This is a genomic window from Algibacter lectus, from assembly GCF_900112395.1.
Lineage (GTDB): Bacteria > Bacteroidota > Bacteroidia > Flavobacteriales > Flavobacteriaceae > Algibacter > Algibacter lectus.
This window is the reverse complement of sequence record NZ_FOLN01000008.1, coordinates 1-57,671: the sequence shown is the minus strand read 5'-3', so window position 1 is coordinate 57,671 and position 57,671 is coordinate 1. Positions and strand designations below refer to the sequence as shown.

General features: G+C 33.6%; 56 protein-coding genes and 1 tRNA gene (1 of these 57 running past the window's edge). 24 read left to right on the top strand and 33 right to left on the bottom strand.

Going from position 1 to position 57,671, the window contains the following annotated elements:
* From infB to rimP, 3 genes are all read right to left on the bottom strand, one after another.
* Positions 1-2,259: the 5' portion of a translation initiation factor IF-2 gene (gene infB / locus BM246_RS13965; protein WP_074938749.1), read on the bottom strand. Its footprint begins 597 nt before the window's first position; the window shows 2,259 of its 2,856 coding nt (coding positions 1-2,259); it begins with the start codon at positions 2,257-2,259; the stop codon falls past the left edge of the window.
* 100 nt (positions 2,260-2,359) lie between these two features.
* Positions 2,360-3,592 carry a transcription termination factor NusA gene (gene nusA / locus BM246_RS13960; protein WP_042496918.1) on the bottom strand — a complete coding sequence of 411 codons (1,233 nt, stop codon included), beginning with the start codon at positions 3,590-3,592 and terminating at the stop codon, positions 2,360-2,362.
* A gap of 13 nt (positions 3,593-3,605) precedes the next feature.
* Positions 3,606-4,067, bottom strand: coding sequence for a ribosome assembly cofactor RimP (rimP, locus tag BM246_RS13955; RefSeq protein WP_074938747.1), 462 nt, complete (start codon positions 4,065-4,067; stop codon positions 3,606-3,608).
* Positions 4,068-4,281: 214 nt separating this feature from the next.
* On the opposite strand from rimP, the gene BM246_RS13950 reads away from it, so the two are divergent.
* Positions 4,282-5,106, top strand: coding sequence for a universal stress protein (locus BM246_RS13950; protein WP_074938745.1), 825 nt, complete (start codon positions 4,282-4,284; stop codon positions 5,104-5,106).
* Between the two features lie 49 nt (positions 5,107-5,155).
* Here the strand turns inward: BM246_RS13950 and BM246_RS13945 are convergent, their stop codons facing one another.
* From BM246_RS13945 to BM246_RS13925, 6 genes are read right to left on the bottom strand one after another with little or no spacing between them, the layout of a single operon-like run.
* Positions 5,156-5,704 carry a CopD family protein gene (locus tag BM246_RS13945; RefSeq protein WP_074938743.1) on the bottom strand — a complete coding sequence of 183 codons (549 nt, stop codon included), beginning with the start codon at positions 5,702-5,704 and terminating at the stop codon, positions 5,156-5,158.
* A 7-nt stretch (positions 5,705-5,711) separates the two neighbouring features.
* Positions 5,712-7,067, bottom strand: a complete 1,356-nt coding sequence (locus BM246_RS13940) for an MATE family efflux transporter (RefSeq protein WP_074938741.1) — start codon at positions 7,065-7,067, stop codon at positions 5,712-5,714.
* 2 nt (positions 7,068-7,069) lie between these two features.
* Complete coding sequence (gene hemH / locus BM246_RS13935; RefSeq protein WP_074938739.1) at positions 7,070-8,101, bottom strand: ferrochelatase; 1,032 nt, start codon at positions 8,099-8,101, stop codon at positions 7,070-7,072.
* Positions 8,102-8,106: 5 nt separating this feature from the next.
* The gene (locus tag BM246_RS13930) at positions 8,107-8,811 is read right to left on the bottom strand and encodes a ThuA domain-containing protein (RefSeq protein ID WP_074938737.1); all 705 of its coding nucleotides are present in this window, start codon (positions 8,809-8,811) and stop codon (positions 8,107-8,109) included.
* Positions 8,808-8,963, bottom strand: coding sequence for a hypothetical protein (locus BM246_RS20015; RefSeq protein WP_162857687.1), 156 nt, complete (start codon positions 8,961-8,963; stop codon positions 8,808-8,810). The genes BM246_RS13930 and BM246_RS20015 overlap by 4 nt, the downstream gene beginning before the upstream one ends.
* 50 nt (positions 8,964-9,013) lie before the next feature.
* Positions 9,014-9,922, bottom strand: a complete 909-nt coding sequence (locus BM246_RS13925) for a helix-turn-helix transcriptional regulator (protein WP_042504412.1) — start codon at positions 9,920-9,922, stop codon at positions 9,014-9,016.
* A 182-nt stretch (positions 9,923-10,104) separates the two neighbouring features.
* On the opposite strand from BM246_RS13925, the gene hemA reads away from it, so the two are divergent.
* The 10 genes from hemA to BM246_RS13875 all read left to right on the top strand — a co-directional run bounded on the left by hemA (position 10,105) and on the right by BM246_RS13875 (position 20,068).
* Positions 10,105-11,367, top strand: a complete 1,263-nt coding sequence (gene hemA / locus BM246_RS13920; RefSeq protein ID WP_042496906.1) for a glutamyl-tRNA reductase — start codon at positions 10,105-10,107, stop codon at positions 11,365-11,367.
* Entirely contained in the window at positions 11,360-12,934 is a 1,575-nt protein-coding gene (gene hemC, locus BM246_RS13915; RefSeq protein WP_042496905.1) for a hydroxymethylbilane synthase, read from the top strand. The genes hemA and hemC overlap by 8 nt, the downstream gene beginning before the upstream one ends.
* 53 nt (positions 12,935-12,987) lie before the next feature.
* Positions 12,988-14,739, top strand: a complete 1,752-nt coding sequence (locus BM246_RS13910) for a TrkH family potassium uptake protein (RefSeq protein WP_074938735.1) — start codon at positions 12,988-12,990, stop codon at positions 14,737-14,739.
* 29 nt (positions 14,740-14,768) lie between these two features.
* Positions 14,769-15,485, top strand: a complete 717-nt coding sequence (locus BM246_RS13905; protein WP_042496899.1) for a potassium channel family protein — start codon at positions 14,769-14,771, stop codon at positions 15,483-15,485.
* 1 nt (position 15,486) lies between these two features.
* Positions 15,487-16,512, top strand: coding sequence for a uroporphyrinogen decarboxylase (gene hemE, locus BM246_RS13900; protein ID WP_074938733.1), 1,026 nt, complete (start codon positions 15,487-15,489; stop codon positions 16,510-16,512).
* 159 nt (positions 16,513-16,671) lie between these two features.
* Entirely contained in the window at positions 16,672-17,433 is a 762-nt protein-coding gene (locus BM246_RS13895) for an EI24 domain-containing protein (protein ID WP_074938729.1), read from the top strand.
* Positions 17,420-17,965, top strand: a complete 546-nt coding sequence (locus BM246_RS13890; protein WP_074938727.1) for a GNAT family N-acetyltransferase — start codon at positions 17,420-17,422, stop codon at positions 17,963-17,965. Before BM246_RS13895 ends, BM246_RS13890 begins: the two co-directional genes overlap by 14 nt.
* A 6-nt stretch (positions 17,966-17,971) precedes the next feature.
* Entirely contained in the window at positions 17,972-18,874 is a 903-nt protein-coding gene (hemF, locus tag BM246_RS13885; protein ID WP_074938724.1) for an oxygen-dependent coproporphyrinogen oxidase, read from the top strand.
* Positions 18,875-18,892: 18 nt separating this feature from the next.
* On the top strand, positions 18,893-19,279 hold the full coding sequence (locus BM246_RS13880; protein ID WP_042496887.1) for a YchJ family protein: 387 nt from the start codon (positions 18,893-18,895) through the stop codon (positions 19,277-19,279).
* A 15-nt stretch (positions 19,280-19,294) separates the two neighbouring features.
* A complete protein-coding gene (locus tag BM246_RS13875; RefSeq protein ID WP_042496884.1) occupies positions 19,295-20,068 on the top strand; it encodes a hypothetical protein in 774 nt (257 codons plus the stop codon).
* A gap of 15 nt (positions 20,069-20,083) precedes the next feature.
* Here BM246_RS13875 and BM246_RS13870 read toward each other — a convergent pair whose 3' ends face one another.
* On the bottom strand, positions 20,084-22,711 hold the full coding sequence (locus BM246_RS13870) for a DEAD/DEAH box helicase family protein (RefSeq protein WP_074938722.1): 2,628 nt from the start codon (positions 22,709-22,711) through the stop codon (positions 20,084-20,086).
* Between the two features lie 53 nt (positions 22,712-22,764).
* On the opposite strand from BM246_RS13870, the gene hemB reads away from it, so the two are divergent.
* The 7 genes from hemB to BM246_RS13835 all read left to right on the top strand — a co-directional run bounded on the left by hemB (position 22,765) and on the right by BM246_RS13835 (position 29,624).
* Positions 22,765-23,757, top strand: a complete 993-nt coding sequence (hemB, locus tag BM246_RS13865) for a porphobilinogen synthase (protein ID WP_042504425.1) — start codon at positions 22,765-22,767, stop codon at positions 23,755-23,757.
* Between the two features lie 179 nt (positions 23,758-23,936).
* A complete protein-coding gene (locus tag BM246_RS13860) occupies positions 23,937-25,022 on the top strand; it encodes a CNNM domain-containing protein (RefSeq protein WP_074938720.1) in 1,086 nt (361 codons plus the stop codon).
* Positions 25,022-25,495, top strand: a complete 474-nt coding sequence (locus tag BM246_RS13855; protein ID WP_074938718.1) for a methylated-DNA--[protein]-cysteine S-methyltransferase — start codon at positions 25,022-25,024, stop codon at positions 25,493-25,495. The genes BM246_RS13860 and BM246_RS13855 overlap by 1 nt, the downstream gene beginning before the upstream one ends.
* 82 nt (positions 25,496-25,577) lie before the next feature.
* Entirely contained in the window at positions 25,578-26,021 is a 444-nt protein-coding gene (locus BM246_RS13850) for a DUF4442 domain-containing protein (RefSeq protein WP_317042984.1), read from the top strand.
* A gap of 65 nt (positions 26,022-26,086) precedes the next feature.
* Positions 26,087-27,238: a serine hydrolase domain-containing protein gene (locus tag BM246_RS13845; protein ID WP_074938714.1), complete on the top strand. Its 1,152-nt coding sequence runs from the start codon at positions 26,087-26,089 to the stop codon at positions 27,236-27,238.
* Positions 27,235-27,948 (top strand): 3'-5' exonuclease, encoded by a 714-nt coding sequence (locus BM246_RS13840; RefSeq protein WP_074938712.1) that lies wholly within the window; start codon positions 27,235-27,237, stop codon positions 27,946-27,948. Before BM246_RS13845 ends, BM246_RS13840 begins: the two co-directional genes overlap by 4 nt.
* Positions 27,948-29,624 carry an ABC transporter ATP-binding protein gene (locus tag BM246_RS13835; RefSeq protein ID WP_074938709.1) on the top strand — a complete coding sequence of 559 codons (1,677 nt, stop codon included), beginning with the start codon at positions 27,948-27,950 and terminating at the stop codon, positions 29,622-29,624. Before BM246_RS13840 ends, BM246_RS13835 begins: the two co-directional genes overlap by 1 nt.
* A gap of 346 nt (positions 29,625-29,970) precedes the next feature.
* Here the strand turns inward: BM246_RS13835 and BM246_RS13830 are convergent, their stop codons facing one another.
* The 6 genes from BM246_RS13830 to BM246_RS13805 form a co-directional block, all read right to left on the bottom strand.
* Positions 29,971-30,624, bottom strand: a complete 654-nt coding sequence (locus tag BM246_RS13830) for a 3-oxoacid CoA-transferase subunit B (protein WP_042504437.1) — start codon at positions 30,622-30,624, stop codon at positions 29,971-29,973.
* Positions 30,625-30,711: 87 nt separating this feature from the next.
* Positions 30,712-31,413 carry a CoA transferase subunit A gene (locus BM246_RS13825; protein ID WP_074938707.1) on the bottom strand — a complete coding sequence of 234 codons (702 nt, stop codon included), beginning with the start codon at positions 31,411-31,413 and terminating at the stop codon, positions 30,712-30,714.
* A 299-nt stretch (positions 31,414-31,712) separates the two neighbouring features.
* The gene (locus tag BM246_RS13820; RefSeq protein WP_074938705.1) at positions 31,713-34,049 is read right to left on the bottom strand and encodes a penicillin-binding protein 1A; all 2,337 of its coding nucleotides are present in this window, start codon (positions 34,047-34,049) and stop codon (positions 31,713-31,715) included.
* Positions 34,050-34,097: 48 nt separating this feature from the next.
* Entirely contained in the window at positions 34,098-34,595 is a 498-nt protein-coding gene (locus BM246_RS13815; RefSeq protein WP_411801959.1) for a gliding motility lipoprotein GldH, read from the bottom strand.
* Entirely contained in the window at positions 34,579-35,997 is a 1,419-nt protein-coding gene (locus tag BM246_RS13810) for a PSP1 domain-containing protein (protein ID WP_074938701.1), read from the bottom strand. The genes BM246_RS13815 and BM246_RS13810 overlap by 17 nt, the downstream gene beginning before the upstream one ends.
* 273 nt (positions 35,998-36,270) lie before the next feature.
* Positions 36,271-36,786, bottom strand: a complete 516-nt coding sequence (locus BM246_RS13805; protein ID WP_042496865.1) for a CvpA family protein — start codon at positions 36,784-36,786, stop codon at positions 36,271-36,273.
* Positions 36,787-36,933: 147 nt separating this feature from the next.
* On the opposite strand from BM246_RS13805, the gene BM246_RS13800 reads away from it, so the two are divergent.
* On the top strand, positions 36,934-37,290 hold the full coding sequence (locus tag BM246_RS13800) for a hypothetical protein (RefSeq protein ID WP_042496862.1): 357 nt from the start codon (positions 36,934-36,936) through the stop codon (positions 37,288-37,290).
* Positions 37,291-37,442: 152 nt separating this feature from the next.
* Here BM246_RS13800 and BM246_RS13795 read toward each other — a convergent pair.
* Positions 37,443-37,515, bottom strand: a tRNA-Gln gene (locus BM246_RS13795).
* Between the two features lie 161 nt (positions 37,516-37,676).
* On the opposite strand from BM246_RS13795, the gene BM246_RS13790 reads away from it, so the two are divergent.
* Positions 37,677-41,060, top strand: coding sequence for a glycosyltransferase family 117 protein (locus tag BM246_RS13790; RefSeq protein ID WP_074938699.1), 3,384 nt, complete (start codon positions 37,677-37,679; stop codon positions 41,058-41,060).
* 3 nt (positions 41,061-41,063) lie between these two features.
* Entirely contained in the window at positions 41,064-41,726 is a 663-nt protein-coding gene (locus BM246_RS13785; RefSeq protein WP_042496860.1) for a polysaccharide deacetylase family protein, read from the top strand.
* On the opposite strand, the gene BM246_RS13780 is transcribed toward BM246_RS13785, so the two are convergent.
* The 10 genes from BM246_RS13780 to BM246_RS13735 form a co-directional block, all read right to left on the bottom strand.
* The gene (locus BM246_RS13780; RefSeq protein WP_074938697.1) at positions 41,723-42,367 is read right to left on the bottom strand and encodes a hypothetical protein; all 645 of its coding nucleotides are present in this window, start codon (positions 42,365-42,367) and stop codon (positions 41,723-41,725) included. The two genes, BM246_RS13785 and BM246_RS13780, sit on opposite strands and share 4 nt — an antisense overlap.
* Before the next feature lie 265 nt (positions 42,368-42,632).
* Positions 42,633-43,211 (bottom strand): PhnA domain-containing protein, encoded by a 579-nt coding sequence (locus tag BM246_RS13775; RefSeq protein ID WP_042496858.1) that lies wholly within the window; start codon positions 43,209-43,211, stop codon positions 42,633-42,635.
* A gap of 130 nt (positions 43,212-43,341) precedes the next feature.
* The gene (locus BM246_RS13770; protein WP_074938694.1) at positions 43,342-44,163 is read right to left on the bottom strand and encodes a hypothetical protein; all 822 of its coding nucleotides are present in this window, start codon (positions 44,161-44,163) and stop codon (positions 43,342-43,344) included.
* Positions 44,164-44,315: 152 nt separating this feature from the next.
* The gene (locus BM246_RS13765; RefSeq protein ID WP_074938692.1) at positions 44,316-44,681 is read right to left on the bottom strand and encodes an MmcQ/YjbR family DNA-binding protein; all 366 of its coding nucleotides are present in this window, start codon (positions 44,679-44,681) and stop codon (positions 44,316-44,318) included.
* 21 nt (positions 44,682-44,702) lie between these two features.
* The gene (locus BM246_RS13760) at positions 44,703-45,104 is read right to left on the bottom strand and encodes a GNAT family N-acetyltransferase (protein WP_074938690.1); all 402 of its coding nucleotides are present in this window, start codon (positions 45,102-45,104) and stop codon (positions 44,703-44,705) included.
* A gap of 12 nt (positions 45,105-45,116) precedes the next feature.
* Positions 45,117-45,725 carry a DUF4230 domain-containing protein gene (locus tag BM246_RS13755; protein ID WP_074938688.1) on the bottom strand — a complete coding sequence of 203 codons (609 nt, stop codon included), beginning with the start codon at positions 45,723-45,725 and terminating at the stop codon, positions 45,117-45,119.
* 45 nt (positions 45,726-45,770) lie between these two features.
* Entirely contained in the window at positions 45,771-46,523 is a 753-nt protein-coding gene (locus BM246_RS13750) for a cyclase family protein (RefSeq protein WP_042504450.1), read from the bottom strand.
* A gap of 14 nt (positions 46,524-46,537) precedes the next feature.
* Positions 46,538-47,770 carry a radical SAM family heme chaperone HemW gene (gene hemW / locus BM246_RS13745; RefSeq protein WP_231961868.1) on the bottom strand — a complete coding sequence of 411 codons (1,233 nt, stop codon included), beginning with the start codon at positions 47,768-47,770 and terminating at the stop codon, positions 46,538-46,540.
* 9 nt (positions 47,771-47,779) lie between these two features.
* Entirely contained in the window at positions 47,780-48,349 is a 570-nt protein-coding gene (gene ruvC, locus BM246_RS13740) for a crossover junction endodeoxyribonuclease RuvC (RefSeq protein WP_042504451.1), read from the bottom strand.
* Positions 48,346-48,984, bottom strand: coding sequence for an outer membrane beta-barrel protein (locus BM246_RS13735; protein WP_074938686.1), 639 nt, complete (start codon positions 48,982-48,984; stop codon positions 48,346-48,348). Before BM246_RS13735 ends, ruvC begins: the two co-directional genes overlap by 4 nt.
* 142 nt (positions 48,985-49,126) lie before the next feature.
* Here BM246_RS13735 and BM246_RS13730 point away from each other — a divergent pair, with 142 nt between their 5' ends.
* Both BM246_RS13730 and BM246_RS13725 read left to right on the top strand, forming a co-directional pair.
* Positions 49,127-50,047 (top strand): hypothetical protein, encoded by a 921-nt coding sequence (locus BM246_RS13730; RefSeq protein WP_231961863.1) that lies wholly within the window; start codon positions 49,127-49,129, stop codon positions 50,045-50,047.
* Entirely contained in the window at positions 50,044-51,168 is a 1,125-nt protein-coding gene (locus BM246_RS13725) for a glycosyltransferase family 2 protein (RefSeq protein ID WP_074938682.1), read from the top strand. Before BM246_RS13730 ends, BM246_RS13725 begins: the two co-directional genes overlap by 4 nt.
* 38 nt (positions 51,169-51,206) lie before the next feature.
* On the opposite strand, the gene BM246_RS13720 is transcribed toward BM246_RS13725, so the two are convergent.
* The 3 genes from BM246_RS13720 to BM246_RS13710 all read right to left on the bottom strand — a co-directional run bounded on the left by BM246_RS13720 (position 51,207) and on the right by BM246_RS13710 (position 53,813).
* Positions 51,207-51,683 carry a hypothetical protein gene (locus BM246_RS13720; RefSeq protein WP_042504459.1) on the bottom strand — a complete coding sequence of 159 codons (477 nt, stop codon included), beginning with the start codon at positions 51,681-51,683 and terminating at the stop codon, positions 51,207-51,209.
* A gap of 163 nt (positions 51,684-51,846) precedes the next feature.
* Complete coding sequence (locus tag BM246_RS13715) at positions 51,847-53,451, bottom strand: M56 family metallopeptidase (protein WP_074938680.1); 1,605 nt, start codon at positions 53,449-53,451, stop codon at positions 51,847-51,849.
* Positions 53,448-53,813, bottom strand: coding sequence for a BlaI/MecI/CopY family transcriptional regulator (locus BM246_RS13710; RefSeq protein ID WP_042496832.1), 366 nt, complete (start codon positions 53,811-53,813; stop codon positions 53,448-53,450). Before BM246_RS13710 ends, BM246_RS13715 begins: the two co-directional genes overlap by 4 nt.
* A 140-nt stretch (positions 53,814-53,953) precedes the next feature.
* On the opposite strand from BM246_RS13710, the gene BM246_RS13705 reads away from it, so the two are divergent.
* Positions 53,954-54,457 carry a DUF456 domain-containing protein gene (locus tag BM246_RS13705; RefSeq protein WP_042496829.1) on the top strand — a complete coding sequence of 168 codons (504 nt, stop codon included), beginning with the start codon at positions 53,954-53,956 and terminating at the stop codon, positions 54,455-54,457.
* Between the two features lie 267 nt (positions 54,458-54,724).
* On the opposite strand, the gene BM246_RS13700 is transcribed toward BM246_RS13705, so the two are convergent.
* The 3 genes from BM246_RS13700 to BM246_RS20010 all read right to left on the bottom strand — a co-directional run bounded on the left by BM246_RS13700 (position 54,725) and on the right by BM246_RS20010 (position 57,473).
* A complete protein-coding gene (locus BM246_RS13700; protein ID WP_042496825.1) occupies positions 54,725-55,399 on the bottom strand; it encodes a helix-turn-helix domain-containing protein in 675 nt (224 codons plus the stop codon).
* A gap of 9 nt (positions 55,400-55,408) precedes the next feature.
* Positions 55,409-57,142: a tetratricopeptide repeat-containing sensor histidine kinase gene (locus BM246_RS13695; RefSeq protein ID WP_052415300.1), complete on the bottom strand. Its 1,734-nt coding sequence runs from the start codon at positions 57,140-57,142 to the stop codon at positions 55,409-55,411.
* Between the two features lie 163 nt (positions 57,143-57,305).
* Positions 57,306-57,473 (bottom strand): hypothetical protein, encoded by a 168-nt coding sequence (locus BM246_RS20010; RefSeq protein ID WP_159019090.1) that lies wholly within the window; start codon positions 57,471-57,473, stop codon positions 57,306-57,308.
* Positions 57,474-57,671 lie beyond the last annotated feature (198 nt).

Here is a 57,671-nt window from a genome sequence, read left to right as displayed (position 1 = left end):
GATAATATTTAATTCTTGGAAATCACCAAGTGCGATACGACGACCAATTTCATCTAATGTAATATGACGCTGTGTTCTAACAGATTGCTCACGTTGTAACTGTGCGCGTTTAGAGGCGATTTGCTTCGCTTCACGCTCATCTTCAAATACATTAAATTTATCACCTGCTTGTGGTGCACCATCTAGACCTAAGATAGAAACCGGTGTTGATGGCCCTGCGGCTGCAACATCATTTCCACGCTCATCATGCATTGCTTTTACTTTACCACTATTTCTACCTGCTAAAACATAATCACCAACGCGAAGTGTTCCGGCCTGTACTAAAATAGTTGATACGTAACCTCTACCTTTATCTAAAAATGCTTCTACTACAGTACCTACTGCAGCCTTTTCAGGATTTGCTTTAAGCTCTAACAATTCAGCTTCTAGCAATACTTTTTCTAATAATTCTTTAACACCAGTACCTACTTTTGCAGAAATATCATGTGATTGTATTTTACCACCCCAATCTTCTACTAGTAAATTCATTTGAGCTAAACGTTCCTTAATTCTTTCAGGATTAGCATCTGGCTTATCTATTTTATTAATTGCAAATACAATTGGTACTCCGGCAGCTTGCGCATGCGAAATAGCCTCTTTTGTCTGCGGCATAATATCATCATCTGCTGCTGCTACAATAATAGCAATATCGGTAACTTGGGCCCCACGAGCACGCATGGCTGTAAAGGCCTCGTGACCTGGTGTATCTAAGAAGGCAATTTTTTGACCATTCTCTAATTCTACGCCATAAGCACCAATATGTTGTGTAATACCACCAGACTCTCCAGCAATTACATTTTCTTGACGAATGTAATCTAGAAGTGATGTTTTACCGTGATCTACGTGACCCATTACCGTAACAATCGGCGCACGTAATTTTAAATCTTCTGGTTTATCTTCTACTTCTTCAATAGATTCTTCGATATCAGCAGTAACAAACTCTACTTGGTAACCAAATTCATCGGCTACAATAGATAATGTTTCAGCATCCAAACGTTGGTTCATGGTAACCATCATTCCTAACGACATACAAGCCGAAATAATTTGAGTTACACCAACATCCATCATTGTTGCCATTTCGCTTGCCGTAACAAACTCAGTAACTTTAATGATTTTGCTTTCAGCTGCCTCTATTTGCTGATCAATTTCAGTTTGTTCTCTATGCTTATCTCTTTTATCTCTTCTGTTTTTAGCACCACGACCTTTGCTAGATTTACCTTGAAGTTTCTCAAGTGTTTCACGCACTTGTTTCTTTACATCTTCTTCACTAGGCTCTTCTTTAACAACATTACGACGTCCTACACCTGTTCCTGGTTTTCCTTTAAAACGATCGTTTCCGCCTGGTCTATTATTTCCTCCAGACCTGTTATCTCCGGGAGCTCCAGCTTTACTAATACGACGACGCTTTTTCTTGTTTGCCGCTGCACCTGCTGCTGGTTTCTTTTCTACAGGTTTCTTTTTAGGTTTGTTAAATTGAGATAAATCAATTTTATCACCTGCTATTTTTGGTCCTGTAAGTTTTTGGTATTGTGTTTTCACCTTTTCTTCAGGAGTCACAATTTCACCATCAACTATAATGCTTTCTTGTTTTTCTATTTTTTCTGTAGCAACTTGTTTTGCTTCCGCTTTAGGTTTTTCAATAACCTTTGCCGCTGGCTTCTCTTCAACTTTTGGCTTAGCTTCTTCAACTTTAACAGGTTCCTTTTTAGCTACTTCTATAGGCTTTTCTGTTTTAGGAACAACTGCTTCTTCCTTAACAACTTCTTTTACCTGTTCTTTAGTAACTTCTTTAACAACCTCTTGTTTTTCAACTTTAGGCTCAACCACTTTTGGTTTCTCCTCGATTGTTGGTTTTGGAGTTTCTTTTTTACCGTCTAAATCAATTTTACCAACCTGTTTAGGTCCGCTAAGAGTTTTAGTCGCTTTGATAATCTCCTCTCTTTTGGCAGCTGCTTTTTGCTTTTCTTCAAGTTCACGCTCGCGTTGCTCACGTAACACTTCTTTCTCTTTTAGTTTTGCTTCACTAACCTCTAAAGATGCCACTTTTTTACTAGCGTCTGTTTGAAACTCATCAGAAAGAAACTTGTAGGTTTCCTTTGATATTTTCGTAGTCGGACGCTTCTCTATTTCGACACCTTTAGAATCTAAAAATTCTACGGCACGATCTAGAGAGATGTTAAGCTCGCGTAATACTTTATTTAATCTAATTGTTTCAGCCATAATTGCCTTTAAAATACTCAAATATATATATTATACCAATTCTATCATAAAATTAAGAAACATCTAACGATAATTTCTTATAATTTTTATGAAATCGATATTATTCTTCGAATTCTTCTCTTAAAATCCTAATAACGTCGTTAATGGTTTCTTCCTCTAAGTCCGTTCTTTTCACTAAATCTTTCACCTCTTGCTCTAAAATACTTTTAGCGGTGTCTAATCCAGCTTTACTAAATTCTTCGATAATCCATGATTCGATTTCATCAGAGAACTCACGTAATTCTACATCTTCCTCTGCTCCTTCTCTAAATACATCAATCTCGAAGCCTGTAAGTTGCCCTGCTAAACGGATGTTATGACCGCCTCTACCAATAGCTTTACTTACTTCTTCTGGTTTTAATATTACCTCAGCACGTTTTGTTTCTTCGTTTAATTTAACCGAAGTTACACGAGCTGGGCTTAATGCTCTAGTAACAAATAATGGTAAGTTACTAGTATAGTTTATTACATCGATATTTTCGTTTCCTAATTCACGAACAATACCGTGAATACGAGATCCTTTCATACCTACACAAGCTCCAACTGGATCAATTCTATCATCATAAGAATCTACAGCTACTTTTGCTTTTTCACCTGGAATTCTTACTACTTTTTTAATAGTAATTAAACCATCAAAAACTTCTGGAATTTCTTGTTCGAATAATTTCTCCAAAAACACAGGGGAACTTCTCGACATAATAATAGTTGGTTTTGCTCCTTTAAGCTCTACACTATCAATTACACCACGAACGTTATCTCCTTTTCTAAAGAAATCCGATGGAATTTGTTTATCTTTTGGAAGTACAATTTCATTCCCTTCATCATCAAGCAAAATTACTGCTCTATGACGAATATGGTGAACTTCTGCTGTATAAATCTCACCAATTAAATCTTTAAAATGTTTAAAGACAATTGTGTTATCGTGCTCATGAATTTTAGAAATCAAGTTTTGGCGTAATGCTAAAATAGCACGGCGACCTAAATCGATAAGTTTTACCTCTTCCGATACATCTTCACCAACTTCAAAATCAGGTTCAATCTTGCGAGCTTCCGATAACGAAATCTCTTGATTTTCTTCCTCAACCTCACCATCAGCAACAACGACTCTATTTCTCCAAATTTCTAAATCGCCTTTATCCGGGTTTACAATAATATCAAAATTATCATCATCTCCAAATTTTCGTTTTAAAGCACTTCTAAAAACATCTTCTAAAATAGCCATTAACGTTACTCTGTCAATAAGCTTATCGTCTTTGAATTCTGAAAAAGAATCAATTAACGCAATATTTTCCATAACTGGTTTCGATTTAAAATTTTATCACAACTTTTGCTTCTACAATATCTTGGTAAGCTATATTCGCTTGCTTATTTACCGTCACTTTTCCTTTACCTACTGGCTTAGGTTCTCTAGCTTTCCATTCTAGTTGAATATCGTTTTCGGTAGCGTTTGTTAAAACACCTTCAATTTCTTCTGCACTTGTACGCACACTAAGCGTTCTATTTACATTTTTCACATATTGGCGTTGATGCGTCAATGGAGCTGTTGCTCCTGCCGACATCACTTCAATAGAATAATCTTGCTCTTCCCTATCTAAATCACTCTCAACAAATCTGCTAATAAAAACGCAGTCTTCAACTAAAACACCATTATCACCATCGACAACAATGTTTATATGGTTTTCTGCACTAATCGTTAAGCTGATAAGAAATAAATCTTGTCGCTCTGTCAATGCCTCTTCGAGTAAGTTTTTTACGGTAGTTTTTAACATTTTCTAGTATAAAAAGAGGGGACTTTCCGTCCCCTCATTTTCTTAATTCGCCTTTCAACGGTGCAAATATATAACATTTTATTGATTTTTAAAGGAATATTTCATAAATTTAGCTATGCCACAGCTTAGGTTACAAACAAATAAGTGTACATTTAAGCTTTATATCTGCTCTGCAGATAATGCCTTACCAAATAACTAAACACCCCATAATTCTATGAAAAAAATTCTTGTACCCACAGATTTTTCCGACCAAGCTGAGAATGCACTAAAGGTTGCCGCACAACTAGCCCGAACTTATGATTGTGAAATTTATTTATTACATATTATTGAATTACCTATAGACCAAGACGATGCTATAAACTCGCATAGTGACTTCCCAGAAGCTTTGTTTTTCATGAAGTTAGCTCACAATAAATTTGAAGCCTTAAAAAAGAAAGATTACCTAAAAGATATAACAGTACATGAAACAGTTGATTTTCACGAAATTTTTAAAGGCATTTTTCATGTAAGTAAAAAGCATGATATTGATTTAATCATCATGGGATCTAATGGAGTAAGCGGATTAAAAGAAATGCTTATTGGAAGTAACACTGAAAAGGTTGTAAGAACTTCGGAAATCCCAGTTTTAGTTATTAAAAATGAGCACAAAGCATTTAAAGTTGATAACTTCGTATTTGCTTCCGATTTTAAAGATGAAAGCAAACCTAGTTATGAAAAACTACTCCAGTTTGCCAAAATTTTCAATGCTAAGGTACATTTACTTTTAGTGAACACTCCAAATAATTTTATGACTTCGGGAGAAGCAAATGGCAGAATGCAAACATTCTTAGATGCTTTCGATTTTCCGGAACTCAGCAAAAACATTTATAACGACATTAGTATTGAAAGTGGAATTATGAATTTTTCCGAATCTATTTCAGCAAACCTAATAGGCATGAGCACTCATGGCCGACAAGGTATTTCACACTTTTTTAATGGCAGTATTAGTGAAGATTTAGTGAACCACGCAAAACGCCCTGTAATTACTTTTAAAATTTAAAAACACAAACAGTCTGCTTTAATAAAACTTAAGGCAGATTGTTTTTTAATTAGGCATCAGGGTTTTTACTTCTTATATTTTTATAGACTTTAAAGCCAAGCATAATTAAAACACCTAAAACAACAATTCCTACTACACCCCAAACCCAATTAATTGCACTCTTCAGAATAACTAAAAACACAACAGCGAAAAGTATAAACGTGGCACCTTCGTTCCAAATACGCATAAAACTAGATGTTTTATTCACTATACCATTTTGCAACTGCTTAAAGTATTGATGTGTTTTTAAATGATAAACAAAAAGTAATACCACAAAAGTAAGCTTAACATGCATCCAGGGTTGCTGCAACCAAAACGGTTGTAAAATCATTAACCAAACAGCAAAAATAGTACACAAAATAGCCGATGGCCAAGTTATAATATACCATAAGCGCTTTGCCATTATTTGCAATTGCTTACCTAAAATCTCTTTATCTGGCGATGGTTTATAATGTGCTTCTATTTGATACACAAACAATCGCGGAATGTAAAACAAACCAGCAAACCAAGTGACAACAAAAATAAGATGAAACGATTTTATATAATTATAATATTCCATAAGTGAGTTATTTTGTAGTTTTCAATATTAAATCTCTTCGTATTTCCCTATTTAAAAAATATGCAGTAACCAGTGTTGATAACACATCGGAAATTGGAAACGACATCCAAACCCCTAATTCTCCATAAAATTTCGGCAAAATTAATATAAGCGGAATAAAAAAGAAACCCTGCCTAGACAATGTAAGTAATAATGCTGGCGTAGCTTTACCAATAGCCTGAAAATAAGCAGCACCAATGAGCTGTAAAGCTATAATTGGCGTCGCCGCAAAAACCCAACGCATAGCATTTGGGGTTTGTGCAATAACATCGGGATCTGTAGTAAATATTCTTGTTATTGTCTCCGGAAAAACCATGAGTAAGATAAAAATAAGTGTTGCCAAAATAGCGGCATATTTAATAGCAATATTTATACTTTCTCTTACCCGTTCGTAATTTTTAGCACCATAATTAAAACCTGCAATAGGCAAGAAACCTTGAGTAATACCAAAAACAGGAAATAATGCAAACATAAGCATACGACCAACAATAGCATAAGCAGTAACCGATGTTTCACCTCCTAAATCGAATAAAATATTATTCATAAATAAATAGGTTACACTTACTACAGCTTGGCGAGCAAGAGTAACAAACCCCAAAGAACCTATTTCCTTTACAACATAACGATTTAAACCAAAATGCGCTACACTAATTTTTAATTCTGAATTTTTAGAACTAAAAAACCAAACAATAAAAACGAAAGAAAACAGATAAGAAACACTAGTTGCCCATGCAGCACCTTCCATGCCATACCCCATTACATTAATAAAGATATAATCTAAAACCAGATTACCTACAGAAGGCAACATCATGGCATACATAGCAAATTTAGGCTTTCCTTCTGCCCGCATTACATTGTTACCTAACATGGAAAATGCCAAAAACGGCACACCATAAAGTACAATTTTATAATAGATTTTTGCCGGCTCAAAAATAGCTCCTTTTCCTCCAAAGGATAAAATAATATCGTCTACAAAGAGCAACCCTAAAACAACCATAGAAACCACAATTAACAACGTAAGTGTTATTTGATTCCCAAAAGTTTTTAAAGCCTTTTCGTAATTTGAAGCGCCAAGCGCACGCGATATTATAGAAGCACCTCCAATACCAATACTCATACCTAGAGCCGCTATAAAAAACGACACAGGCAATACTATATTTATGGCAGCAATAGCGATAGACCCAATCCATTGACCTACAAATACAGTGTCGACCAAAATATTTAGCGACATCACCAACAGACCAATAGACGCAGGAACAGCTTGCTTAACCAATAACTTACTTATCGATTGCTCACCAAAACCATCGGAGGATACTTTTGCCATTATTAAGCAGTGATTTTAGACTCAGCCCAAGTATTTATCCATTTAGAAAGTAACGCCACAAACTCATCATCATCATTTAAACACGGTACAGTTGTAAAATCTTTACCACCCATTTCATGAAAAATCTCTTGACCTTCCATTGCTATTTCTTCGAGAGTTTCTAAACAATCACTAATAAATGCCGGAGTAATAATCGCCATATTTTCTACACCACTCTTACCTAAACGTTCAATAGTTCTATCCGTATACGGTTGTAACCATGGATCGAAACCTAAACGAGACTGAAAGGATGTGGAAAAAGCCCCTTTTTTAAATTGAAGTCTTTCACCCACCAACCTTGTAACCTCTAAACATTGATGCTTATAGCAATACTCATGCGCTTTACTAGGCGTTACACAACAGCTTTTATCGATTTTACAATGTGACTGCGTAACATCACTTTTTCTAATATGGCGTTCAGGAACACCATGATACGAGAATAAAACATGATCGTATTTCTTACCCTCTAAATGCCTTTTAATAGAATTTGAAAGCACTTCAATATAATCTGCCTTATTATAAAACGCAGGCACAGATTCTATTTTTAAACTAGGAAAAAATTCTTGTCGCAACTCTTCTGCTAAAACTGTAATAGTTTCGGTAGTTGCCATAGCAAATTGTGGATAAAGTGGAAAAAGCAAAACCTCTTCTACACCTTTATCAACAAGTTCCTGAAGTCCTTTTTTAATCGTCATGCTTCCATAACGCATTGCCAAAGCAACAGGATATTCTACTTGTTTTTGAATTTTATTCTGAAGCCTTTCCGAAAGCACAATAAGCGGAGAGCCTTCTTCCCACCAAATCTTTTTATAGGCTGCGGCTGATGCTTTTGGTCGCGTTTTTAATATGACACCTTTAACTAAGGCTGCTCTTGCTATATATGGAATATCGATAACACGCTCGTCCATTAAAAACTCACCTAAATACTTTTTAACGTCTTTTGGTTCTGGACTCTCCGGAGAACCAAGATTGACAAGTAATATACCTTTTTTCATTTATTTTATTTATCTAAACAATATAAGATTCCACCTAAAAGATGTTGCTTAAATTCTGGATTTGAGTAAGATTCTACAGTATGCCCCATTCCGGTATAAAACATTTTACCGCCATCGAATTCTTGGCACCAAGCTATCGGATGAAAATCACCATTTTCACCACCTTTATAACTCGATTCATCTAATTCTAGTAACACATGTAAATCTTTGTTAATATTTTTAAAATTATACCACTCATCATAATGCGTCCACGGACTAGGTAAATGTTTTGTAGCCTCATGCTTGTTATCTTTTACATGCATGGTAGCTTCCGTTTGTTTTGGATGACTTATAAAATACGCACCAACCAACTTACCATACCAAGCCCACTCGAACTCTGTATCTGTAGCCGCATGAATACCTAAAAAGCTTCCTCCTTTATTAATATACTTTTTAAAAGCGTGTTCCTCCTCAGTATTCAAAACATCGCCTGTGGTATTTAAGAAAATAATTAAATCGTACTTTTTTAATTTCTTATCTAAAAACACTGCAGCATCTTCAGTATGCGTTACAGTAAAGTTATTCTGTAAGCCTAAAGCCTCAATGGTTTTTATACCTGTTTCAATAGATTTATGTCTAAATCCCGCTGTTTTTGAAAAAACTAGCACCTTTTCGGCAGCATAAGTACTGACTGTAAAAAATGCTAAAAATGTAATTAATAATACTCTCATTTGTTTGTATTTAGCTGTTCGTGGTATAGTTTAGGTCGCTCTTCTGTGTAATCACAATCTTGAAAAATTCCGCACGATGTACTTGACCTTGCTAAAGTTTTCGTGTTTGCAAATTTCGCTAAAGCTGCAATTTCTGGTGTTAAATATTTCATTTTTATAATTTATTTCAGAAGAAACCTTGTTAAATAATCACTTCTACTGTTTACGATGTTAAAGACATCACATATTTTTTAGGCGTGGTGCCATATTTCTTTTTAAAAGCTGCTATAAAATGACTCGATGTACTATAACCTACTTTTAAACCAACTTCATTTACATTATCATTACCAGCTTCAAGTAGTTTTCTTGCCACTTCCATCTTATAGTCGAATAAAAAGCTAAAAACTGAATCACCATAAATTTGCTTAAAACCTTCTTTTAATTTTTTAATGTTTAATCCAATTTCATCAGCAAGTTCCTGCAAACTTGGTGGCTCTGCTATTCGAGAAATCACAATATCTTTTGCCTTTCTAATTTTTATTACATTAGTTTCGTCTACTAAAAACGGGCATTGTTCAACATCGGCATCTTCATTCCTATTAAAATAAAGACTTAAAAGCTCGTACGCTTTACCTTTGAAATATAAGTTTTTTATCGACAGGTTAAGATTATAGTTTATCAGTTGATTTAAAACAATAGCCATAGAAGGCGTAATAACACCATCTTTATAATACTTTTTATCCTTATTATCATCACTTAAAAAAGTGATATAACCCGCTTCTTGAGAAAACAAACCATGAAACTTCTTGATTGAAATTAATATAGAAACCATCCAAGAATTAGGTTCAATTTTTAGGTTGATTGGCAAATCGCGTTGTGGATTATACAAAAGCAATGAGTTCTCTTCAAGAATATTTAAAGTGTAGCGCCCTTCATTAAAAACAAACTGGCTAGAACCTTTTACACAAAAGTGAAATTGTATAAAGTCGCTATGTATATCTTTTACAATGTTTTGCGTTTCGCTTTCATCATTTTTATACATTAAAACCACAAACCCCTCGCCAACTTCTGTCTCCAAAAACGACCTTTGAGCGTTACTTTTACCGGTATCTTCAGCGTTATTTTTATTCATCTTATTTAGATTGGTTCTAAATTAATCACTCCAAATCATCCTATTTCACTACAAAAATATGATATTTATCACATTTCGAGCAAAAACAACGTTAAAAAACCACAAACGACACTAAAAGTTCTTTGAGCGTTACTTTTTAAGTCGGCATCCGTATATTTTTGCCACACATTTTTAATTAACGCATGCAAAAGTATAACGTTTCGAAAAGTAGTTACTTTTACGCTATTGGCCTTAGTTACAAAAAGGCCGATGCGGATATTCGCGGACATTTTAGTCTAAGCGAAGAAGGTAAACTTGCACTTTTAAATCAAGCCAAAGAAAATAATATTGAAAGTTTGGTGGTAACTTCCACTTGTAACAGAACTGAAATTTACGGTTTTGCACAGCATCCTTTCCAACTTATTAAATTACTTTGCGATAATACACGCGGTACTGTTGAAGAATTTCAAGAGGTGGCCTACATATACAAAAACAAAGAAGCGATATCGCATATGTTTCGTGTTGGATCTGGCTTGGACAGCCAAATTCTTGGTGATTTCGAAATTATTAGTCAATTAAAAATTAGCGCTAAACTTTCAAGAAAACACGGATTACTTAATCCTTTTTCCGAAAGATTAATAAATGCCGTAATACAAGCAAGTAAACGTATTAAAAATGAAACTGAAATCTCATCGGGAGCCACTTCGGTTTCTTTTGCTTCTGTACAATACATTTTTAATGAAGTTGAAGATATTACCAATAAAAACATTCTACTCTTTGGAACAGGAAAAATTGGTAGAAATACTTGCGAAAACCTAGTTAAACATACCAAAAACGAACACATTACTTTAATAAACAGAACGAAAACGAAGGCTGAACAAATAGCCGGAAAATTCAATTTATTAGTTAAAGACTATTCTAATTTACAAGAAGAAATAACCGACTCGGATATTTTAATTGTGGCTACAGGAGCACAACGCCCTACTATTGACAAACACATTATACAAAGCAACAAACCGCTTTTAATTTTAGACTTGTCAATTCCTAAAAATGTAGACGAAAACGTATTAGAACTAGAAGGTGTTAAATTGGTACATTTAGATCATTTATCTCAAATTACCGATAGAACTCTAGAAGCTAGAAAGCAACATATCCCTTCTGCGGAAGCGATTATAGAAGAAGTAAAAGAAGAATTTAATGGTTGGTTAGAAACAAGAAAATTTGCACCAACTATTAAAGCTCTTAAACATAAACTGAACGATTTTGCAACTGCTGAATTAGATACACAACGTAAAAAAATATCTGATTTTAACGAATCGCAAGCTGAAATTATCAGCAACAACATCATTCAGAAAATTACAAATCATTTTGCGCATCACCTAAAGGATGATGACGTTTCTACAGACGAAAGTCTTGAACTTATTAAAAAAGTGTTCCAACTAGAACCTTCTACAAAAAATGTCTAAAATTATAAAAATTGGTACTCGTGATAGCGAATTAGCGCTATGGCAAGCCAAAATAGTACAAAGTCAACTCGAACATTTAGGTCACAAAACACAATTAGTCCCTGTAAAATCTACAGGTGATTTAGTTTTAGACAAACCTCTTTATGAGTTAGGTATTACCGGAATTTTTACAAGAACATTAGATATCGCTATGCTAAATAACGATATCGATATTGCTGTACACTCCTTAAAAGATGTGCCTACCCTTTTACCAAAAGGTATTGTACAAGCAGCCGTTTTAAAACGTGGTAATGTAAAAGATACTTTGGTTTTTAAAGACAATGAAGAATTTTTAGGCTCTAAAGACGCCGTTATTGCGACAGGTAGTTTACGTAGACGTGCCCAATGGTTAAATCGTTTCCCAACCCATACTATCACAGATTTACGTGGCAATGTAAATTCGCGTTTAGAAAAACTAGAAAACAGCGATTGGAACGGTGCTATTTTTGCAGCTGCCGGTATTGGACGTATTGGAATTAGACCAGAAGACGCTATTAATTTAGATTGGATGATTCCTGCACCAGCACAAGGTGCAATTATGATTACAGCTCTAGAAGACGATGAAGAAACTCGAGCTATTTGCGCAGAATTAAACCACGAAGAAACTGAAATTTGCACAACCATAGAGCGCGAATTTTTAAACAAATTAGAAGGCGGATGTACAGCACCTATTGGAGCTTTAGCCTTTATTAAAGACGAAGAAATAACCTTTACAGGTGTTTTACTAAGTCCTGACGGTACAAAACGTATTGATGTTACTCGTGTTAAAAAATTAGGCGAGCACAATGATATTGCACAATATTGTGCCGATTTTGTTATTGAACGTGGCGGAAAACGCTTAATGGATAGCATAAAAGATGCCGATAGAAAAACGAATGTATATTCTACAAAATCTTTAACCGAAGATCAACGCTTGTTGTTTCATGAAAAAGTAAAATCTGAAAGTACCGATGTGGTTAAAATTAGTTTAAACCGTATTCACCCAAGATTTTTAAAGCAAGAAATACAAAACGTAATAATTACTAGTAAAAACGCAGTAGAATCGCTTACTACAAATTATTCAGCGATTGAATTGCAGTTTAAAAACATTTACTGTGTAGGTCGCAGAACCAAGCGTTTAGTTGAAAATAAAATTGGAAAAGTAACACATACCGAAAACAACGCTAAAAAACTAGCGGAATACTTGGTAGAATACATGGAAGGTACAGAAGCAACTTATTTCTGCAGCGACATTAGATTAGATGCTTTACCAACTATTTTAAGCGAAAACAATATAAAAGTTAACGAAATTGAGGCTTACCAAACCAAATACGATGGTGTAAAAGTTAACGATTCGGTAGAAGCTGTTATGTTTTATAGCCCTTCTACAGTTGAAAGTTTTACTCAAAAAAACAATAAAGAAATTATTGCTTTTTGTATTGGAGAAACTACAGCAAAGGAAGCTAAAAAGCATTTTGATGATGTACGTGTAGCAAAAGTACCAACGGTAGAAAGCGTTATTGAGTTAGTAAACGAGCACTATATTTAGTACTTAAGCTTTTATTTTAAAAACAGGTTTACTTTTAAACCAGTACATTTAAAATGCCTAAATTAAAAAAACAATCATTATTAAATTACGTGTATCGCTTTTTCGATATAATCGTATTATTTTTTATTGTTTTTGATTTTGGTTACGATCATGCCGATAATTACACATCGCCACATGTATTCGGCTTACTTACGCTATCGCTTTTATTACTAGCATTTAATACGGTAAAACTTTTTATTTACAAGTACAAAAACAACAAGCGTGTAGCCATAGTTAACATAGCAATTATCTCCATTTTACTTTTAAGTTCTTTGGTGGTTTGGTTGATACACAGTAGTAACGATTATCATTTTGTTTTACAAAAAATAAAACCCATACTCGAACTTGGGCTTGTTTTATACTTTCTACTAAGGCTACTTGTGTTTGTACGTTACATATATGCCGTATACTTTAATCCGGCTATTGTTTTTGTTGGCAGTTTTTTTATACTAGCTATTTTAGGTGCTTTTTTATTAATGCTACCAAGTGCCACAACAAACGGCATAAGCTTTACAAATGCACTTTTTACAGCAACAAGCTCTGTATGCGTAACCGGTTTGGCAGTACTAGATACAAGTCAAGATTTCACTATTATTGGGCAATCTATAATACTTGTTTTAATCCAATTAGGTGGTTTAGGTATATTAACGTTCACTTCTTTTTTCGCGTTTTTTTTCAGAGGAAGCTCATCATTCAAAGAAGGCTTGAACACTAAAGATTTTATTGCTCAAGAAGGATTAAAAGACGTCTTTAGAGCTGCACTAAACGTTGTAACATTCACCGTCGCGCTAGAACTCGTAGGTATGGTATTTATATATTTTTCTGTTCTTGACAATGAGGTTATAAAAGATAAATTTTTCTTTTCCGTATTCCATTCTATATCGGCTTTTTGTAATGCAGGTTTTTCTATTTTACCATCAGGATTGTTTGAAGAAAGCATTCGTTTTAATTATGGGTTCCAATGGATTATTATGATGCTTATTATCTTTGGCGGTCTAGGACACAATATTATTTTCAACTTCTATAAAAAAGTGAAAATTTCTTTTTTAGAACTGTTTCAAAAAAAAGCCATACATAAACGTGTGCCTATAATTACTTTAAATACCAAAATTGTAATTTATACCACATCTATTTTACTATTTGTGGGTTGGGTTGTTTTCTTTATAACAGAATACAATAACACCATGGTAGAGCACAACACAATAATTGGTAAACTAACCAATGCAGCATTTAGCTCAGTAAGCCCGAGAACAGCAGGCTTTAATGTTATAGATTACAGTAAAATGACTATACCATCATTATTGTTCGTTATCTTTTTAATGTGGATTGGAGCTTCACCAGCATCAACCGGGGGTGGTATAAAAACAAGTACCTTTGCATTGGCAACATTAAATATATTTGCAGTGGCTAGAGGAAAAAGCCGTATTGAAATTTTTGGAAAACGAATCTCATCAGAGTCTACATCCCGAGCCTTTGCTATTTTATGTATCTCGCTTATCGTTATTGGTTTTTCTATAATGGCATTATTGATATTCGAACCTAAAGGCACACCTTTATTAACGGTGGCTTTCGAGTGTTTTTCAGCTTACAGCACCGTTGGTCTAAGTTTAAATTTTACACCAACTTTAACAGAACCTAGTAAATATGTTATTATTTTAGTCATGTTTATTGGTCGTATAGGTATGCTCAACTTAATGATTGGTTTATTACGTCAAATAAACCATCAATTTTACGAGTATCCAAAAGAGAATATTTTGATTAACTAATAGTTACTCAAAAATAAATAATTTTAAAAATGAAAATAATCGTTATCGGACTTGGTAATTTCGGACATGCCTTAGCAATAAGCCTTACCGAAACAGGCAACGAAGTTATTGCCATAGACAAACAAATGGAGAAAATTAACCTGCTCAAAGATCAAGTTTCTCATGCCATTTGTATGGACTCAACAAACGAGCTTGCCTATAACGCTGTACCTTTAAAAGATGCAGATAAGGTTGTGGTAGCCATTGGTGAAAACGAAGGCGCTGCAATAATTACAACGGCCATTGTAAAAAAATTATCCGATGTAAAAATTATTAGTCGTGCCCTTTCCCCTATTCACGATACCGTTTTAGAAGCCATGGGTGTGCATAGCATTATTCATCCGGAGCAAGATTCGGCAAATAGATTAACCAAACAAATAAACTTTAAATCTACCTTAGAAAACTATCAATTAGATAATAATTTCACCATTTCGGAAGTAAAAGCAAAAAAAGCATTCTTCGGAAAAACATTAAAAGAGTTAGATACAACAAACAAATTTCAGCTTACATTAATTACCATAATTAGAGAAAGAGAAAAGCATAGTCTTTTAGGAAAAAAACAAATAATAAAAGAAAGTATTGGTCGTGTTACTTCGGAAACCTTAGTACTCGAAAACGATGTTTTAGTGGTTTATGGTAATAACAAAGACATCGAAAATTACTGTATTGGACAAGAAGAATACGATTTAAGAAATAAAAACATATAACATGATAAAGAACGATTTATTTTTACGAGCATTAAAAGGTGAAACCGTAGAGCGTCCACCAGTTTGGATGATGCGCCAAGCCGGTAGATATTTACCAGAATTCATGGAAATTAAAGCAAAATACGATTTTTTTACACGTTGCCAAACTCCAGAATTAGCGAGTGAAATTACCTTACAACCCATTCGCCGTTTTGGTATGGATGCTGCCATTTTATTTAGTGATATTTTGGTAATACCACAAGCCATGAACATCGAGGTACAAATGAAACCCAATTTCGGTCCATATTTACCAAACCCAATTCGTTCACAAAAAGATGTAGACAACGTTATAGTGCCAGATGTTACTGTAGCTCTAGACTATGTTTACCAAGCAATAAAAGCAACAAAAGAAAAACTAAACGACGACATTCCTTTAATAGGTTTTGCCGGATCTCCATGGACTATTTTATGCTATTGCGTACAAGGCCAAGGCAGTAAAAACTTCGATAAAGCTAAGGAGTTTTGTTTTACAAACCCAGTTGCAGCACATAATTTATTGCAAAAAATTACAGACACCACCATCGCTTATTTAAAAGAAAAAGTAAAAGCCGGTGTTAACGCTGTACAAGTTTTCGATTCTTGGGGAGGCATGCTTTCTCCAGTAGATTACCAAGAGTTTTCTTGGCAATATATCCAACAAATTATCGATGCTTTAAAAGACGAAACTCCAGTTATCGCTTTCGGTAAAGGATGTTGGTTTGCCCTAAACGAAATGGCCAATTCTGGTGCTGCCGCTTTAGGTGTAGACTGGACGTGCTCGGCTAGAAATGCACGTTATTTAACAGGAGGCAATATTACACTTCAAGGTAATTTCGATCCAACACGCCTATTTTCGCCACCAGCAGAAATTAAGAAAATGGTTCACCAAATGATTAACGAATTTGGCAAAGACAAATACATTGTAAACCTAGGGCATGGTATTTTACCAAATATCCCAATTGAAAATGCACGCGCATTTATCGATGCAGTGAAAGAATATAAAGTTTAAAGTTTTTTGGGCGTTACCTACTTTTTTTTAGTAACATTCTATCTAAACAGCATACATATAGCTGTAAAAAAAGTAGGTCGCGCTTTTACTACTCGCTCCCTCCCGAAAAGGTCGGGGAGCTTAAACAGACCGTTCAATCGCTAACGCAAGATAAACGTCATGATTAAAAATATAATTTCAGGAATAAAAGCATACTTCGGTGCTTTCAGCTTAATATCAAAACTCAAACTCTGGAAATTCTTTGCAGTACCTATGCTTATTAGCGTGGTAACAGCAACCATTATATTCGGCTCAGCCTATGGGCTATCCGATAATGTTGGTAATTTCATTTCTAAAATTTGGATCTGGGATTGGGGGAAAGAAACCTTCACCTCTATCAGCACTTTTATTGGTGGGCTTGTTATTCTAGTAATAGGTTTAATACTATTTAAACACATTATAATGGCTTTATCTGCGCCATTTATGAGTCCCGTTTCAGAAAAAATTGAAGCACACCTAACAGGCAACGCTCCACATTCTCATCGAGACACGTCGTTTTTAGAACAATTAATGCGTGGTATAAAAATAAATGGACGAAATTTATTAATGGAACTTCTATTAACTATTCCGCTACTTATTTTAAAATTCATACCTGTTGTAAATATATTTTCAGCCATACTCCTATTCCTTTTACAAGCTTACTATGCCGGTTTTGGTAATATGGATTACACCTTAGAGCGCCATTTCAAATACAAACAAAGTGTTCAATTTGTACGTAAAAACCGTGGCTTAGCCATTGGTAATGGTATTGTTTTTATTCTATTTTTACTAATTCCAATTATTGGTGTTATTTTAGTGCTACCTTTATCGGTAACTGCAGCTACTGTAAAAACAGTTAATGCATTAGAATTAAAAAACAATACAACACATGGTAACGCTTAGTTTTAACAACCTCACCATTAATGCTATAAAAGCAACAGATGCTTGGCCATTATGTAATTTTATAGCTGCTAATGACGACCGTTTAAAACGGTACTTTCCTAAAACATTACAACAGAATTTAACACCAGATTTAGCACAAAATTTCACCGATAAAAAAGTGAAGCAATTTCAACTAAAAAAGGAGTTTTTATTCACCATAAAAGAAAAAGCATCGAACGATGTGGCAGGCCTAGTTTATCTAAAAGAACTCGACTGGACAACCAAACAAGCCGAATTTGCTTACTGCATTGGCTACCAATTTGAGGGCAAAGGAATAACCACTAAAGCCGTTGGAATATTATCCGATTATGCTTTTGAATCTTTAGGTTTAAAGACGCTTCAAATTATAGTACATAAAGACAATCATGCCAGTGTGGCTGTAGCGATAAATAATAGCTTCACTTGGATAAAAACATTAAAAAACGAACATACACCTCCAAACGAAAGCCCATTAGACATGGAACTTTATGAGTTGTATTATGAAATGGAATAATTTAAAATGAAAAACAAATTCTACCAATATATTCAAAACCTTCAAGACAATATCACCTCTAAACTAGAAGCAATTGATGGCAAAGCAACCTTTCAAGAAGATATTTGGAAACGCCCAGAAGGTGGTGGCGGACGCACGCGAGTAATAGAAAACGGTAATGTTTTCGAAAAAGGAGGGGTAAATATTTCTGGGGTAAACGGCAAGTTGCCAAAGTCTATGCAAGACTATTTTAAAGTTGGCGATGTCGATTTTTTTGCCTGTGGCTTAAGCTTAGTACTTCACCCTACGAACCCAATGGCACCAACCGTGCATGCTAATTGGCGCTATTTTGAAATGTATGATAAAAGTGGAGAGATCGTAGGTAGCTGGTTTGGTGGCGGACAAGATTTAACGCCTTATTATTTATTTGAAGAAGATGCTAAACATTTTCATCAAACATGTAAAACAGCCTGCGATAAACACAACCCAGAATTTTATCCTAAATACAAAGCTCGTTGCGATGAGTATTTCTACAATGCACATCGAAATGAAGGTCGTGGATTAGGGGGTCTATTTTTCGATTACTGTAAAGAAACCGAAACCATGAGCATGGAAAACTGGTACAATTTTGTAACCGAAGTTGGCGATAGTTTTTTAGAAGCTTATGTGCCTATTGTTGAAAAACGTAAAGATTTACCATATACCGAAGCACAACGCACTTGGCAAGAAATTCGTCGTGGACGCTATGTAGAATTCAATTTAGTACATGATAAAGGCACCCTTTTTGGATTAAAAACCAACGGGCGCATAGAAAGTATTTTAATGAGCTTACCTCCGCATGTGCAATGGGTTTACGATCACCATCCAGAAGCAGGCAGTGAGGAAGAAAAATTAATAAACGTATTACAAAACCCTATAGATTGGGTTTAAAATATTGATGCTTTTACCATGAATTGCCACTGCGGAAATTTAAAACCTTATACTGATTGTTGCCAAAAAGCGCACCATAATATTGCCGAAGCTAAAACAGCAGAACAACTTATGCGCTCGCGCTACAGTGCTTTTGTTTTAGCCAATGGCGATTATTTAATGGCTACGCATCATACATCTACACGCCCAATAAAAGAAAAAAAAGCGATAGTAAACTGGGCGAAATCTGTAAAATGGATAAAATTAGAAGTTCTAGAAACTTCCGAAGGACAAGAAAACGATGCTAAAGGTACGGTTACATTTAACGCATATTTTTTCGAAAACGGAAAAGTAGATGTGATACACGAAAAATCGGCTTTTGTACGAGAAAACAATCTTTGGTCGTATTTAGGACTAAGTAAATAGAAAACACATTACATTATGAGTAAAATATTTCAACGCGTGTTTTTAATCATTAATTTTAAAACACTCTTGATTACGGGTTTATCCATTGCTTCCACAGCGTTTTGTTTACATTTTGAAATTAAGGCAGATTTCCCATTAACCTTAATTGGTACTGCTATTGTGTTCCCAATTGTTTTTTCTATTGGTGGTGCTTATAAACGTCGTGAAGTTGCTTTAGATGAATATGGCTCAATAAAAGCTCATGGTCGCGCGTTATTTTTCGCAGTTTCAGATTGGGTAGAAAATCCTCCTCAAGAACTTAAAGATGAATTAAAAGAAAACCTAAGAAACCTTTTAAACTCTTGTAAACACGTTTTTAGCCACCCTAAAGAACAACTAGAAGAAAACGAAAAAGGAGTTTACAGCAGTTTTGAAGATCTATCTAAATTTATAAAAAGTATGCGTGCACACGGCTTACCTTCGGGAGAAGCATCACGTTCTAATCAGTTTTTAAGCAAAATGATGATTTCATTCGAGCGTATCAAGCATATTTACCAATACAGAACACCAAGAACACTGCGTACCTACAGTGATATTTTCATTGTGCTTTTACCAATTATTTACGGACCACATTTTGCTCACAACGTAACAAGTTATAACTATGGCTTGGAGTTTGCTGTACCTATTATGTTCAGTGTAATTTTAGTTGCTCTAGACAATATACAATCGCATTTAGAAAATCCTTTCGATCAGCAAGGTGAAGATGATGTCTATATTAATGTCGATAAATTTATAAGAAATTTAGATTAAGTTTTTTTAACTTAATTACTTCCAAACCATCACCTCTTTTGATACTTTCTTAAAAGCATTATGCACATGCGCCAATCTAGCTTTTAACAGTAATCTTCGACCTTCCTTATGCCTTGTGTAAAACAATTTACTTTTACCAATATGCGTGTTCCAATGTTTTTGAAAAACTAAGGCCTTCGCTTTTTTATCTCCGAAGATCTCAGGAACCGGGTAGAAATTTTCAATATCTAGTCGTTTTCTAAAGAAACTACTTTTAATTATAAGATATCTTGGTGAGTTTATCGGGTTTATAATTTCGCTTAACGCTTTAGAGAATACAGCACTTTCATAAGCATTTCCGCCAAGTAAACTGCACGATACATCTCCTTTATTTACAAGACTAGATGTTACAATTAACGCCTCTTTATTCGTTGTTATATAATTCAACTCAACCATAGTATCCAATATGGAAAGTCCCATATTTTGTATCTTTTTATACAGGTACCCATGTTTTACATAAAGCGTTATGGCACGATATAATTTAAGTCCAAACGAAAATAAAAAAGCAGCTAGAAAGGCATAAATAAAGTACAACACACCACGTTGCACAACAAGGTTTATACCTCTTAAAATAAACTCGACATAAAACACAGAAATAGCAAGCATTAACTCGACTACAAAAAAGCGAATAGCATCAAAGTAATATAATTGTCGCTGTCTAGCAAAAGGTTTATCACCTATATAAAACAGCCTCACATCTTTGGTTAATCTTGTTCCTTTACCAATAGAGTCTTCCCATTTTTTGGTTGTTTCACCTCTATCTTTTGCACGTTTTAAAGTCACTTCATTTAAAACATCAATATCTTCTTCTAAAAAATGCTCAGGAAAATTTAAACGATCAATACCATTAGAAATAAAAGGAATATCATTATTAGTAACACCAACAAAAGCATCAAAACGTCTTTTTAAAACCTCTACATCTCGACCACCACTTGCATCTGTAACATCTACACAAGCTAGATGCCAAATATTTCCGGTTTTATCTGGCTTATCGGCATCTTTTCTAATAGCACGACCACGCATTTGATTAGATGAAACAAACGAACCAATAAAGGAAGCTAAAATTAAACTATTGATAGAAGGTGCATCCCAGCCTTCACCAAGCAACGATTTTGTACCCACCAGAACTTTAATATCTCCATCTTCAAAAAGCTTTGTGATAATACTAACAATGCTATTTTTTGTTTTAATTTTAGATGAAACCACTAAAAAATCCGTATCAATTTCTAAAGAGGAAAAGGAAAAATCATCACAACTTTCAATCTTATCAAAAGCCTTAAACACATTTTTATGCACAATAACTAAGCTTCCTGAAAGCACCGCTAGGTCTTCTTTATGCGAGCAGCTACTTCTTATAAATTGAAATATTGGCATAACACCAATACTATTTATAAGTTCTTTTTGCGTGTTTAAAAATTCCTTCCGAATGTAATCAGTTAAAATAACGCAACGCAAATCTTCTTTTAAATTTTCGCGTTCAGCCTTTACAATATCAACAATACTTTTTAATTTACTCGGGCTGTTTGAGAGTGATTTATACAGCAAATTTTCACCAATAAAATCTACTCTTCTTTTTCTAAACACATCTAATTGGCGGAGTTTCTTTTCCAATCTCATCAAATACACCTCGTGATCTATCAAAAGCTCTCGATCGGACACTAATAAATTCTGAAATAAAACACCCAACCATTCTAATTGTAGCTCTGGAAAATGAATCGTCTCATCACCCTCAAAACCAAGAAATTCAAGTTTCTCCTTTTCAATACTAATTCCGCAGGCATTTAAAAAAATAAGAATCGCCGAAAAATATTCAGTATTGCTATAAATAGCTTCTAAATGATACTTCGGGCTTTTATAAAAACGATGAGCTTTCAGAAAAGATATAAAAGTTTCATCTTCTATTAATTCATCTTTAAACGTTGCTATTTTTTCTCTGTATTCAACTATAAAATTAATCTCTAAATCTTCAGGTTTAGAAAAGTAAACAAAATCTTGATGCGGACATAAATCGGTTTCACGAACTAAATCTGGCACTGCAATTTCATCGTCTATTTCTCCACAAAGCTTAAAGTATTTAGCAACTTCCGTTCTATCACTATCATAAGGAGGCGTAGCAGTTAAGGCTACTAAATGAAACGGAATATTTTCTTTTAAATCTATTAAGCAAGTCCACCATGCATTTTTTAAGTGATGTGCTTCATCTAAAACCAAAGTTTGAATATTATGCTTTTTAAAAAAGGCGTAATAATCATTTTTATCTTCAAAGGTTTTGTAAAAAGCATGTAACGATTGATAGGTAGAAAAGGTAATATCTTTGGGTGCTTTTAAATCGAAAGAGAAAGACTTAAAATTTTCACCCTTAGTAAAAAAGGTTTGTAAGCGGCTCTCCCATTGATTTCTAATGGTTAAAGTTGGTGCTAAAACCAAGGTTTTCTTGTTTAACTTTCTAATAATTTCAATGCCTAGAATGGTTTTCCCAGATCCTGGAGGTGCAATAACATGAAAATGATTGTCCTCAATATGAGTATTGAAGTGTTTTAACAAATTAGCCTGATAACTTCGCCAAGGAAAGTTAAATTCTAAAAATCGAAACGATTCGAGCAAGATAAAAAGGGTTTAAATTATTAACTTTGTATTCGATAAAAGTAATAAAAACTATGTATCCATTACGAAGAAATAGAAGATTGAGAACTAATGAAGCTATTCGTAGTTTAGTTCGTGAAACTGTAATAACTCCAAACGACTTTTTAGTACCACTTTTTGTGGTTGAAGGGAAAGGTATTAAAGATGAAATAGCATCGATGCCAAACTATTTTAGGTATAGCTTAGATTTATTAGAAGGTGAAATAAAAGAACTTTGGAGCCTTGGACTAAAATCGGTTTTACTTTTTGTAAAAGTACCAGATCATTTAAAAGATAATAAAGGCACTGAAGCTTTAAACCCGAACGGATTAATGCAACGCGCCATTAAAACTATAAAAAACGTTTGTCCGGATATGTTAGTGATGACAGATGTTGCACTAGACCCTTATTCTTCTTTTGGGCATGATGGTATTGTGCAGAATGGTATGATAGTAAACGACGAGTCGACTGCTGTATTATCGCAAATGGCTTTAACACATGCACAAGCAGGTGCCGATTTTGTAGCGCCTAGTGACATGAATGATGGCAGAACCTTACAAATCCGTCAATTATTAGAAAACGAAGGCTTTAAAAATACGGGAATTATGAGTTATTCAGCAAAATACGCCTCGGCTTTTTACGGGCCTTTTCGTGATGCTCTAGACTCTGCTCCTGTAGATTTGGTTGATGTACCAAAAGACAAAAAAACCTACCAAATGGATTGCGGAAATAGAATAGAAGCTATACGCGAAACCCTAATGGATATTGATGAAGGATCGGATATTGTTATGGTAAAACCAGGCTTATCTTATCTTGATATTTTAAGAGATATTAAAAATGAAGTAGACGTACCTGTGGCTGTTTATCAAGTTTCTGGCGAATATGCTATGATAAAAGCGGCCGCTGAAAAAGGCTGGTTAAATCACGACGAAGTTATGATGGAAACCACTATGGCTTTTAAACGTGCTGGTGCCGATATTATAGCAAGTTACTTTGCTAAAGATGTCGTTAAAATATTAAACGGTTAGTTTCAAAAACATATAACTTCACAAATCGCCAACTTAGATAATTTAATATTTAGGTTGGCGATTTTTTTATTTTTTATACGCCATATAGGGTGCTTTTATAATATTCTTATGGTACTTGTATTATTTCATCTTTAAATTGATTTGATTTTGTAAATTAGCATTTAACAAAATCATTATTAATGACCGCATTAATCCTTTGGGCAACCGTATCTATTTTCTTTTCATTTTTATGTTCTATACTCGAAGCTGTTTTACTGAGTGTAACGCCAACCTTTATAAATGTTAAAAAACAAGAGGGTAAAGATTACGCATTAACATTAGAGACTTTAAAAAAAGATGTAGACAAACCTTTAATTGCTATTTTAACCTTAAACACTATTGCACATACTTTAGGTGCTATGATGGTAGGTATCCAAGCAGAAAGTTTACCATACAAAATAGAATTTTGGGGCATTAACACAGTTGGTGTAGTATCTGCAATAATGACGTTTTTAATTTTGGTTGCTTCGGAAATTATCCCGAAAACTATTGGCGCTACATACTGGAAACAAATTGCTAACTTCACTTCTAAAGCTTTAGTTGTTTTAATTTTCCCATTAAAATGGACTGGGATTTTATGGTTACTACAACTTACTACTAAACTTATTGGCGGTAAAGGTCACGGTAGTGTTTTAAGTCGCGAAGGCTTTTTAGTAATGGCCGATATGGCTCAAGAAGAAGGTGTTTTTCAAGAAAATGAAAGTAAAATAATAAAGAATTTATTAACCTTTAAAGAGGTCTTTGCTAAAAACGTAATGACCCCAAGAACGGTTATGCTTGCTGAAGATCAAAATGCTACAGTAGAAGAGTTTTTTAACAGAAACTTAAACTTGCGTTTTTCTAGAATCCCTATTTTTTCTGAGAACCCTGATAACATTACAGGCTTAGTTTTAAAAGATGAAGTCTTTAAAGAAATGGCTCTAGGAAACGGCACAAAAAAACTATCTGAACTTACCAGAAATATAATTATTGTAGACCGTAATTTACCGATACCAAAACTTTTTGAACAACTTGTAGAAACTAGAAACCATATGGCTTTAGTGGTCGATGAGTACGGATCTGTTAGTGGTTTGGTTACTATGGAAGATGTTATTGAAACGCTTTTAGGTTTAGAGATTATGGACGAGAGTGATAACGTATCTGATTTACAATCCATGGCCAGAAAAAGTTGGGAAGCACGAGCTAAAAAACTTGGTATTTTTGAGGAAGAAAATCCTGAAAACTAATGGAAACCTGCATCATCAAATCTCCTTTGGGTTTCACCAAAATAGTTGGTGATGTAGATGGTATTACTCAAGTAACGGTTTTAAATTCTGAAGAAAAAGAAACCGATATTATACCTATAGAATTAGAAGAATGTGCAACACAACTTCAAGAATATTTTGAAGGCATACGTACAGAGTTTAGTTTAAAACTAAACGCGCAAGGAACAGATTTTCAAAAGCGTGTTTGGGATGCCTTAGAGCAAATTCCGTATGGTAAAACCACATCATACCTAGACCTTACTAAAGAATTAGGAGATGTAAAAGCCATTAGAGCAGTTGCCAATGCTAACGGTAAAAATCCGCTTTGGATTATTGTACCATGCCATCGTGTTATTGGAAGTAACGGTAGCTTAACAGGTTACGCAGGCGGACTTCACAGAAAAAAATGGCTCATAGAACACGAGAGCCCATACAAACAACAATCGCTTTTTTAGAATGTACAGAACCATAACCAAGATTGCAAAACGCTTTTTTACCAATGCTCAAATTTATAAATACGGGTTCAACTGGTCACCAATGTACAGAAGATCAACAGGTCGATTAGTTACGGTTTCGGAAGATTTAATGTACGTTAAAATTAAAATCCCGCTAAGTATTAAAAATCGAAATTTTGTAGGCACTATTTTTGGCGGTAGTCTATTTTCGGCAACCGACCCGATTTACATGATTCAACTCATGAATATTCTTGGAGACAACTATGTAGTTTGGGATAAAAGCGCCACCATAAACTTTAAACGTCCTGCAAAAGAAACAGTGTTTTCAGAATTTATTTTTTCCGAAGAAGATTTAAATCTTATTAAAACTGAAGTTTCTAAAAACGGTGAATTTAACTTAGTAAAAACCCCAAAAATCGTTGATAAAAACGGCACTATTATCGCCGAATTATCAAAAACTATTTACATTGCCGATAAAGTATTTTACAAAAATAAACGAAAACGCAAAACGAATTCTCCCGCTTAAAACAAACCTTCTTTTTTATTAGAATAGAATTTTATTATCTTTAGTTTCTATACTAAACCAAATAAATGACATTCCTTAAAAAACTTATTAAATGGCTCGCCATAATAATCGTTCTACTTATTGCTGTGCTTTATATCACCGATACAGATTACTTAATAAAAGCCGTTAGAACCATATATCTAAAAGGGCATACCACAGCTTTCTTAGAAGATTATAAAGAACTAGATAACAGAGTGGTTGAAACGGACACACCTATCCCTTGGCCAAACCATACAGATTATAATTCTGTAAAAGAAACCGAAACACTATCTAAAATCAATTCACAAAACGGAACCATTGCCTACGTGATTATTAAAAACGATAGTATTTGGTTCGAAAATTACTACGACGGTTTTAACGCAAATTCACAATCCAATTCCTTTTCTATGGCAAAAAGCTATGTGTCGGGACTTTTAGGTAAAGCAATAAAAGAAGATTATATAAAAAATTTAGATCAACCAGTTTGTGATTTTTTACCTGAATTTTGCGACGGATTAGCCAAAACCATGACGGTTGGAGATTTATCTAGTATGGCTTCTGGCACTAATTGGGACGAAGCCTACTACTCGCCTCTATCTATTACAACACGTGCTTATTTTGATGACGACCTAGCGAAAGTAACAAACAGTCTAAAGGTTGTAGATACTCCTGGTCAGTATTTTAAATACGCTAGTGGAGACACGCAAATGTTAGCCATGGTGATAGAAAAAGCTACAGGCAAAAAACTCTATAATTATTTAACCGAAAGTTTTTGGAAACCTCTAAACTCTGAAAACTCAACCCTATGGCAAGTAGACAGCGAAACTTACGATTTAGTAAAAGCCTATTGCTGCATAGCGAGTAATGCTAAAGATTTTGCGCGCTTTGGTAAACTTTATAAAGACCACGGAAAGTGGAACGGCAAACAAATTTTAGACTCCACATTTGTGGCAAAATCAATTAAACCACGCTTTAAAAACAGTCCGGAATATGGTTACGGTTGGTGGCTAAGAACAATAAAAGATAAACACTTTTTTATGATGCGTGGCCACTTAGGGCAATACGTTATTGTAGAACCGAACGATAATGTTATTATAGTAAGGCTAGGTCACTCTAAAGGGCCAATAAAAACAGTGGCTACGTTTACCGATGATATTTCTGTGTATATAAACGAAGCCTATAAAATGCTAGAAAAATGATACGTAAACTTAACTTAGAAAACATTTTATTTCTGGATATCGAAACCGTTCCGGAAACACAATATTTCTCTGATTTAGACGAAACAAAACAAGCGCTTTGGGAACACAAATCGAAATACCAGCGCAAAGAAGATGAAACCGCCGAAGAATTTTATAACCATGCCGGAATTTGGGCAGAGTTTGGTAAAATAGTTTGTATTTCGGTAGGTTATTTTAAAATCACGGATGAGTCTCGAAGTTTTAGAACAACTTCTTTCCATGGAGAAGAAGTTAAACTTTTAACTGATTTTAAAACCTTATTAAACACACATTTTAATCAAGCAAAACACTTACTTTGCGGTCACAATGGTAAAGAATTCGATTTTCCGTTTATTGCTAGACGCATGATTATAAACGATATTGAAATACCACAAAAATTAAATTTATTTGGCAAAAAACCTTGGGAAGTACCACATCTAGACACGCTAGAACTATGGAAATTTGGCGATTATAAAACCTATACCTCGTTAAAACTATTAACCAGCGTATTAGGGATTCCGTCTCCAAAAGATGATATTGATGGCAGCGAGGTTTATCGTGTATTTTACGAAGACAAAGAAATTGATAGAATTGTAACCTATTGCGAAAAAGATACCATTGCCGTAGCACAGGTATTTTTACGCTTACGAGGTGATGCCATTTTAAAAAACGACGAAATTATTCATATTTAATGAAGAAAAACATACTTAGCGTAACCGATTTATCCATTGCATTTAATGGCAATGAAGTCATCCATAACATATCTTTCAACCTTAAGGAAAATGAAATCCTAGGTATTGTAGGCGAATCGGGTTCAGGAAAATCGGTATCCTCATTAGCCATTTTAGGTTTACTTCCGAAGAAAATTTCTAAAATCACCTCAGGAAGCATTCTCTTTAATAATGAAGATTTAACCAAACTATCACCCAAAGCATTTCAAAATATAAGAGGGAAACAAATAGCCATGATTTTTCAAGAACCCATGAGTTCTTTAAATCCGTCTATGACCTGTGGCAAGCAAGTACAAGAAATTCTTTTACAGCACACCAATTTATCTAAAAAAGAAGCCGAAAACGAAACATTATCTTTATTCGAAAAAGTAAAGCTACCCGACGTAAAACGAACCTACACCAAATATCCACATGAAATATCTGGAGGCCAAAAACAACGCGTTATGATTGCGATGGCTATTGCATGTAAACCCGATGTTTTAATTGCCGACGAACCTACAACAGCACTAGATGTTACAGTACAAAAAGATATAATAAAGCTTCTGAAAGAACTACAGGCTGAAACCAAAATGAGTATTATTTTCATTACTCACGATTTGGCTTTAATCTCCGAAATAGCGAACCATGTTTTGGTTATGTTTAGAGGAAACTTAGTTGAAGAAGGCTTGGTTAAAACTATATTTAAAAGCCCAAAACACAATTACACCAAAGCATTAATTAACTCGCGTCCATCATTAGATACACGCCTAAAAACCTTACCAACTATAAAAGATTTTTTGGAAGACACAACCTCTACCGAAATTGTAACCGACCATGACAGGCAAGTAAATCATGAAAAAATTTATAGACAAACACCGTTATTAGAAGTTATTAATGTTGAAAAGGAATATTTATCTAGTGCCGGATTCTTTAAAAAGGCCACCTCCTTCAAGGCTGTAAATAATGTTAGTTTCAAATTATATCCTGGTGAAACATTAGGATTAGTAGGTGAATCTGGCTGCGGGAAATCTACACTTGGTAACGCCATCTTGCAACTAGATAAAGCTACGGCAGGTCAAATTTTGTATAACGGCATTGATATTACCAAATTAGATAAAACTGAAACTAGAAAACTTAGAAAAGATATTCAAATTATATTCCAAGATCCTTACTCCTCATTAAATCCAAGAATGCCTGTTGGAGAAGCCATTATGGAACCTATGAAAGTCCATGGACTATTCAACTCTACTAAAGAAAGGAAAGAAAAAGTTATTGATATTTTAAACCGTGTTGGCTTATCGGAAGATTATTTTAATAGATATCCTCACGAATTTTCTGGCGGGCAGCGCCAACGTATTGGTATTGCGCGTACCATTGCTTTACAGCCCAAACTTATTGTTTGCGACGAGTCTGTTTCTGCACTTGACATATCAGTACAAGCACAAGTTTTAAACCTATTAAATGAGCTAAAAAAAGATTTCGGTTTTACTTATATCTTTATTTCACACGATTTGGCTGTTGTAAAATATATGAGCGACCAATTATTGGTTATGAATAAAGGTAAAATTGAAGAATTGGACGACGCCGATACTATCTACAAAACTCCTAAAAAGGATTATACAAAAAAGCTTATTGAAGCTATTCCGAAAGGGATTTAATAAGAATTGTGAAATAGATTCACGCTATAACTTGGGGAAGTTATAGCATGAAAATTTTCTTGGTCAAGTAAAGTAGGCCTTTTAAAAATTGCAAGTTTCCTTGTACAGATTCTTGAAATTTACTTGTTTTAAATGTAGGTTGTTCAGGTAGATTTGGTGCAAAATTCATAAGGGTTAGATTATGGTAGATTTGGGGGAAATCTATAATTAAACTTGGTTTCTTTGTTCCCTGTAAAGATATTCTTTTCTTTGAATAAATCGGTTTAAAAACACATATTATCGTTGAAATACATTAAATTTTAACATTTAACTCAGTTCAGCCCCACAAACAACTAAAAACAGCTTATTAAAATTGCATCTCTGGTATATCTCCATCAATAATTAAAGTGCCCTCTGTTGCGTTTTTTATATCATCTACCGAAACACCTGGAGCGCGTTCTAAAAGTTTAAACCCAACCGCAGTAACTTCTAACACCGCAAGGTTGGTTACAATTCTCTTTACACACCCAACACCTGTTAATGGTAACGTACATTTTTTGAGAAGTTTAGATTCGCCTTTTTTGTTAGTGTGCATCATGGCGACGATAATATTTTCGGCACTTGCTACCAAATCCATAGCACCTCCCATACCTTTAACCATGCGTCCTGGGATTTTCCAGTTTGCAATGTCCCCATTTTCCGCCACTTCCATAGCACCTAGAATAGTTAAATCGACATGCTGACCTCGAATCATTGAGAAACTTAAAGCCGAATCGAAAAAACTAGCACCAGGTAACGCTGTTATAGTCTGTTTTCCTGCATTTATAACATCGGCATCTTCTTCTCCCTCAAAAGGGAAAGGCCCCATGCCTAAAACACCATTTTCACTTTGAAATTCGACCTCTATATCTTCTCTAACATAATTTGCTACCAACGTTGGAATGCCAATTCCTAAATTAACGTAATAACCATCCTGAACTTCCTTTGCAATGCGCTTTGCTATACCTATTTTATCTAACATGATTTTGTGTCTTTATTAGTTCCGCGAAAGCGAAAACCTCTTAATTGGATTCTTAATTTTAAACTTTATCTAAAAGGATAATCAAATTTAACCGCGCGATCTTACTGTGCGTTGCTCAATTCGTTTCTCATAGCGTTCTCCTTGAAAAATACGCTGTACAAAAATACCAGGAATATGAATTTGATTAGGATCTAACTCCCCTAGTGGTACCAACTCTTCAACCTCAGCAACAGTTATTTTTGCAGCACCACACATTACCGGATTAAAATTTCGAGCTGTTCCTTTAAAAATTAAATTACCAGCGGCATCGCCTTTCCAGGCCTTAACAAAAGCAAAATCGGCTTTAAACGCATGTTCTAACACATACATTTTACCATCGAATTCTCTCGTTTCTTTACCTTCGGATACTTCGGTTCCATAACCTGCAGGTGTGTAAATAGCAGGGAATCCGGCTTGAGCAGCACGACATCTTTCAGCTAATGTACCTTGCGGAATAAGTTCAACATCGAGTTCTCCAGAAAGCATTTGGCGTTCAAATTCATCATTTTCGCCAACATAAGAAGATATCATTTTTTTAATCTGTTTTTTTTGAAGTAGTAAACCCAACCCAAAATCATCAACACCTGCATTATTAGAAATACAGGTTAAACCATGAACTCCAAGCTTTACTAACTTAGCTATAGCATTTTCGGGAATGCCACTCAGTCCAAATCCGCCTAACATAAAGGTCATATTGTCTTTTACACCATTTAGCGCGGCATCAACATTAGCTACTTTTTTATTTATCATTATGAATCCGTTTTAGAATTAAGCTTCATGTTTTTATAAAAACATCATTTAAAGCTGCTTAAATTTACGAATAATTCAAAAGAATATTAAAATTTAAACAAATAATATTATCAACGTTTTAGTTAAATAGAATTGAACCATAAAATCTTTCATCTCCAATAATTTATGGGTATCGTTTACACGGAAAAATTTATTGAAAAGAAACCTATTCAAGACTTAACAAATTAGCTACGAACTAAACCAAAAAAAACCATCCTTTTCAGAATGGTTTTTAATACATTACATTAAGTTCTTAAGATTTAAAAATCTAAATCTTCAGGTGTATTATCATCTTGATTACTATCAGAATCGCTATCAACCTTAGAACAATCTACATTAATAGATAAATTTTTAGGTTTTGTAAAAGCATCTTTAGAAATTTCTAAATGCTTGTCGGCATAACAGTTCTTCATGTAAACACCCCAAATTGGTAGAGCCATTGCTGCACCTTGCCCGTAAGTAATACCAGGAAAATGGACAGCTCTATCTTCGCCTCCAACCCAAACACCAGTTACTAAGTTTGGAACCATACCCATAAACCAACCATCACTTTGGTTTTGTGTAGTACCGGTTTTACCTGCAATTGGGTTTGTAAACTCATATGGATATCCTGTAATTACTTTTCTATAATCACTTCTATAAGAATCTCTTCCTTTACCTCTTAAACGTGCACCAGAACCAGATTGTGTTACACCTTCCATAAGTTTTACGGTAACATAAGCGGTTTCTTCACTTAAAACATCCCGTGTTTCTGGTTTAAATTGATATAAAATAGTTCCGTTCTTATCGGCAATTGTTGTTACCATAACTGGTTTGGTATAAACCCCTTGGTTTGCAAAAGTAGAATAAGCACCAACCATTTCGTAAACACTAATATCTGGTGTTCCTAAAGCAATAGAAGGCACAGCAGGAATATCAGAATCGATTCCTAATTTTCTAACTAAATCTATAACCGTTTGTGGTCCTACTTTATCAATTAATCGCGCTGTAATGGTATTAACCGAATTAGCTAATGCATTCTTCAAAGAACGTGTACCACCATACTCACCACCTGAGTTTTTAGGACACCATTCTTCTGGGTTTCCGTATTTATTGGCTTCGATACAAAATGGTGTATCTGGCAACTCATCACAAGGTGATAAATGCAACTGATCCATAGCCGCTGTATAAACGAAAGGTTTAAATGTAGATCCAATTTGACGCTTCCCTTGGTTTACCATATCATATTGAAAGTGACGGTAATTCATACCACCAACCCAAGCTTTTACATGGCCTGTTTGCGGATCCATAGACATCATACCTGTACGCAAAAATGATTTATAATAACGCATGGAGTCTATAGGTTTCATGATAGTATCTATTTCTGACGCTCTACCATCTTCCCATGCAAAAACAGTCATTTCTGCAGGTTCATTAAATGAAGCTTCAATTTCTTTATCCGATTTTTTTAAATCGTATTTAAGATGCCTCCAACGTTCAGACTGTTTCATTCCTCGCCTTAATAGCGAAGCAACCTCATTTTTATTAAGATCTAAAAACGGAGCTGTAGGATTTTTTTTAATGTTATTCTGATTAAAAAACTCAGCTTGAAGTCTTGGCATATGTTGTTGCACAGCATCTTCAGCGTGTTTTTGCATACGAGAATCGATGGTTGTATAAATTTTTAAACCGTCGTTATATAAATTATATTTTGTTCCGTCTGGCTTAGGGTTTTCTTTAATCCAATCTTTCATAAAACCATCTAAATATCCTCTAAAGTAAGTAGCGATACCTTCACGGTGCGACTCTGGAGAATAGTTTAAATCTAAATCTGTTTTTTGAAGAGAGTCTTTTACTTTTTCATCTATAAAATCGTATTTCTCCATTTGAGCTAACACTACATTTCTACGGGTTTTAGTTAACTCAACTCGTTTTCTTGGATTAAATAAAGATGAATTTTTAAACATACCAACAAGCATCGCAGATTCTTTTAAATCCAACTCTATAGGTTCTTTACCGAAATAAATACGTGAGGCACTACGAATACCATCGGCATTATTTAAGAAATCGTAAATATTGAAATATTGTGCAATAATTTCTTCTTTGGTGTATTGGCGCTCTAAACGAATAGCAATAATCCATTCTTTCACTTTTTGCAAAACACGCTCTACAATATTTTTAGAGCCTTCACCATGAAATAATTGCTTTGCCAATTGCTGAGAAATAGTACTTGCTCCACCACCGCTACCAAGCGTCAATATAGCACGTAAAGTTCCTTTGGCATCAATACCAGAATGATCTTTAAACCGTGCATCTTCTGTTGCTATTAATGCGTTAACCAAATATTGTGGCAACTCATTATAACCAACAGGTGTTCTGTTATCATTAAAATAGAACTTCCCTAGGGTTTGCCCATCGGAAGAAAGAATTTCTGTTGCTAAATTTGTTTTAGGGTTTTCTAACACGGTGTGATCTGGCATTTCGCCAAAAACACCCCAAGATGCTAATAAAAACACTAAAACGATAGAGAGAATACCTCCTAAAAATATCACCCAAAACCATCGAATGTATTTTGTAAAATCTTGAACTGTGTTTGTTTCTTTTTTTGCTTTTGCCATGGTTTAAGAGCCTTAAATTAAGAGCGATTTAAGTTTTAAAATTAGGGATTACTGTATTGTGGGATTTTCTATTCTAAAGCCAACATCGGTTATGCCGTCTAGGTTTACAACACCGTTTACTTTGCCGCGTTCGCGCATAGCTTGATGTATATTAACCTTGTACTCGCCAGTTTCGTTAAACACAAAACCTTTTTTATACCAAAGTTTATTTTCTTTTATATCTGTATAACCTGTACCTAAAAGTTTCCCGCTAGGTTCGGCCATTTTATACTCCAAAGTATCTTTTTGAATCTTTCCGTTCGGATTTATCATTTCAACAATTAAAAAGATATTATTGTACTTATAAGCATTTGTATTTCTCAGATTTACAAATAAATTATAAGGTTTAATAGAATCGGTTGGAGTAATATTGAAACTCACAACATTCTCTCTATTCCAAGTATTTGGAACCGATTGATACTCATCGAAAACACGATTAGAATCGCATGATGTAAACAGCAATGCGGTTATTAAAAAAAATAAGAAGCTATTATTCGGCAGCATCATTATTGCTTTGTGGTTTTGATTTTGGTTTTGGTTTTCTTTTATTATTCCGGTTTCGGTTATTCCTATTCGAATTAGTGTTTGGTTTATCCGTATTTGCTGGGCCATTATCTCCTGTTCTTTTCTTAGGAGCTCTTTTATTAGGAGCCGCTTTTGGAGTTCCTTCACCTTTTTGATTCGGCCCTTTTTGATTTGGGTTTTGTCTTTTTGGCGACGTATTAGAACTCTTAGCGTTAGGCCTTGGCTTTTGATTAGAATTTGAAGCCCCCTTTTGGTTCGGCTTCTTTCTAGTATTTTTACGTTTATTATTACGTTTTGGACTATCGAAACGTGTTAAACTATCTTGACCAACAACATTTTCGAACTCTGTTTTAACATCTTCTAAAACATCTAATGCATATTCCTCTAGGCTGGCAATAGGTTCGTTCTTTTTGTTAGCTTCAATAATTTCGTTAGCCTGCTCTGTAGTTATTTTATGCCAGTTCATCCATTCACCTTCATAAGCATACCACATATGTCCTTTGAAAATATCTGTTTTTTGACAAACAGCTGTTCCTTTTCCTGTTTTTAGCTTAATATCTGTTTTTGGAAAACTTTTTAAAGCATCTAAATAAGTATCTAATTCGTAATTTAAACAACATTTTAATTTACCACATTGCCCTGCTAATTTCTGAGGATTAAGTGATAACTGTTGGTAACGCGCTGCAGATGTGCTTACCGATCTAAAATCTGTTAACCACGTAGAGCAACATAATTCACGTCCACAAGAACCAATACCTCCAAGTCGTGAAGCTTCTTGACGAAAACCAACTTGTTTCATTTCTATTCGTGTTCTAAACTCACGAGCAAAAACCTTAATTAACTCACGGAAATCTACGCGCTCTTCGGCTGTATAATAAAACGTGGCTTTACTAGCATCTCCTTGAAATTCGATATCCGAAATTTTCATTTGGAGCTTTAAATCTATTGCAAACTGACGCGCACGAACCTTCATTGGCTCTTCTTTATCACGGGCCGCTTGCCAAATATCGATATCTTTCTGACTTGCTTTTCTGTATATTTTTAATGTTTCAACTGGCTTTACCGAGATATTTTTGCGTTTCATTTGTACGCGTACTAATTCCCCCGAAAGGGTAACCATACCAATATCGTGACCAGATTGTGCTTGTGTTGCTACAATATCACCAATACTTAATGTTAAGTTTTCGGCATTTTTATAGTAGTCTTTTCGTCCGTTTTTAAAACGTACTTCTACCCAATCGAATGGTTTTTCGCCACTTGGAAGAGACATATTTGCTAACCAATCGAATACGGTTAATTTATTGCAACTATCTGTACCACAGGTGCCATTATTTTTGCAGCCACTAGGAGAGCCGTCTTTTGTTGAGCAACTTGCGCAAGCCATATATTTTATATATTGATTCTGAATAAAACCAAAGTTTTACCAGAAGAAGGTTTATAACTATTTATTTTGAATCTTTACTTTACAGTTATTTTACTATGAAAGCAAGAGTATAACACGGTTGATGAAGTGTATCTACTAAATACAACTTCAAGATGTAAAGATAAGATTATTCTAAAGACTAAAAACAAAGATTTTCGCTTTAGCAATTAATACCGATTATCTTGGTAAATTTCAATTATTTGTGACGCTTTTTCGTTCTGAAAATCAGCTAAATTAAACTTCAACATCAGTCTCTTCAATATCTTCTTTGGGTGTTAAAATATTTGGAAAAATCATAGGCACTAAAGATTTCACCGGCATATAAAGCATAGAATCTTCCACATTTTCTTCTTCTACAAAAGTAATTGTACTATTCATTCTATCGAAAACTATTAAAACCACACTTAAAATAACTGCAATTTTTAAAGCTCCAAAAACGCCACCCGCTAATTTATTTATAATACCGAGTGCCGCAAAATCGGCCAATTTAGTTAAGGCTTTACCAGCAAGTGAAATAGCCAAAATGATAACAACAAAAGTTATAGCAAAGGCGGTAATACTAATGGTTTTTTCATCCCAATCGGTTTTAGTATTTAAAAATTCGGCAGCAAAATCACTAAAATGGATAGCTCCATAAACTCCAGCCACCAAAGCAACCAGTGAGGCAACCTCAACAAAAAGCCCTTTCATAAAACCACGAACCAAGCCAAATAGAATTAATGCGCCTAAAACAATATCAATAACACCCATAGTAACAATTTAATGCAAATATAAAATAAAAGAATTTACACACTAATCCTGCTGATACAAACAATAACGGCAAATGGCCTACTATGTTATCTTAGAATAACAAAAGGTTCGTTAACTTTGCCAAAAATTTCAATTCAAAAACTAAAAATGGCAAGAGACGAAGAATTAAAGGAACGCTGGAACTTGGTTGTTAAAAAACTATCTGATCAATTTGCAGATGGAGACACCTTAGATCTTGACGCTATTATATATTTAATAGGCGTACAAGAACTCGGACAATTGGAGCGCGCTTTTAAAAAAGATCAAAAATTAGACTTAATGCATATTGCTATTTGCAAATTATTAATGCCTTACGGATATTACCAACTCGATTTTGTAGATAAAGATGGCTGGCCACATTACACAGCGCTAGAAGCTTTACCACATTTAAAGGCTGGCGAACAAAGTGTTTTAATGAAAGAAGCTATTGTAAATTACTTTCTAGAAACCGAGTATATTGATTAACTCTTTTTTTAAATTTCAGCAAAACCAATTGCTAATTATACTTTTAAAGGCTCCATAAATTTTACATGGAGCTTTTTTTCATCTGTAAAAACTCCAAAAGTAAAGCACAAAAAAAACCCCAATTACTTTCGTAATCAGGGTTGGTTTCAGAGTTGGCCCACTAGGGCTCGAACCTAGACTCTTCTGCACCAAAAACAGACGTGTTGCCAGTTACACCATGGGCCATTCTTTATTCGAGACGGCAAATTTAGAACTTTTTTTCCTTTGTGCAAACTTTTTTAAATTTTTTTTCAATTATTTTTTTGAACACTTAACGTTTCCTTAAAAACATAAGGTATTAAGTATTTATTATTAAATTCGCCAAAGCAATTAATGTATAGATTTTTATGGCAAATTTTAACTTTAAAAAATGGAATACCGTTTTAGGATGGTTCTCTTTTTTAATAGCACTTATTACTTATAGCTTAACTGTTGAGCCAACAGTGAGTTTTTGGGATGCAGGGGAATATATTTTAACTTCTTCTAAACTACAAGTTGGCCACCCACCGGGAGCGCCATTATTTCAAATGTTGGGTGCTTTTTTCTCCATTTTCACATTTGGAAATAATGCTTTAATTGGCTGGATGATGAATATGATGAGTGCTGTTTCTAGTGCATTCACTATTCTTTTTATGTTTTGGACCATAACAATTCTATTAAAAAAACTGGTTACAGCAGATGGTGAGATAAATAAAAACCAAGCTTATGCCATTTTAGGTAGTGGTTTAGTTGGTAGTTTAGCCTTTACTTTTACCGATTCGTTTTGGTTTAATGCTGTAGAAACCGAAGTTTATGCCATGGCGACATTAATTATGTCTGTTTTATTCTGGCTAGGCTTACGTTGGGAACAAGATATGGATAACCCAAGAGGAAATCGATGGCTTATTTTAATTGCCTTTGTTATCGGACTTTCTTTTGGAGTTCACTTTATGGGCTTATTAACCATACCTGCCATAGGGTTGGTTTACTTTTTCAAGAATTATAAAACCGTAACTATAAAAAACTTCATCATTGCAAATATAGCTTCGGTTGGTATTTTGTTATTCGTTTTTAAACTTTTGGCTCCTAATATTCTTAAAATATTTAGTGCTTTCGAAATATTTTTCGTGAACACTATTGGCTTGCCTTTTAATTCAGGGTCTATTATTGCAGGCTTACTACTTGTTGGCCTTATTACTTACGGCTTAAAATACACTAGAAAGAAACACTTTGTACATTTAAACACAGCTATTCTTTGTTTAACCTTTGTTATTATTGGTTTCTCTACGTGGTTAATGTTACCAATTCGTGCGAATGCTAATGTGGTTATTAACGAGAACAACCCATCGAGTGCTAGAGAATTGTTAGCGTATTACAACTTAGAACAATACCCTGAAACACACTTGTTTTACGGACCTCAATTTACAGATCAATATGCTTATTTAGATGAAAACAATCCGTACATAGACGACAAACCTAAGTATGAGAAAGATGAAGAAAAAGGGGAATACGTTGTTGTAAACGATTGGAAAAAAGCAAAACAGAACTACAACTCTAAACACGCTTCTATTCTACCAAGAATGTGGAGTGCCGAGCATGCGGAAAATTACATGATGTTTTCTGGCTTTTTAGATTTCAAAGTAAAACCAGATGCGCAAAACACATATTACAGAAGTGCTATTAACGCTGGAGCAACCGAGGAACAAGCTAAAACTTATGCCTTAAATCAAATTACAAAATATAAAGCCCAACTTAATGATTTTAAAAATCAGGTGGCACAAGGCAATGTAGATTACGAAGATTATAACAACTTCTTGAAAAAGGAAAAAAGTTTAATTGAAGTTGAAAAACCTTCGATAATTAGTAATGTTATTTACATGTTTGAATACCAATTGGGTTACATGTACTGGCGTTATTTTATGTGGAATTTCTCTGGAAGACAAGATGATATTCAAGGCCGTTATGATAATCACGGTAACTGGATAACAGGAATTAAATTTATTGACGAATGGCACTTAGGCTACTCTCAAGACCACTTACCTAGCGATGTTAAAAACAACAAGGCGCGAAATGCATACTACATGCTACCGCTTATTCTAGGTATTATCGGTTTATTCTTCCTTTACAATAAAGACAAAAAATTATTTTGGGTAATGCTTGTATTCTTTCTGTTTACAGGAATCGCCATACAAGTTTACACAAATGTACGTCCGTTTGAACCACGTGAGCGTGACTACTCGGTTGTAGGATCTTATTACGTATTTGCTCTATGGATTGGTTTTGGAGTTTACGCATTGTACGATTTCTTTAAAACATATTTACCAAAACAACTTACCGCACCAATAGTTACTATAGCCTGTTTAATTCTAGTTCCTGGAATTATGGCTGCTAGCAACTGGGACGATCATGACCGTTCTGGAAAATACACTGCCAATGCTATGGCTAAAATGTATTTAGATTCTTGTGCAGAAAATGGTATTCTATTTACCATTGGAGACAACGATACATTCGCACTTTGGTATGCTCAAGAAATTGAAGGTTACAGAACCGATGTACGTGTAGTAAACACAAGTTTATTCCAAACCGATTGGTACATCGACCAAATGAAACGCAAGGCTTACGAAAGTGACCCTGTACCGTCTCAATTAACGCACGATTTATACAAATACGGCACTAACGATTATATCGTGATAGAGCCTGTAACTAAAGATACCATTGAGGTGAAGCAATTCTTGGACTTCATTGCAAGTGATAATCCTAAAACTAAATACAAATATGTTTTAGAGCAGCAAGGTGTCGATATTTCTCAAGTAAGAAGACAAGATCTAAAAGCTAGTTATTTACCTACCGAAACATTACGTCTGCCGGTAAATAAACAAAATGCATTAAACTCTGGTATTGTTAAACCCGAAGATGCTGATAAAATTGTGCCTTATATAGACCTTACAATTAAAGGCGGTGCGCTATACAAAAACCGTTTACTTATGTTAGACATTGTAGCTAACAACGAATGGAATCGCCCAATCTATTTTACAGGCGGAAGCTTTGGTGACGATGATTATATTTGGATGAAAGATTACCTTCAACTTGATGGTATGTGCTACAAACTAGTACCTATTAGAACGGAAGTTGATAGATCGAACCCGTTTGATATGGGACGTGTAGACAGTGATTTGATGTATGAAAAAGTTAAAAAATGGGATTGGGGAAATAGCGGAAGTCCAGATATTTACCACGATGTTGAAACTCGTAAAAACTCAATTACATATCGTGGAAATTTAGCACGATTAACCGAGCAATTAATCAATGAGGATAAAATAGATAAAGCTGAAGAAATAGCAGATATAGCTATGGAAAACATGCCTGTTGAATTCTTTGGTTATTACACACTTTTAGAGCCTTACATTAGTGCTTATTACGAAGTAGGAAACAAAGAAAAAGCGCAACGTTTATTTAAAGAAGTTGCTCAAAAATATCAAGAAAATTTAGTATATTACAGTAAGTTAAAAACAGATAAACAAGAACGTTTATTTGAAGATATTTATACCGACATACAACGCTACAAAGGCTTAGTTGATGTTTTAATAAAATACGACATTCCTTTTGCAGAAACTGAAGGCGATATTTTTAACGACCACCTAAAAATGTTTAAATATTTTTATGGTGACAGTGACCAAGATGAATACGCTCCAGAAGAAAACCAAGATATTCCTGCAAACGTAAGCACAGATACCATTGAACCTATAGAATAAGGCATGACCTTAACACCTGTAAAAACACCATTTGTTATAAAAAAGATGTTCCCAAATTATATTTGGGACATCTCAACAAATGAAAAAACAATCTATCTTACTTTTGATGATGGTCCAACACCAGAAATAACAAATTGGACCCTAGATACATTAAAAGCTTATCAAGCGAAAGCTACATTTTTCTGTATAGGAAATAACATTGAAAAGCATCCTGGAATTTTCCGTAGCATTATAGAAAACGGGCATGCCATTGGGAACCACACTCAAAACCATGTTAAAGGTTGGAAAACTAAAACAGCCGATTATTTAACTGAAGTTGATGCCGCTGAGAATAACATTCAAAAAGAAAAAGCTCAACAGCACACTGCAATACCTAGCGATATTAAATTATTTCGCCCTCCTTATGGTAAAATAAAACGAGCACAAGGCAAACAATTAATTAAACTTGGCTATAAAATAATAATGTGGGATATTTTATCTTTCGATTGGCAAAACTCAATAAGTGAAGCAACTTGCTTAAAAAACGTTATTTCAAAAACAAAAAGTGGTAGCATTGTTGTTTTTCATGATAGCTTAAAAGCTTCAAAAAACATGCAATACACACTCCCAAAGGTTTTAAAACATTTTAGCGAGCAAGGTTATCAATTTAAATCTTTAGCCTTTTAAGACTTCACTACTAGTTTCAGTTTTCTTTTCCAATATATAATATATAGTGTCCCGATAATGGTTGGCAACGTCCAAGCGACTATATTGCCCATGCCCAAACCAGCAACAATAAAAGCTGTAATGGATGCAATTAAAGCACCTATCATTTTTCCGATATGTAATCGCAACCAAGTATTCTTAACTTTTTTAGGCGCTTTATAGAATCGAAAATCTTGAATACTCATAAACAACCCAAAACCACCAAAGAATAGAAACAGAACACTCATAGAAGAATCATTTAGAATGCCATAAGCACCATTTAAGATCATTAATACCGAAAAGCACACCATAGAACCCGAAATCAATTTATCTTTCATGTCAGTCTCTTTTTTTGTTTTAAAAGTTAATGCACGATTCCCTGCTAAAACGAGATAAATTGTAAATAAGCCAATTAAAAATAAAAACACATTTTCATGATTTGGCATACATGAAATTGGTAACGAAATAGAAGAACTCACTAGCATACCAATAGAAAATAGTTTCCCCATTTTTTTATGTGCAGGACTTCCCTTTTTTACAATAACACTTCCTATTCCTGTAATTAATCCAAGGCCCCCAAAAAAGGCATGAACGTAAATCAAAATTTTAATTGCTTCTTCCATTTGTAGTTAATTAGTTTTGTTACTTCAAATTTGAGATTATTCTTCAACTTACAGAATTTTTCATTTCCCAATTGTATTTTTTTTGAGACTCAACTGTCAATTTTCATATAAAACAAAAAACATTACACCTTTTAGAACATTGTAGAAAGCCGGCATCAATAAGACATATTTGGTATTCAGAATAAAACAGAAAAAAACGGTTAAAACTTTATTGAAATTATCAATAAAACTTTAACCGTTTAAATATTTGTAAGCTGAATAAAAATTATGTTTTCTTCACATACTTTGTAATAATTACAATTTGTGTTGGTCCAACTTTACCTTCTATAAACTCAGCATTTTCATGATCTAGCCTAATATTTCTAACAGCTGTACCTTGTTTGGCAACCATGCTAGAACCTTTTACTTTTAAATCTTTTATTAACACTACATTATCTCCTGCTTCTAAAATAACACCGTTTACATCACGATGAATAATTTTACTTGCTGCATCTTCATGCTCTCCAGTAGCTCTTGCTAAAGCCATAGCATCATCATCAAGATACATCATATCCAATAAATCTTTTGGCCAACCTTCATTTCTTAATCTTTGTAACATACGCCACGCCATAATTTGCACAGCAACATGCTCACTCCACATACTATCGTTTAAACAACGCCAGTGGTTAGCATCCATATCTACATCACCGTTAATTTGATCTAAACAAGTTTTACAAACCAAAACATCGTTCCCTACATTTTCGTTCAACGACGGCGGAATTGTATATTGGTTTAAGTCTTCTTTTGAAGTACATAATTCGCAACTAGAATTGCTTCGCTCTTGTAATGTTTGTAAAACGCTCATAAGTATAATTTTGATTTTTGCAATAGTACAGCAAAATCGAGGATTGTACAAATTTAGGATTCTGTAATATTTTTATTAAATAAAAAAGAACGCATAGCGCGTCCTTTTTTTATATTGTAATACTAATTATTTATTTTAAAAGGTCGTGGATAAAAGTATACACATAATCTCCATGAACACCCGTAAAATAAGTATTCCACGTTTCTAATTTAACCTTATTCTCTTCACTCCTTGCATAACCAGCTTTAAACAACTCATCATCTTCATCAAACATTTTTTCTATATCTTCCAGTGAATCTAAGAAATAAGCCTCTATATATTCGGTTTTATCGGCTCCCCAAGCATGAACATAAGGAAAATACCCCTTAATATATTCGTTTTTTTGAGTGATTATTGTGTTACCTTCTAATCTTAAGTCCTCAAACTCTTTCATAGTCCCATCTTTTGGAAATGCCAAATAACTTTTTCGAACGTAAAGCACCATGTCTTTATTTGGTCTTTCAGTTAAAAACTTTGCCCCAAAAAGCGGACTATAAATCTCATCGGAATGTTGATTAGAATAGTATGAATTTAAATTTTGCAAAAATGCTTTTCTTTCAGCTTCATCTGGCCAAGCCTCTTTTTCAAGCTCAGCACTTCGTTCTACTTGCTTGTCTATATCTTCCCAAGAAGCGTAACTCATAGAACTTAAAACTTCAGTATTATCGGGCGTTAAGTTGTGTATATATGTTGAAGCACTCAAAATATATTCATTTTTCTTGATTACTTTGTCTAAGTATTCTTTTTCAGCAGCCTTCCATTCGGACATTTTAAAATCTTTTTTATCGAGATTCCAATGACTTTTAGTTACTGTAACATACTTTACTTCTTTTTTTTCTTGTGCTTGGAGAGTTGGTGCACAAAACAATAACAACACAACAATTGTAGCGAATAATTGATTCGTTTTTTTCATAATCTGTTAATTTTAAAGTTAATATAATGGTTAATTAATTACGACTTTAAGGCTTAGAAGCCTAGATAGATTATGCTAAAATTTTATTGCGAAGAGAGATATATATTCACACAAACATACAACAAAATAACTAAATCACAAATACATACATTTCAATCAAGCAACGAGTTTCGCACTTTTTTACTCATTCCTTTTAAGACCATATCGTAAGAATGATCGATAAGTTTATAGATAAATTCAGGAGATAATTCTCCTTCGTGCATATAAATAGTATTCCAATGTTTTTTGCTCATATGAAATCCTGGGCGTATACTTTCATATTCCGCGCGCAATTCTTGGGAGTATTCAGGATCTGCTTTTAAGTTTATGGATGCTTCGCCACGCTCCCATTTTGACAAGCCCGCCAAAACAAACATTTTTCCCAATACTTTAAACACCAAAGTATCTTTATCAAACGGAAAGTCTTCTGTAGTTCCTTTTTTGCTCAAGCAGTAGTTACGGAGTTGTTCAATATTCATTTTAATGGTTTTAAGTTGAAATTATTTCAAAATTCGCTCCATTACTTTTTCTGGACTCCTTAGCGTTGTAAACCCAAACTGTTTATACAAACCATGAGCATCGGCCGTCTTTAACATCCATACTTTACATGATTTTAATTCTTCGGCTTCATGTATACGTGCTATTAATGCTTTTGAATAGCCTTTTCCGCGATGTTCTTCAAGAATAAAAACATCCATTAAATAGGCGAAAACCGTATAATCTGTGGCTACTCTTGCAAAACCAATTTGCCTATCATCTAGATATACACCAAAACAAAAACAATGTTCTATTGTTTTTTTAACCTCAGCAACCGTTCTGCCTTTTGCCCAATAAGCGTTGGTGATAAACTGATGAATAACATCTATTTGAAGTTTACTTTTATCTGTTGAAATTTCAATCATGATGAAATCAATTTATTTAATCAACTTTGTCCCCTTTTCTTCAATTTTTAAAGCTGAATAATCCAATTTCCATCCAATAGTTTCAACTATAGTTTCCATAAGTAAAATGGTTTCTAAAGCTTCTTTTTGAGCTATTTCTATCAGTCCGCTTTGCGGTACTTTCTCTTGTATATGTAATTTGGCCTCTTGGTGTAAACCAGTTAAATCTGAAGCTTCAAAACGATTAAAAATGCCATCAGATTTATCGTAATAATTTAAGTTAGTTTCTATCGATAAAATTTCAGGTTGTGGAAAATGTTCTAAAACAATTTTTTTATTTTCAGTATCGGCCTTTAAATCAATTTTAGCCAAATCGTACCCCACATGGGCTTTAGCATTAATAATTACCAAAGCTTTTTTTCGGCTACTTACCAATTTCAAAAAACGTTCTTTCACATCTTCATAATGGTAAATTTCAGCAAAATCACCTTCAACAGTAATAAACTTGCACACTTTTTTAATTTTATCTAACAATAAAACCGACTGTGCGTTTACCAAACTTTTCTTTTTGATCGATTTGGTATAAGTTACCACGCCCATTGTTGTTAAAATGCCAATTATTATACCTAAAAATGCTTCCATTAATTCGTTTTTAGTTTTTTGAAATCAAGTTTTGTTCCAAAATTATTAAACTGGCTCCGCTTTATATAAAATAGGTTTACTTGGGCTTGCATCATTCTCAAAAGATGCTATTTGTAGGTTTAAAAAATACTCGCCATCTTCCACGCTATTATCTACATAAATAAATTCAGTTATTGTAGCGTCCATTCGTAATTTTCCGCTGGTATTCCAAAAGGCATTATGCGATAAAAGCTCGCCTTCATCCTTTTCCTTATCAACACTTGGCAAATCTACCAATAAATGTTTCACCCCCTTTTCACGCAAGTAAATAGCGGCTTCTTCTAATATATAAGTTGGGTTTGTGTTAGAATATTGACGCGATAATTTCCCTTTTGTATTTGGCAAAGTACGTATTATTACCGCATCACGTTTTTTATTCCCTAAAGCATATTGTAGTTGCTTTTTAGAAATTACAAAATCGTCATCTAAACGCTCTGGCGCTACAGTAATAACCTCTGCCAAAAAGAAAAACTGCTTTAAATTTTGGTTAATAGAATGTACCTTTTCGGTAATATGCCCAACGCATTCGGTATGCGTACCATGCGCATGCGGATTAAAATTGATGTTATTAAAATTAACAGCCGCACCTTCTTTCACACTTGCAATCCACTCGCCATCCACAGCAGGCTCAATTTTTGGGCCATCGATGTACCATGCATTTACGCTGTTACTAGAAGCCTGAATTGCGATTGAAATATCTATAGGCTTTTTTAAATCTATTTGAAGTTTTCTGGAATTATATTGAATTGTTGTTTGCATATCATCAAATATAGTTAAATCATAAATAATTCGGAAGCAATTCCGTCAACAAGAAACTTACCTTTTTGGGTTGTTTTCAAAATTTGGCTACTCGCGTTACTTTTTAAATCGGTATCCAATTTACTTTGAGACATTTGCTCTTTTTTATTAGAAATAACTAACAAGTCTTCTTTTATAAATTTATCTGAATATTTTTTTAAATGCTGAAGAAATACATCTCCAAATTCAGCCTGAACTCTGTTAAATGAAACACCCCAAATGGTTCTCAAACCCGTCATTACGTATTCATTAAATTGATCTTCTTTAGAAAGGGTTTCTACGGTTTTAGGTAATTCATTTTTTTGAATTGCCTGTATGTATTTTGTATTATTAGCCACATGCCAGCTACGTTCGTTTCCATAAAAAGAATGTGCCGACGGACCAATACCTAAGTACGGCTTACCTTGCCAATAACTGGTGTTGTGTTTAGAGAAGTAATTAGGTTTCCCAAAGTTTGAAATTTCATAATGAACAAAACCATTCGCTTCCGTTTTTTCAACCAAATGGTTAAAATGTTCTAAAGCTAAAGCCTCGTCTATTGGCGGGTAGCTTCCGTTTTTCACAAACGTATCTAAGCCCGTTTTTGGTTCTACCGTTAAAGCATAACTAGAAATATGATTAATACCGAAATTTAAAGCAATCTCTAAGTTTTCGTTCCATTTTTGTAAACTCATATTTGGAATTCCGTAAATTAAATCGATAGTAATATTATCGAAATACTTAGTTGCTTCTTCCAAACAACGCAAGGCTTCTTCTTTGTTGTGAGCACGATTCATACTTTTTAAATCGTCTTCGAAAAAAGATTGAATTCCAATGCTTAATCGATTTATTGGGCTTTTTGCTAATTGAAGAATAACTTCTGTTGATAAATCGTCCGGGTTAGCTTCCAAAGTTATTTCCGGATTGTCTACAACTTTGTAATTATTATAAACTGTATCTATTAAAAGCTGAATTTCTTCCGTAGATAATAAACTTGGTGTTCCTCCTCCAAAATAAATGGTTTCTACGGTAATCGCATCAAATTTGCTTGTTCTTAATTCTAACTCTTTTACTAAGCATTGAATTAATTCATTCTTCTTTTTTAATGATGTAGAAAAATGAAAATCGCAGTAAAAACAAGCCTGTTTACAAAACGGAATATGAATATAAATGGCGCCTGCCTTTTGTTCCGATGTCTCGGAATTGCCACTGTTTTGAGTTTTAGTTATTTCTAGCACTTATTTTTTTAAAGTTCGTTTAGTAACTCGGGTTGCATTCTGTTTTACAAAAGCATCCCAACCGGTGTAACTTTTACCTACTTCCACTCTACTCGAGTTATAAAAATGACAAACCGCCGCTGCCAATCCATCAGTAGAATCCAGATTTTTTGGTAGCGTTTTTAAACCTAGCACACTTTGCAACATTTTAGCAACTTGTTCCTTACTAGCGTTTCCATTCCCAGTAATGGCCATTTTTATTTTTTTAGGCAAATACTCCGTTATTGGTATTTCGCGACTTAAACCTGCAGCCATAGCTACACCTTGAGCTCGACCAAGCTTAAGCATACTTTGTACGTTTTTACCAAAAAATGGTGCTTCAATAGCAATTTCGTCTGGGTTATGCGTTTCTATAAGTTCTATAGTACGCTCAAAAATGAGTTTTAATTTTAAATAATGATCGCTATATTTTTTTAAATCCAACTCGTTTAATTGCAAAAACTCCATTTTTTTACCAACCACTTTTATAAGACCGAAACCCATAATGGTTGTACCCGGGTCGATACCTAAAATAATTCTCTCCTGCTTCATTCTTCGCAATATTGACAACCACTTAGCGAAATAGATGCACCAAGAGTTATAGTTAATAAATTCCCGTTAAACGCACCAAAACCATCATTTACTGGGTCAAAATCTTTCCTGAATCCTAAAATATAAGCCGTATCTAAATACAGTGATAATTTTTCTGAAACCGCATAATGAAACTCCAAACCTGCCATAGCGTTTAAATAGCTCGTTTTGTTTTCACCATAATCTCCCAATGGTTTTATCATGGAGATACCAGGACCTGCATGAGCAAATACGCCCAGATTGTTATATAAACCTAAAACGTTGGATGCATTGTAAACCAATTGCGCATTAACACGTGTGTAATTGGTTTTAAATTCTGGTGAGTTGTCTGCGCTAGAAAATCGGTTGTAACCCAAATCTAGCTTTAAACCAAATAAAGGCTTAAACATATATTGCAAGCCTAAATTAATAGTTGGAAAATTAACGCTGTTTGCTTCAAAATTAGTTACAAAACCTTTGCTCGACGGACTATTAACACCTAAGGCAAACTGTGCTTTAAACGTGCTAGTATCACTTTGAGAAAAGCCTAAATATGAAAACGAAACAAAAACTAAAGCGATTAGCTTTTGCTTATTTAATTTGAAAATAAGAGCCATGTTATAATATTAATTTAATTTGCACTTTATTCTTCCGGAAAAGTGGCTAAAAACGAATGCGATTTGCCAAACCTAAATGGAAGACTATTTTAATTGAATGCGACTTCACAAAACTAAACAATTCTTTTTTGTGCTCATTAAATTGAGCATAGTTGTTGTCGCTTTTTATTTTATCTATCAAAAATTAGCTTACAACAGTGAACTCAGTTTCTCTAATTTTATTTCATTTCTATCGGCAAAGGCTGTTTTTTCAATTAAAAACACTCTTATTCTATTGATTTTAAGCGGCTTTAATTGGTTTTTTGAAATAATAAAATGGCAAACTCTAATTTCAAACTTAAAAAAAACAAGTTTAAAGCAAGCACTAAAACAAACTTTAGGATCATTAACTGCATCGCTAATTACACCAAACCGTATTGGAGAATATGGAGCAAAAGCCATGTTTTACCCACCCAAATTACGCAAACGTGTTATGCTTACAAATTTAATAAGCAACCTACAACAAATGAGTGTTACCATCATTTTAGGTGCTATTGGTTTATTTGCTTTTATTAATACTTACAATTTAGAAGCAAATTATGGTCGTCTTATTGTAACTGTAGTGATTGGCATAATTACGGTTAGCCTTATTTTGTTAGGATTGGCACAATATGAAATCGGCATAAAATGGACTCCTTTACTAAAGCTAAAAGTATTCATTAAGAACTTTCCAGGAGAGAAAATACGTATTGGTTTTAGTCTTTCTCTTGTGAGATATGCAATTTTTTCATTTCAATTTTTCTATCTACTACAAATTTTTCAAATTGAAATTAGCTATCTAGATAGTATGATGGTTATTACAACCATGTATTTACTCGTGTCTATTATTCCTACAATTTTTATCTTTGATGTTGTGATTAAAGGTAGCGTAGCCGTATATTTGTTTGAATTTCTGGGCGTAAATGATTTGGTAATTCTAAGTGTGATCACCATTATGTGGATTCTCAACTTTGTATTACCAAGCCTTATTGGAAGCTATTTTGTAATCCAATTTAAAATGCCCAAACCCCAAACAAACTCATGATTTTATTAAGCATTTCTATAAGTTTAGTTTACCTCATTTTGATATGGAGGTTTGTTTATGGCTTTGGTAAAATTCCCGATTTTACTTTAAAGAACCTAGAACACACAACTAAATTCTCTGTTTTAATTCCTTTTAGGAATGAAGCCGAAAACCTGCCAAGATTACTAGAATCTATTGAAAACTTAAATTATCCAACTCATCTTTTTGAAATTATTTTTATTGACGATGAATCTACCGATGATTCTTCGGAAATAATAACATCTTTTTTTAAAAAGAAGAAACAGAATTTTAAAGTTATTCCCAACCACCGATTAACACATTCCCCAAAAAAGGATGCTATTACTACAGCTATAAACATAGCCGAACATGAATGGATTGTTACTACCGATGCCGATTGTTTTTTGCCAAAATATTGGTTAGATAGTTTTGATGAATTTATCCAAACCACAAATACAGCATGCATTGCGGCGCCAGTAACCTACAATCTTGAGAAATCTTTTTTAAACGGATTCCAAACTTTAGACATTTTAAGTTTACAAGGAGCAACTATTGGTGGCTTTGGTATTAAAAAACCCTTTTTATGCAATGGTGCCAATTTCGCCTACACAAAAGCCATCTTTCAAACAATAAATGGTTTTGAAGGTAATACAGATATTGCAAGTGGTGATGATGTTTTTATGCTAGAAAAAATTGCTAAAAATCGTGCCAACGAGCTTCATTATTTAAAATGCGAGCAAGCCATAGTTAAAACAAACGCCCAACCTACATGGGGTAGTTTAATAGAGCAACGCTTAAGATGGGCTTCTAAAACTAGTGCGTACAACAGTACTTTTGGAAAAATTACCGGCCTTATTGTTTTACTCATGAATGTTTTAACCATATCAGTAATTATACTTTTACTACTCGGATGCTTCCCTTTAAAAGCCTTGTTTTATGTTTTGGTTATTAAATTCAATATCGATTTTTATTTAATAAGTAAAACAGCTACTTTTTTCAATCAGAAAAAGGTTTTTGAAAGCTATATGCCTTCATTTTTTATCTATCCGTTTTTTAGCGTGTACGTTGCGTTCTTATCTATTTTTAAAACCTATAATTGGAAAGGCAGAACCTTTAAAAAATAAAGACTCCGTATTCTAGTTTGAAATTGGTTTGTAAACGTTTACTGAATATCTATAATAATTGGTAACTGAAATTCAGTTTTAACTTGTTGTCCACGTTTTGTTGCAGGAAAAACAGGAGGTAATTGTTCTAAGCTTTTATACAGCAGCTTTTCTATTTCTGGTATTTCACGGCGGGTTACAGAATCTATTTTAGCATTACTTAGCTTTAAATCGCCTGTTTCCGAAACTCGAAAACTTAAAATAATAGTATCGCTAACATCTTTAGTGACCACAATTTTTTCGCGTTGTAAAAACTCCCAAATATGCAGTGTTAAAACATTTTCAAAACAAGATTTTTTATCGGTTTTAGTTTCTACCGAATCGCATTCCGAAAAACTAGGATAAGCATCAACATCATTCCAATTAAAGGTTTGTAGTTCCTCTTTCAAAATGGCTTCTGATGATGTTTTTTTCACATTAAAATACTCGCAAGAGCAAAGCATTAAAACAGATAGAAAAACACAAATTTGTTTCATAGATTAAAACTAAAGCCGAAAAGTACGATTTTTTTGGTTTTTAAACTCTTTTTGTTCAAAATAAGGCACTTAATAGCGATGTATGGCGTTTTATTTCAAAAATTAGAGCAAAATAAAAACCGAAGCTCCCACTTCGGTTTTAAAAATAGTATTGATTTTATTTTTATTCCTGCACTTGAAAAACTATTGGTAATGAATAAGGTACATTTACCTTTTTACCTTTTTGTTCTCCGGGAATCATTTTAGGTAGTGTTTTTATAACTCGAATGGCCTCTTCAGATAATTCTGGATGCGGTGCTCTAGCTCTAACATCGACAACATCTCCTTCATTATTTATTTTGAAAATTACATTAATTCGCTGTCTACCTTTCAACCCTAAATCATCAGCTAAATCAGTATTAAAATTTTGAATAACTAATTGTTGAACTCCTTTGGACATACACGCTTTTCTATCAGCGTTAGACTCTAAATCTTCGCAACCTGGAAACATAGGTACTTGGTCGATAATTCCGAAAGGTATTTCAACATCCTTTAAAACATCAGCAAAAAACGGATCATTAAACCCATCATCACTAGTTAAAATTAATAAACCTTTTAAGGCTTTTGTTTCCGCTTCGCTAACTTCACCTTTAGCTTGAATTTGCTCAAAGACATAAGAAATTTTTTCGGTTAGTTTAGTTTCATCTTTATTTGCTATAAATTCTTGCACATCATTTACCAACGAGCTACTTAACCCAGAACCTTTAACAGTTTGAAGTAAAAGATCTAATCCTTTTTCTTCCTGATCACTAATATCACCTTGAATTTGTATTTGATATTTTACTTCGTTAACTGTTTTAACTAACTCTGTTTCTTGATTATTGTCAGGACTAATTAATTCGGGCACTTCTTTCTCTCCAATATTATCAGCACATGAGGTATAAACCAGCATACCGAAAACCATAGGAACTAACAGTGCATACTTAAATAAATAAACTTGTTTTGATTTTGATTTTTGTAACATAACGATTCGTTTTTTGATTAATGATTGATTAAAAAATGGATTGATGAATGATATTTTTTTGGTATCGAAAACTTGAGCCAATAAGCTTTGATAATAAATTGATTTCTCTTCTATTTTTACAGCTTCCGCATCGGCGATGAACTCGTGCAATTCTGTGATTCTACTTTGATAAATATAAATTAACGGATTGTACCAAAATAGAACGCGTAACAATTCAAAACACATTAAATCTAGACTATGCCAGTGTTTTACATGTATCTGTTCATGTTTTAAAATGATTTCTTTTTCTTCGCTACTAAGTCTTTCTCCTAAAAAAATGTATTTAAAAAATGAAAACGAAGCACTACTATTTAAAAGTTTAACTATAATAAATTGGTCTTTATACTCCTTAGGATTTGATTGAATTAGCCTTACAAGTTTACTCAGCTTATAGATAAACAATAATACGACTACTCCAACACCAACATAAAATATTAATTCTAAAACAGAAAAGCTAGAAGGTAAAATGGTTTGATTTATTTGTTCGGCTTTAACATTTGCTTGTGTTTGCCCCAAAATAACTGCAGGCAACCTAATGATATAATTTTCTGGAACAACATTTTTAAAACTTTCAATTTCCACGACAGGAATCACTAACGACATTAACGCCGTGACTATTAAATAAAACCTATTCCAATTAAAAAAGGTTTCTTTCTTTAAGAACACATCGTAAATGAGTAGAAAGAACACCTGAAAAGCAATGGTTTGAATAATATAATGTATCATGATTTATCCTTTTTATTAATCTCGCTCAACACCGATTCTAACTCGTTTAAACTGATATCATTTTTCTTCATAAAGAAAGACACCATGCTTTTAAATGATCCTTGAAAATAATTATCGACTAACTTATTTATAGATTGATTACTATAATCCTGTTGTTGCATTAACGGAAAATACACATGGCCTTTTCCTGCTTTTTCATAATCTACAAAACCTTTACTTTCTAAAATACGCACAATAGTCGATACTGTATTATAAGCTGGTTTTGGCTCTGGAAACTCCTCTATTATTGCCTTTACGTTGGCTTTTTCTAATTGCCACAGTATTTGCATAATATCTTCTTCTGCCTTAGTAAGTTGCTTCATTTTTGATAAGAATTATTTATTCAACTAAAAACTTAGTTCAACAAATATAACTAAATATTTAGTTCAAACTAATTTTTTAGTTTAAAATGTAACATTTGGCATAATATTTCGTCTTATTACTAGAAAACATAACACTTTATATGGATATTATTTTAATTATTATTGCCACTCTTTTTATACTACTAGGTATTATTGGGAGCTTTTTACCTGTTTTACCTGGACCAATAACTAGTTGGTTTGGACTTTTAATAGCACATTTTACGGATGCTGTGCCCATGAATAAATCTTTTTTAATTACAACATTGCTTATCGCGATTGCCATTTGGGTGCTCGATTATATTATTCCAGCTATTGGCACAAAACGTTTTGGCGGAACTAAATATGGAGTAATAGGTACAACGGTAGGCCTTATTGTAGGTTTATTTGCTCCTATCCCGGGAGGAATTATTATTGGCCCTTTTTTTGGAGCTTTAATTGGAGAACTTATTAATAAAAATGATGCTAAAACCGCAACAAAAGCAGCCTTTGGATCGTTTATAGGTTTTTTAACCTCAACATTTATAAAGTTTGTTGTTGCTATTATTTATTTAGGTCTTTTTATTGGGATATTAATAGACTACGGAAGTGCTATTTTTGCCTACTAAACTATTAAACAGAAGAAACCCTGTGGGTCTCTCACCTCCACAGGGTTTATGTAAATTGCTATTATCAACAAAAAAATTGAGGGATTAATTAATTTTCGAAGTGTTGATGCATCAAAGATAAAAATATTTTTTCTTTTCAAACTGAGGGAAACCCGTAATGGATTTATAGACAAATACGACAAATGAAGTATAATGCTACTTTCGGGAATAAAAAAAATTTAAATTTTTACTAAAAAACTTATAAATTTAACACTTACGTAAGAAAAACTATACAAATCCTTTTTTCCTCGCTTCATTCAGTAAGGTCTCATCCTGACCATCTTGCACATCAAAAATGTCTCTTAATTGCCTTTTACGCTTTTCTACAGCACTTAAAGAGATGTCTAAATGTGATGCTAGGTTTTTAGTTTTTACACCTTGTGATAATAAATGAAGTATTTTTCTATTCTTATCATCAATAACAATATCACTAACAATAGATTTACGAATATGGTTATTAACCGTACCACTATAAAAAGGCGGATTATAAATTACAGCCTGAAAAGCACTAGCCAACTCACTCGATGTTAAATCACTTTTTATTAAAAACCCTTCTGGATCGATGGTTTTTATAATATTATGTATTCTAAAAGACTCATTAAACATGGTTAGAATAATAATTTTAGCTTTTGGTAATACTTTTCTAGCGTATTCGGCTAAGTCTTCTCCAGAACTCATAATACCATCTTTAGAAGGCGGTATACTAATGTCTACAAACAGTACATTATAGGGTGAGTTTTTCTCAACGGCCTGATCCATATACATAATGGCCTCATCACAATTATTTGCAATATCTATTTCTAATTCTTGATTTTCTTTTTTAGTAAAAAGCAATGTATTCTGATACCCTTCAATAATCATCGGGTGATCATCGATCATTAATATTTTTAATTTTTCAATCATTTTTCTTGGTTAGATCATTGGCACCTCAATCATTACAGTTGTTCCCTGGTTTTTAATTGAAGTTATTTTTAATATACCGTTAATTTCGTTAATCCTTGAGTTCATGTTTTTTAAACCAATTCCCGATCTTGCTTTCTCTACATCGTAACCTGAACCGTTGTCTATAATCGACAAGCAAATTACATCATTTTTTAATTCTAAACTAATATTTACATGTTCTGCATTGGCATGTTTGTAAATATTATGCAATGTTTCTTGTATAATTCTGTATATGTGTATTTTCTTTTTATTGTTCACATCGTCCCAACTTATGGACTCATCGTGCTTTAAATCATAACCTAAACCGTAAGCCAATGTTTGGGTTTCCACAAGTGTTTTAATAATATCTATAAATCCTGAACCGGAAACAAAATCTGTATTTAACTCGTGAGATACTTTTCTAATTTCTTCTTCAATGGTTTTTAACTCGGTTATATATAAATCTCTCGATTTAATGGCTTCTTCGCTATTATTTCTATTCAAACTATCTAAACTTAAACGAGTACCAAATAAGCGTCCCAAAACACCATCGTGGAGTTCTTGAGAAATACGTTTTTTTTCTAAATCTCGGGCTTCTTCTATACTTTCATTTTGAGAAAGCATGAGATTATAAATTTCTTCGTTTGTTTCTTGTTGTTTTTGAACAAATTTTAGTTCGATATTATTATTTCTCTGTGTTATTACGAGATATAATAAAAATGAAGATATTACAACAACTACCGATATAATAAAGAGCCACATACGCTCTTTAGTTAGTTGTATGTTTTCTTTTTCTTTCTGGCCTGTTTCAAAACGAATACGTGCGAATTTATTACGAATGGCACGTTCATTTTTTTGTAGACTATCGCTTAATTTAATATAAGCGTTAAAGTGCTCTACAGCTTTGTGATCTTCTTCTATTTTAGATAGCAATAGTAAAGATTTTAATAAATCGTCGGTATAGTATTTTTCTGAAATATTTTTTGCTCGGTAAGCATAATATCTAGCAGAATCAACATTTCTTTTATTATCAAAGTAATACTCTGCTAAATGTTGGTTTATAATTATGGAATAGTAATCGTCTTCACCGACACTATTACTAACTTTTAGGGCTTTGTGATATAGTCCTGGAAGTTCTCTTAAGTTACCAGAAAGAAATCGTGTATGCGCATAATTATCAAGCACTAATGAAAATATCCGTGGACGTTCTTTAACAAGATCCTTATTGGATAAAATTTCACTGTAATAATTTAAAGCTAGATTATACTGCTTATTCTTTTTATAAGTATTGGCTAAGTTGTTTTTAGAAGCATCAATACTGCTTTTAACATTTAACCTATATTTTAATTCAAGTGATTTTTTATTATATTCTATTGATTCATCAAATTCATCCAGTTCTTTAAAAACAATACCTAAATTATTATAAATATAAGACTTGGTTTCTACAACCGATCTAGTTTCATAAAGAGGTTCTAACAAAGCTATAGCTTCAAAACTAGCAACCTCACTACCTATAAAGTCTTTTTCATTTTTTAATATAACAGCAACACCATAAATAGTACGCGCTAATTTTAAATTATCACCTAAGTTCCGATATATCTTTTCAGCTTTTTGGTAGTAAAAGTATGCACTATCGGCATAGGTAGTACTCTTTCTAAATGTCTGAGCTATTAAATAATCGGTATCCGCAATTAAAGAAGAATCCTGTTCTTTAATGTTAAACATGGTTTTCTTTAACGAATCTATTTCTAAAAATGCATCTTCCTGCTGGCAAAAGGAAAAATTACAGATAAATAATATTATAAATATACTGAGTCTCAACAATAATGCATTTTATGATTACTTCAAATGTATTATTATTTTCTTAGTTGATTAAATTTTTAACTAGTTATTCGTCGATGTCACCACCTGTAAATTCGTCAATATCTCCGCCTGTATCGTTTACTTCCGTTTGGTCTCCTGCTAATAAGCTGTCATCGTTTAAATCTTGCTCTGTGCATGATGTGAATACGGTTACTAATAATGCTAATAAGAATGTGATTTTTAATGCTTTCATTTTATATATGTTTTTAAGGTGAATTTTTTATTTGTTAATAATGTTCTACTCGTCGATGTCACCACCTGTAAATTCATCAATATCTCCGCCTGTATCGTTTACTTCCGTTTGGTCTCCTGCTAATAAGCTGTCATCGTTTAAATCTTGCTCTGTGCATGATGTGAATACTGCTACTAATAATGCTAATAAGAATGTGAT

What these genes read in the sequence shown, in the direction of transcription:
- hemC (WP_042496905.1), top strand. Translation starts at nt 11,360, where the DNA reads ATGTCTAAAATTATAAAAATTGGTACTCGTGATAGCGAATTAGCGCTA.
- BM246_RS13890 (WP_074938727.1), top strand. Translation starts at nt 17,420, where the DNA reads ATGGTAACGCTTAGTTTTAACAACCTCACCATTAATGCTATAAAAGCA.
- BM246_RS13925 (WP_042504412.1), bottom strand. Translation starts at nt 9,922, where the DNA reads ATGAATAAAAATAACGCTGAAGATACCGGTAAAAGTAACGCTCAAAGG.
- BM246_RS13945 (WP_074938743.1), bottom strand. Translation starts at nt 5,704, where the DNA reads ATGGAATATTATAATTATATAAAATCGTTTCATCTTATTTTTGTTGTC.
- BM246_RS13765 (WP_074938692.1), bottom strand. Translation starts at nt 44,681, where the DNA reads ATGAATATTGAACAACTCCGTAACTACTGCTTGAGCAAAAAAGGAACT.
- BM246_RS13695 (WP_052415300.1), bottom strand. Translation starts at nt 57,142, where the DNA reads ATGTTTAACATTAAAGAACAGGATTCTTCTTTAATTGCGGATACCGAT.
- ruvC (WP_042504451.1), bottom strand. Translation starts at nt 48,349, where the DNA reads ATGAAGCAGGAGAGAATTATTTTAGGTATCGACCCGGGTACAACCATT.
- BM246_RS13780 (WP_074938697.1), bottom strand. Translation starts at nt 42,367, where the DNA reads ATGGAAGAAGCAATTAAAATTTTGATTTACGTTCATGCCTTTTTTGGG.
- BM246_RS13750 (WP_042504450.1), bottom strand. Translation starts at nt 46,523, where the DNA reads ATGCAAACAACAATTCAATATAATTCCAGAAAACTTCAAATAGATTTA.
- BM246_RS13875 (WP_042496884.1), top strand. Translation starts at nt 19,295, where the DNA reads ATGAGTAAAATATTTCAACGCGTGTTTTTAATCATTAATTTTAAAACA.
- BM246_RS13725 (WP_074938682.1), top strand. Translation starts at nt 50,044, where the DNA reads ATGATTTTATTAAGCATTTCTATAAGTTTAGTTTACCTCATTTTGATA.
- hemE (WP_074938733.1), top strand. Translation starts at nt 15,487, where the DNA reads ATGATAAAGAACGATTTATTTTTACGAGCATTAAAAGGTGAAACCGTA.
- BM246_RS13840 (WP_074938712.1), top strand. Translation starts at nt 27,235, where the DNA reads ATGATACGTAAACTTAACTTAGAAAACATTTTATTTCTGGATATCGAA.
- BM246_RS13835 (WP_074938709.1), top strand. Translation starts at nt 27,948, where the DNA reads ATGAAGAAAAACATACTTAGCGTAACCGATTTATCCATTGCATTTAAT.
- BM246_RS13855 (WP_074938718.1), top strand. Translation starts at nt 25,022, where the DNA reads ATGGAAACCTGCATCATCAAATCTCCTTTGGGTTTCACCAAAATAGTT.
- BM246_RS13775 (WP_042496858.1), bottom strand. Translation starts at nt 43,211, where the DNA reads ATGAGCGTTTTACAAACATTACAAGAGCGAAGCAATTCTAGTTGCGAA.
- BM246_RS13720 (WP_042504459.1), bottom strand. Translation starts at nt 51,683, where the DNA reads ATGAAACAAATTTGTGTTTTTCTATCTGTTTTAATGCTTTGCTCTTGC.
- BM246_RS13755 (WP_074938688.1), bottom strand. Translation starts at nt 45,725, where the DNA reads ATGGAAGCATTTTTAGGTATAATAATTGGCATTTTAACAACAATGGGC.
- BM246_RS13830 (WP_042504437.1), bottom strand. Translation starts at nt 30,624, where the DNA reads ATGTTAGATAAAATAGGTATAGCAAAGCGCATTGCAAAGGAAGTTCAG.
- BM246_RS13735 (WP_074938686.1), bottom strand. Translation starts at nt 48,984, where the DNA reads ATGGCTCTTATTTTCAAATTAAATAAGCAAAAGCTAATCGCTTTAGTT.
- hemB (WP_042504425.1), top strand. Translation starts at nt 22,765, where the DNA reads ATGTATCCATTACGAAGAAATAGAAGATTGAGAACTAATGAAGCTATT.
- BM246_RS20015 (WP_162857687.1), bottom strand. Translation starts at nt 8,963, where the DNA reads ATGAAATATTTAACACCAGAAATTGCAGCTTTAGCGAAATTTGCAAAC.
- BM246_RS13700 (WP_042496825.1), bottom strand. Translation starts at nt 55,399, where the DNA reads ATGATTGAAAAATTAAAAATATTAATGATCGATGATCACCCGATGATT.
- BM246_RS20010 (WP_159019090.1), bottom strand. Translation starts at nt 57,473, where the DNA reads ATGAAAGCATTAAAAATCACATTCTTATTAGCATTATTAGTAACCGTA.
- hemF (WP_074938724.1), top strand. Translation starts at nt 17,972, where the DNA reads ATGAAAAACAAATTCTACCAATATATTCAAAACCTTCAAGACAATATC.
- BM246_RS13930 (WP_074938737.1), bottom strand. Translation starts at nt 8,811, where the DNA reads ATGAGAGTATTATTAATTACATTTTTAGCATTTTTTACAGTCAGTACT.
- BM246_RS13845 (WP_074938714.1), top strand. Translation starts at nt 26,087, where the DNA reads ATGACATTCCTTAAAAAACTTATTAAATGGCTCGCCATAATAATCGTT.
- BM246_RS13705 (WP_042496829.1), top strand. Translation starts at nt 53,954, where the DNA reads ATGGATATTATTTTAATTATTATTGCCACTCTTTTTATACTACTAGGT.
- BM246_RS13760 (WP_074938690.1), bottom strand. Translation starts at nt 45,104, where the DNA reads ATGATTGAAATTTCAACAGATAAAAGTAAACTTCAAATAGATGTTATT.
- rimP (WP_074938747.1), bottom strand. Translation starts at nt 4,067, where the DNA reads ATGTTAAAAACTACCGTAAAAAACTTACTCGAAGAGGCATTGACAGAG.
- BM246_RS13940 (WP_074938741.1), bottom strand. Translation starts at nt 7,067, where the DNA reads ATGGCAAAAGTATCCTCCGATGGTTTTGGTGAGCAATCGATAAGTAAG.
- BM246_RS13790 (WP_074938699.1), top strand. Translation starts at nt 37,677, where the DNA reads ATGGCAAATTTTAACTTTAAAAAATGGAATACCGTTTTAGGATGGTTC.
- BM246_RS13820 (WP_074938705.1), bottom strand. Translation starts at nt 34,049, where the DNA reads ATGGCAAAAGCAAAAAAAGAAACAAACACAGTTCAAGATTTTACAAAA.
- BM246_RS13785 (WP_042496860.1), top strand. Translation starts at nt 41,064, where the DNA reads ATGACCTTAACACCTGTAAAAACACCATTTGTTATAAAAAAGATGTTC.
- nusA (WP_042496918.1), bottom strand. Translation starts at nt 3,592, where the DNA reads ATGGAAAATATTGCGTTAATTGATTCTTTTTCAGAATTCAAAGACGAT.
- BM246_RS13805 (WP_042496865.1), bottom strand. Translation starts at nt 36,786, where the DNA reads ATGGGTGTTATTGATATTGTTTTAGGCGCATTAATTCTATTTGGCTTG.
- BM246_RS13860 (WP_074938720.1), top strand. Translation starts at nt 23,937, where the DNA reads ATGACCGCATTAATCCTTTGGGCAACCGTATCTATTTTCTTTTCATTT.
- BM246_RS13810 (WP_074938701.1), bottom strand. Translation starts at nt 35,997, where the DNA reads ATGGCTTGCGCAAGTTGCTCAACAAAAGACGGCTCTCCTAGTGGCTGC.
- BM246_RS13950 (WP_074938745.1), top strand. Translation starts at nt 4,282, where the DNA reads ATGAAAAAAATTCTTGTACCCACAGATTTTTCCGACCAAGCTGAGAAT.
- BM246_RS13770 (WP_074938694.1), bottom strand. Translation starts at nt 44,163, where the DNA reads ATGAAAAAAACGAATCAATTATTCGCTACAATTGTTGTGTTGTTATTG.
- BM246_RS13815 (WP_411801959.1), bottom strand. Translation starts at nt 34,595, where the DNA reads ATGATGCTGCCGAATAATAGCTTCTTATTTTTTTTAATAACCGCATTG.
- hemH (WP_074938739.1), bottom strand. Translation starts at nt 8,101, where the DNA reads ATGAAAAAAGGTATATTACTTGTCAATCTTGGTTCTCCGGAGAGTCCA.
- BM246_RS13710 (WP_042496832.1), bottom strand. Translation starts at nt 53,813, where the DNA reads ATGAAGCAACTTACTAAGGCAGAAGAAGATATTATGCAAATACTGTGG.
- BM246_RS13800 (WP_042496862.1), top strand. Translation starts at nt 36,934, where the DNA reads ATGGCAAGAGACGAAGAATTAAAGGAACGCTGGAACTTGGTTGTTAAA.
- BM246_RS13715 (WP_074938680.1), bottom strand. Translation starts at nt 53,451, where the DNA reads ATGATACATTATATTATTCAAACCATTGCTTTTCAGGTGTTCTTTCTA.
- BM246_RS13825 (WP_074938707.1), bottom strand. Translation starts at nt 31,413, where the DNA reads ATGATAAATAAAAAAGTAGCTAATGTTGATGCCGCGCTAAATGGTGTA.
- BM246_RS13895 (WP_074938729.1), top strand. Translation starts at nt 16,672, where the DNA reads ATGATTAAAAATATAATTTCAGGAATAAAAGCATACTTCGGTGCTTTC.
- BM246_RS13910 (WP_074938735.1), top strand. Translation starts at nt 12,988, where the DNA reads ATGCCTAAATTAAAAAAACAATCATTATTAAATTACGTGTATCGCTTT.
- BM246_RS13850 (WP_317042984.1), top strand. Translation starts at nt 25,578, where the DNA reads ATGTACAGAAGATCAACAGGTCGATTAGTTACGGTTTCGGAAGATTTA.
- BM246_RS13905 (WP_042496899.1), top strand. Translation starts at nt 14,769, where the DNA reads ATGAAAATAATCGTTATCGGACTTGGTAATTTCGGACATGCCTTAGCA.
- hemA (WP_042496906.1), top strand. Translation starts at nt 10,105, where the DNA reads ATGCAAAAGTATAACGTTTCGAAAAGTAGTTACTTTTACGCTATTGGC.
- BM246_RS13880 (WP_042496887.1), top strand. Translation starts at nt 18,893, where the DNA reads ATGAATTGCCACTGCGGAAATTTAAAACCTTATACTGATTGTTGCCAA.